51 protein-coding genes, 1 other RNA gene and 2 pseudogenes (2 of these 54 only partly in view) are annotated in these 56835 nt (G+C 69.5%); 42 read left to right on the top strand and 12 right to left on the bottom strand.

Annotation, left to right across the window (positions count from 1 at the left end; genetic code table 11):
• Positions 1-917, bottom strand: partial view of a histidine kinase dimerization/phosphoacceptor domain -containing protein gene (locus tag OXS27_RS11140; RefSeq protein ID WP_243924109.1) — the 5' portion only. It extends 178 nt beyond the left edge of the window; only the first 917 of its 1095 coding nucleotides appear in the window; it begins with the start codon at positions 915-917; its stop codon lies off the left edge, out of view.
• 357 nt (positions 918-1274) lie between these two features.
• On the opposite strand from OXS27_RS11140, the gene OXS27_RS11135 reads away from it, so the two are divergent.
• The 5 genes from OXS27_RS11135 (at position 1275) to OXS27_RS11115 (ending at position 6908) form a co-directional block, all read left to right on the top strand.
• Positions 1275-1925, top strand: coding sequence for a helix-turn-helix domain-containing protein (locus OXS27_RS11135; protein WP_267356250.1), 651 nt, complete (start codon positions 1275-1277; stop codon positions 1923-1925).
• Positions 1891-3198, top strand: a complete 1308-nt coding sequence (locus tag OXS27_RS11130; RefSeq protein WP_267356248.1) for a terminase family protein — start codon at positions 1891-1893, stop codon at positions 3196-3198. The genes OXS27_RS11135 and OXS27_RS11130 overlap by 35 nt, the downstream gene beginning before the upstream one ends.
• Positions 3199-3545: 347 nt before the next feature.
• Positions 3546-4733, top strand: coding sequence for a phage portal protein (locus OXS27_RS11125; RefSeq protein ID WP_267356246.1), 1188 nt, complete (start codon positions 3546-3548; stop codon positions 4731-4733).
• A gap of 358 nt (positions 4734-5091) precedes the next feature.
• On the top strand, positions 5092-5592 hold the full coding sequence (locus tag OXS27_RS11120) for an HK97 family phage prohead protease (RefSeq protein WP_267356244.1): 501 nt from the start codon (positions 5092-5094) through the stop codon (positions 5590-5592).
• A gap of 26 nt (positions 5593-5618) precedes the next feature.
• Positions 5619-6908, top strand: a complete 1290-nt coding sequence (locus OXS27_RS11115) for a phage major capsid protein (RefSeq protein WP_267356242.1) — start codon at positions 5619-5621, stop codon at positions 6906-6908.
• Between the two features lie 168 nt (positions 6909-7076).
• Here OXS27_RS11115 and dps read toward each other — a convergent pair whose 3' ends face one another.
• Positions 7077-7622: a DNA starvation/stationary phase protection protein Dps gene (gene dps / locus OXS27_RS11110; protein WP_243924120.1), complete on the bottom strand. Its 546-nt coding sequence runs from the start codon at positions 7620-7622 to the stop codon at positions 7077-7079.
• A 175-nt stretch (positions 7623-7797) separates the two neighbouring features.
• Positions 7798-8706, bottom strand: coding sequence for a trypsin-like serine protease (locus OXS27_RS11105; RefSeq protein ID WP_267356240.1), 909 nt, complete (start codon positions 8704-8706; stop codon positions 7798-7800).
• Between the two features lie 508 nt (positions 8707-9214).
• Here OXS27_RS11105 and OXS27_RS11100 point away from each other — a divergent pair.
• Positions 9215-9442 (top strand): hypothetical protein, encoded by a 228-nt coding sequence (locus OXS27_RS11100; protein WP_243924124.1) that lies wholly within the window; start codon positions 9215-9217, stop codon positions 9440-9442.
• A gap of 879 nt (positions 9443-10321) precedes the next feature.
• On the opposite strand, the gene OXS27_RS11095 is transcribed toward OXS27_RS11100, so the two are convergent.
• Complete coding sequence (locus OXS27_RS11095) at positions 10322-11059, bottom strand: trypsin-like serine protease (RefSeq protein WP_267356342.1); 738 nt, start codon at positions 11057-11059, stop codon at positions 10322-10324.
• Positions 11060-11086: 27 nt separating this feature from the next.
• On the opposite strand from OXS27_RS11095, the gene OXS27_RS11090 reads away from it, so the two are divergent.
• From OXS27_RS11090 to OXS27_RS11045, 10 genes and pseudogenes are all read left to right on the top strand, one after another.
• Positions 11087-11647 (top strand): hypothetical protein, encoded by a 561-nt coding sequence (locus OXS27_RS11090; protein ID WP_267356238.1) that lies wholly within the window; start codon positions 11087-11089, stop codon positions 11645-11647.
• A gap of 23 nt (positions 11648-11670) precedes the next feature.
• Positions 11671-12024 (top strand): head-tail adaptor protein, encoded by a 354-nt coding sequence (locus tag OXS27_RS11085; protein ID WP_267356341.1) that lies wholly within the window; start codon positions 11671-11673, stop codon positions 12022-12024.
• Complete coding sequence (locus OXS27_RS11080; protein WP_267356236.1) at positions 12021-12437, top strand: DUF3168 domain-containing protein; 417 nt, start codon at positions 12021-12023, stop codon at positions 12435-12437. Before OXS27_RS11085 ends, OXS27_RS11080 begins: the two co-directional genes overlap by 4 nt.
• Before the next feature lie 104 nt (positions 12438-12541).
• Entirely contained in the window at positions 12542-12952 is a 411-nt protein-coding gene (locus OXS27_RS11075; protein WP_243924129.1) for a phage major tail protein, TP901-1 family, read from the top strand.
• A 16-nt stretch (positions 12953-12968) separates the two neighbouring features.
• Positions 12969-13295: pseudogene (locus OXS27_RS11070) on the top strand (gene transfer agent family protein); the annotation flags it as partial.
• Positions 13296-13391: 96 nt separating this feature from the next.
• A complete protein-coding gene (locus tag OXS27_RS11065) occupies positions 13392-13961 on the top strand; it encodes a phage tail assembly chaperone (protein ID WP_267356340.1) in 570 nt (189 codons plus the stop codon).
• Positions 13962-13975: 14 nt separating this feature from the next.
• Positions 13976-14548 (top strand): phage tail tape measure protein, encoded by a 573-nt coding sequence (locus OXS27_RS11060; RefSeq protein ID WP_267356234.1) that lies wholly within the window; start codon positions 13976-13978, stop codon positions 14546-14548.
• A gap of 54 nt (positions 14549-14602) precedes the next feature.
• Positions 14603-15244, top strand: coding sequence for a DUF2460 domain-containing protein (locus OXS27_RS11055; protein ID WP_267356233.1), 642 nt, complete (start codon positions 14603-14605; stop codon positions 15242-15244).
• Positions 15245-15254: 10 nt separating this feature from the next.
• Entirely contained in the window at positions 15255-16130 is an 876-nt protein-coding gene (locus OXS27_RS11050; RefSeq protein ID WP_267356231.1) for a DUF2163 domain-containing protein, read from the top strand.
• Positions 16127-16663 (top strand): NlpC/P60 family protein, encoded by a 537-nt coding sequence (locus OXS27_RS11045; protein ID WP_267356229.1) that lies wholly within the window; start codon positions 16127-16129, stop codon positions 16661-16663. Before OXS27_RS11050 ends, OXS27_RS11045 begins: the two co-directional genes overlap by 4 nt.
• Here OXS27_RS11045 and OXS27_RS11040 read toward each other — a convergent pair.
• From OXS27_RS11040 to OXS27_RS11030, 3 genes are all read right to left on the bottom strand, one after another.
• On the bottom strand, positions 16594-16878 hold the full coding sequence (locus OXS27_RS11040; RefSeq protein WP_267356227.1) for an addiction module antidote protein: 285 nt from the start codon (positions 16876-16878) through the stop codon (positions 16594-16596). The two genes, OXS27_RS11045 and OXS27_RS11040, sit on opposite strands and share 70 nt — an antisense overlap.
• Positions 16878-17180, bottom strand: coding sequence for a type II toxin-antitoxin system RelE/ParE family toxin (locus OXS27_RS11035; RefSeq protein WP_267356225.1), 303 nt, complete (start codon positions 17178-17180; stop codon positions 16878-16880). Before OXS27_RS11035 ends, OXS27_RS11040 begins: the two co-directional genes overlap by 1 nt.
• A 73-nt stretch (positions 17181-17253) precedes the next feature.
• A complete protein-coding gene (locus OXS27_RS11030) occupies positions 17254-18951 on the bottom strand; it encodes a HAMP domain-containing methyl-accepting chemotaxis protein (RefSeq protein ID WP_267356223.1) in 1698 nt (565 codons plus the stop codon).
• A gap of 154 nt (positions 18952-19105) precedes the next feature.
• On the opposite strand from OXS27_RS11030, the gene OXS27_RS11025 reads away from it, so the two are divergent.
• The 6 genes from OXS27_RS11025 (at position 19106) to OXS27_RS11000 (ending at position 26748) form a co-directional block, all read left to right on the top strand.
• The gene (locus OXS27_RS11025; protein WP_267356221.1) at positions 19106-23002 is read left to right on the top strand and encodes a glycoside hydrolase/phage tail family protein; all 3897 of its coding nucleotides are present in this window, start codon (positions 19106-19108) and stop codon (positions 23000-23002) included.
• Positions 23003-23017: 15 nt separating this feature from the next.
• Positions 23018-24475: a DUF2793 domain-containing protein gene (locus OXS27_RS11020; protein WP_267356219.1), complete on the top strand. Its 1458-nt coding sequence runs from the start codon at positions 23018-23020 to the stop codon at positions 24473-24475.
• A gap of 112 nt (positions 24476-24587) precedes the next feature.
• On the top strand, positions 24588-25241 hold the full coding sequence (locus OXS27_RS11015; RefSeq protein WP_267356217.1) for a glycoside hydrolase family 19 protein: 654 nt from the start codon (positions 24588-24590) through the stop codon (positions 25239-25241).
• A gap of 2 nt (positions 25242-25243) precedes the next feature.
• On the top strand, positions 25244-25654 hold the full coding sequence (locus OXS27_RS11010; protein ID WP_267356215.1) for a 3TM-type holin: 411 nt from the start codon (positions 25244-25246) through the stop codon (positions 25652-25654).
• Positions 25655-25749: 95 nt separating this feature from the next.
• Positions 25750-26091 (top strand): hypothetical protein, encoded by a 342-nt coding sequence (locus OXS27_RS11005; protein WP_267356213.1) that lies wholly within the window; start codon positions 25750-25752, stop codon positions 26089-26091.
• Between the two features lie 291 nt (positions 26092-26382).
• Positions 26383-26748: a cytochrome c family protein gene (locus tag OXS27_RS11000; RefSeq protein ID WP_267356211.1), complete on the top strand. Its 366-nt coding sequence runs from the start codon at positions 26383-26385 to the stop codon at positions 26746-26748.
• A gap of 288 nt (positions 26749-27036) precedes the next feature.
• On the opposite strand, the gene OXS27_RS10995 is transcribed toward OXS27_RS11000, so the two are convergent.
• On the bottom strand, positions 27037-27762 hold the full coding sequence (locus OXS27_RS10995) for a hypothetical protein (RefSeq protein WP_267356209.1): 726 nt from the start codon (positions 27760-27762) through the stop codon (positions 27037-27039).
• Between the two features lie 328 nt (positions 27763-28090).
• Positions 28091-28467, bottom strand: a transfer-messenger RNA (tmRNA) gene (ssrA, locus tag OXS27_RS10990).
• A gap of 256 nt (positions 28468-28723) precedes the next feature.
• Here ssrA and OXS27_RS10985 point away from each other — a divergent pair.
• Positions 28724-29095 carry a PepSY domain-containing protein gene (locus tag OXS27_RS10985; RefSeq protein ID WP_243924159.1) on the top strand — a complete coding sequence of 124 codons (372 nt, stop codon included), beginning with the start codon at positions 28724-28726 and terminating at the stop codon, positions 29093-29095.
• Between the two features lie 35 nt (positions 29096-29130).
• A complete protein-coding gene (locus tag OXS27_RS10980) occupies positions 29131-29808 on the top strand; it encodes a response regulator transcription factor (protein ID WP_091717324.1) in 678 nt (225 codons plus the stop codon).
• Positions 29809-29893: 85 nt separating this feature from the next.
• Here OXS27_RS10980 and OXS27_RS10975 read toward each other — a convergent pair whose 3' ends face one another.
• Positions 29894-30826, bottom strand: coding sequence for an AraC family transcriptional regulator (locus OXS27_RS10975; protein ID WP_346732984.1), 933 nt, complete (start codon positions 30824-30826; stop codon positions 29894-29896).
• Positions 30827-30913: 87 nt separating this feature from the next.
• On the opposite strand from OXS27_RS10975, the gene OXS27_RS10970 reads away from it, so the two are divergent.
• From OXS27_RS10970 to OXS27_RS10885, 18 genes and pseudogenes are all read left to right on the top strand, one after another.
• Positions 30914-32407: an alpha-glucosidase/alpha-galactosidase gene (locus OXS27_RS10970; protein ID WP_267356206.1), complete on the top strand. Its 1494-nt coding sequence runs from the start codon at positions 30914-30916 to the stop codon at positions 32405-32407.
• 66 nt (positions 32408-32473) lie between these two features.
• Entirely contained in the window at positions 32474-33730 is a 1257-nt protein-coding gene (locus OXS27_RS10965; protein ID WP_267356204.1) for a sugar ABC transporter substrate-binding protein, read from the top strand.
• Positions 33731-33784: 54 nt separating this feature from the next.
• Complete coding sequence (locus OXS27_RS10960; RefSeq protein WP_243924325.1) at positions 33785-34735, top strand: sugar ABC transporter permease; 951 nt, start codon at positions 33785-33787, stop codon at positions 34733-34735.
• A 2-nt stretch (positions 34736-34737) separates the two neighbouring features.
• On the top strand, positions 34738-35583 hold the full coding sequence (locus OXS27_RS10955; protein ID WP_267356202.1) for a carbohydrate ABC transporter permease: 846 nt from the start codon (positions 34738-34740) through the stop codon (positions 35581-35583).
• A 43-nt stretch (positions 35584-35626) separates the two neighbouring features.
• A pseudogene (locus OXS27_RS10950) lies at positions 35627-36646 on the top strand (ABC transporter ATP-binding protein).
• A gap of 223 nt (positions 36647-36869) precedes the next feature.
• Positions 36870-39524, top strand: coding sequence for a hypothetical protein (locus OXS27_RS10945; protein ID WP_267356201.1), 2655 nt, complete (start codon positions 36870-36872; stop codon positions 39522-39524).
• A gap of 249 nt (positions 39525-39773) precedes the next feature.
• Positions 39774-41192 (top strand): sensor histidine kinase, encoded by a 1419-nt coding sequence (locus tag OXS27_RS10940; RefSeq protein WP_243924169.1) that lies wholly within the window; start codon positions 39774-39776, stop codon positions 41190-41192.
• A 198-nt stretch (positions 41193-41390) separates the two neighbouring features.
• Positions 41391-42887 (top strand): c-type cytochrome biogenesis protein CcmI, encoded by a 1497-nt coding sequence (gene ccmI / locus OXS27_RS10935; RefSeq protein ID WP_267356198.1) that lies wholly within the window; start codon positions 41391-41393, stop codon positions 42885-42887.
• Between the two features lie 154 nt (positions 42888-43041).
• Positions 43042-43554 (top strand): cytochrome c maturation protein CcmE, encoded by a 513-nt coding sequence (gene ccmE, locus OXS27_RS10930; RefSeq protein WP_267356196.1) that lies wholly within the window; start codon positions 43042-43044, stop codon positions 43552-43554.
• A gap of 10 nt (positions 43555-43564) precedes the next feature.
• Positions 43565-45565 carry a heme lyase CcmF/NrfE family subunit gene (locus tag OXS27_RS10925; protein WP_243924173.1) on the top strand — a complete coding sequence of 667 codons (2001 nt, stop codon included), beginning with the start codon at positions 43565-43567 and terminating at the stop codon, positions 45563-45565.
• 80 nt (positions 45566-45645) lie between these two features.
• Positions 45646-46104, top strand: a complete 459-nt coding sequence (locus OXS27_RS10920) for a cytochrome c-type biogenesis protein (protein WP_267356193.1) — start codon at positions 45646-45648, stop codon at positions 46102-46104.
• Positions 46105-46200: 96 nt separating this feature from the next.
• A complete protein-coding gene (locus tag OXS27_RS10915; protein ID WP_243924326.1) occupies positions 46201-46857 on the top strand; it encodes a glutathione S-transferase family protein in 657 nt (218 codons plus the stop codon).
• A gap of 386 nt (positions 46858-47243) precedes the next feature.
• The gene (locus OXS27_RS10910) at positions 47244-47717 is read left to right on the top strand and encodes a formate dehydrogenase subunit gamma (RefSeq protein ID WP_243924175.1); all 474 of its coding nucleotides are present in this window, start codon (positions 47244-47246) and stop codon (positions 47715-47717) included.
• Positions 47714-49273: a formate dehydrogenase beta subunit gene (locus tag OXS27_RS10905; protein WP_267356190.1), complete on the top strand. Its 1560-nt coding sequence runs from the start codon at positions 47714-47716 to the stop codon at positions 49271-49273. The genes OXS27_RS10910 and OXS27_RS10905 overlap by 4 nt, the downstream gene beginning before the upstream one ends.
• Positions 49274-49283: 10 nt before the next feature.
• A complete protein-coding gene (gene fdhF, locus OXS27_RS10900) occupies positions 49284-52145 on the top strand; it encodes a formate dehydrogenase subunit alpha (RefSeq protein ID WP_267356188.1) in 2862 nt (953 codons plus the stop codon).
• 4 nt (positions 52146-52149) lie between these two features.
• Positions 52150-52443, top strand: a complete 294-nt coding sequence (locus OXS27_RS10895) for a formate dehydrogenase subunit delta (protein ID WP_243924180.1) — start codon at positions 52150-52152, stop codon at positions 52441-52443.
• A 342-nt stretch (positions 52444-52785) separates the two neighbouring features.
• Positions 52786-54447: an OFA family MFS transporter gene (locus OXS27_RS10890; RefSeq protein ID WP_267356337.1), complete on the top strand. Its 1662-nt coding sequence runs from the start codon at positions 52786-52788 to the stop codon at positions 54445-54447.
• A gap of 79 nt (positions 54448-54526) precedes the next feature.
• Positions 54527-55444, top strand: a complete 918-nt coding sequence (locus OXS27_RS10885) for a LysR family transcriptional regulator (protein ID WP_243924184.1) — start codon at positions 54527-54529, stop codon at positions 55442-55444.
• 98 nt (positions 55445-55542) lie between these two features.
• Here OXS27_RS10885 and rpmG read toward each other — a convergent pair whose 3' ends face one another.
• Together rpmG and OXS27_RS10875 are read right to left on the bottom strand one after the other, a co-directional pair.
• Positions 55543-55710, bottom strand: coding sequence for a 50S ribosomal protein L33 (rpmG, locus tag OXS27_RS10880; RefSeq protein WP_160532473.1), 168 nt, complete (start codon positions 55708-55710; stop codon positions 55543-55545).
• Between the two features lie 106 nt (positions 55711-55816).
• Positions 55817-56835, bottom strand: partial view of an MFS transporter gene (locus OXS27_RS10875; RefSeq protein WP_267356182.1) — the 3' portion only. The gene runs 151 nt beyond the window's last position; the window shows 1019 of its 1170 coding nt (coding positions 152-1170); the start codon falls outside the window, past its right edge; the stop codon is at positions 55817-55819.

Raw genomic sequence — 56835 nt, 5'->3', positions numbered from 1 at the left:
CAGAGCGGCTGGCCTGCGGCGGCGTCCAGGCCGATGCTGATCGCGCAGGCGACGTGCTCGGCCGTGGCGTCCAGGCACTCGGCCACGATTTCGGCCACGATCATGCCGAGCGCGTTGGCGGTGCGGGGCTCCACGAGGCCGTTGCCCGCGCCCTCGACCTGAACGCTGATGCGCCCGGCCCGCCGGAGCTGGCCCAGGCCGGAAGCCAGGCGGTGCAGGTAGTCCCGGAGGTCGATGGAGGCGATGTGCGGCGCCTCGTGCAGGTGCTGCTGCACCAGGGCGATTGCCCGGACCCGCTGTCCCAGCGCCTCGAAGCTGCCGCGGCAGGCATCCGGCGCCGCCCGCCCATACAGGCCGATCAGGCTGACCATCACCTGAAGGTTGTTGCGGACACGGTGGTAGACTTCGGCGAGCAGCGTCTCCTTCTCGGCGAGCGCGTGCTCGATATGCTCCTCGGCATGCTTGCGGTCGGTAATGTCGAAGCAGGAGCCGAGATAGCCCTCGAACCGCCCGTCCTCGACCAGCGGGCGGGCCGTGTCGAGCAACCAGCGATAGACGCCGTCGTGACGCCGCAGACGGAATTCCACCGTGAACGGCGCCCGCGATTCGAACGCGTCCGCGACGATACCGGCGTGACGCTCGAAATCCTCGGGGTGCAGGCCCTCGCGCCAGCCGAGGCCCAGTTCCGCCGCGAGCGGGCGCCCGGTGAACGCCAGCCAGCACTCGTTGTGGTGGATCGCGTGGCCGTGCGCATCCGAGCGCCACATCATCAGCGGAACGACGTCGGCGAAGCGCTTGAAGCTGTCGCTCAGGGCCGCCGCCTCGGCGGTCCCCGGGGTCGGCACCGTTCCGGAATCCTCCGCAGGACCATCGCCCTTCGGCTCAGCCGTTCCGGACCCTGGGGGCTGTCCGACCATTCTCGATCCGATTCGCTGTAGCGCGTGTGTGAGGAGTCAAGTGTGAGTGGATAGCGCCGGTCAACGTGCCGACAGGGGCGCCGTTCCGGTCTTCAGCCGCCTTTGGAGTGCTCATGCACAGGGAGCGGGATGATCGACCCGCCGGCAACGTACTCCGGCGCATGGAGCGAAGGCGGCCCGTGCCGGGGGGCGGGCGTGCGGCGGCACCGTTTCCATCGAGCGGGTCATGCCTGGGCAGCCGAAGCGTTGCAGCAGCGGGGCTCTCAAAATATGCCCATGATAGGAATTTGAGCTTGACACCGGCCCGCTGCTGGGCTATCACCAAGGCACGGTCGAAAAGTGTGCGGAGAGGCGGCGATGCAGGTAGGCGCTGCGCACCCCGCGGAACGGCGCATCGCGGTGCTGCAGCTCCTGCGCGAGACCGAGCTGACGATCCCCGAGATCGCCGCCCGCACCGGGATACACCCGAGTACGATCAAGACCTGGAACGCCCGGGCCGGCTGGCCGCGGCCGCCACACTGGCGCTCCGTGGTCGCGAAATGGCCCGAGCCGCGGCGCCTTGCGGTCGCCCGGCTCCTGAGCCAACCGGGCAACGATCCTTCCGACGTCGCGGCGGCCCTGGGCTTCGGGCAAAACGCGATGGCATGGCTGAGCGCGGCGATCCAGCTGACGCCGCTGGTGCGGCCGACACGCCGCGGCGCGCCACGCGATCCGGCGTCGGAGATCGATCCCGCGACCCTGCGTGCCCATCTGCGCGGCCACATCGCCCGGCAGATCGCCGCCCTCGACGCGGCGTTGAGCGGGGAGGGGGCGGCTTTCGCCGAATCCGCCCGGGTCCTGCGCGACCTCGGTGGTCTGAAGCGGCTGCTCGACGAGGTCGATGCCGAGGGCGCCCACGGCGCGACGGGGGAGGGCGGCGATGACGGTCTCGAACGCGACCTGCCCGGGCTCCGCGCGGCGATCGCGCGACGCTATGATCCCTTTGTCGGCGGCGGGGCGCCTGCCTGATTTTCTGGCGACGCTGCCGCCCGCGCTGCTGCAGGCGCTCGACGCCGATTGGCTGCACCGGGCCCGGGCCGATCAGCTGCCGCCGGCCGATACCGGTCTCTGGACGACCTGGGCGGTGATCGGCGGCCGCGGCAGCGGCAAGACCCGCACGGGGGCCGAGTGGGTCGATGCCCTGGCGCGGGGCGATCCGGCCTTCACGCCCGAGCCGGTCGGGCGCATCGCGCTGGTGGGGGAGACGCATCTCGACGTGCGCGAGGTGATGATCGAGGGCCCGTCGGGAATCCTCGGCCTGCCCCGGCACGGCCGGACCCGGCCGGTCTGGTCGCCGAGCCGGCGGCGCCTGGAATGGGCGAACGGCGCCGTCGCCCAGGCGTTCTCGGCCGAGGAGCCGGACGCCCTGCGCGGCCCCCAATTCGGGGCCGCATGGTGCGACGAGGCCGCCAAGTGGCGCCGGCCGGACGCCGCCTTCGACATGCTGCAATTCGGCCTGCGCCTCGGCGCCCGGCCCCGCAACCTCGTCACCACCACGCCGCGGCCGGTGCCGCTGATCCGGCGCCTGCTCGACGACCCGCGCACCGTGGTCAGCCGGGCCCGGACCCGCGACAACGCCGAGCACCTCGCGCCGGATTTCCTCGAGCGCGTGGTCGGCCGCTACGCCGGCACACGCCTCGGCCGCCAGGAACTCGATGGCGAGTTGATCGAGGACCGGGACGACGCCCTGTGGGACCGCGCCGGCCTCGAAGCTGGCCGGGTCGCTGCCGCGCCGGATCTCGGGCGGATCGTCGTGGCGGTCGATCCGCCCGCGAGTTCGGGGGCCCGTTCGGATGCCTGCGGGATCGTGGCGGCGGGCCGCGCGAATGGGCAGGCCTACGTGCTGGCCGATGCGAGCCTGCCCCGCGCCACGCCGCAGGCCTGGGCCGGGGCGGCGCTGGCCCTCTACCACCGGTTCGCCGCGGACGCCCTCGTGGTCGAGGTCAACCAGGGCGGCGAGATGGCGGCTTCCGTGCTGGCGCAGTGCGATCCCGCCGTGCCGGTCACCCGGGTCCACGCCACGCGGGGTAAGTACCTGCGGGCCGAGCCGGTCTCGCTGCTCTATGCCCGCGGCCTCGTCCACCATGTCGGAGCGTTTCCGGCGCTGGAGGACGAACTGTGCGATTTCGGGCCGGACGGCCTGTCCGGCCGGGGCTCGCCCGACCGGCTCGACGCCCTGGTCTGGGCGCTGACGCATCTGATGCTGGAGGTGCGGGCGGAACCCCGCATCCGGCGGCTCTAGATGTCATTGCCGGAGTAGCCACCGGTTCGGCGCGAGAGCGCGCGTCACAACAACGGCTCAAGGCCGGCCGGAAAACAATACGGCGCGCCTCCATGGGAAGCGCGCCGAGAGGCGGTTCGTGGTCTCAGGAACGAACTGCATCCTGTATACACGATTGTGTGTGGTCCACTGTGGCGTCCGCACCACTGTTGCGCGCGGAGCGAGTCTAAACCCCGCTTTTTTCCCTGTCCCTGGGATTATCCGGGCCCGTGAGGGTCCGCGGGACATCCCGCGCGATCCAGGCGCGGCCGGATCGCGCGGGGCCGCGGCCCGTGCATCGCGCGACCCTAACGCAGGACCAGACCGGCATGGCGAACCTTCTCGAACGGTTGGCGCGGGTCACCCGACGCGATGCCCGCGACATGGCCCCCGCCACCAAGGCCGCCCCGGCTTTCGCGCTCTATGCCGACGGTCGGGCCTCTTGGACGCCCCGCGACCCGGCGGCGCTCGCGCAAGCCGGCTATGCGCGCAACCCCGTGGTCCACCGGGCGGTCCGGCTGGTCGCCGAGAGCGCCGCGAGCCTCCCGATGATCGCCACCGGACCCGGGGCGGAACGGGGCGGCGACCTGCTGGCGCTGCTCGCCCGGCCGAACCCGCGGGAAAGCGGCACGCAACTGCTGGAGACCGTCTACGCAGACCTTCTCCTGACCGGGACCGCCTATCTGGAGGCGGTCGCCCTCGACGGCCGGGTCGCGGCGCTCCAGGTCCTCCGGCCGGGCCGGATGCGGATGCTGCCGGGGCCAGATGGCTGGCCCGCTTCCTACGTCTACACCGCGGGCGGGCGCAGCCGCCGGTTCGACCTGCCGGCGCCCGGCAGCGCCGAGATCGCCCCGATCCTGGCCCTCAGCCTGTTCAATCCGGACGACGAGACCGGCGGCCTCGCGCCCATCACGGCGGCGGCGGCCGCCCTCGACATCCACAACGCGGCGAGCGCCTGGAACAAGGCGCTCCTCGACAACGCCGCCCGGCCTTCCGGGGCGCTGGTCTTCGCGGGCGCGACACTGTCCGAGCCGCAATTCGACCGGCTGAAGGCGGAGCTGGAGGCGAATTACCAGGGTGCCGCCAATGCCGGCCGGCCGCTGCTGCTGGAGGGCGGGCTCGATTGGAAGCCGCTCGCTTTGTCGCCTCGGGACATGGATTTCGTGGAGGCGAAGAATGCGGCTGCCCGGGAGATCGCCCTGGCGTTCGGGGTTCCGCCCCTGCTGCTCGGCCTGCCCGGGGACAACACCCACGCCAACTACGCCGAGGCCAACCGGGCGCTCTACCGCCAGACCCTGATCCCGCTGGCAAGCCGCACCGCGCAGGCCCTCGCGGTCTGGCTCGAGCCCGCCTTCGGGCCGGTGGACCTGGAACCCGACCTCGACCGGATCGAGGCGCTCGCCGCCGAGCGGGAATCCCTGTGGCGCCGCGTCCAGGCCGCGGAGTTCTTGTCGGTCGCTGAGAAGCGCGAGGCGGTGGGTTATCCGCCGGAGATGCCCGGAGCGGCGGCGGGCTGACGATACGCGCCGCCTCTCTCTCTCCACAGCAAAAGCTCCGACGTTCACATATCTCAGGCCGACATCGACGCTTGCGGCCAAGCGCGACAGGCCCCCTCTCCCGAGCGGGAGAGGGTTGGGGTGAGGGATGAGAACTCTCAGGATCGAGCACGTGATCGATGTGCCGACGGGGCGCGCCTCGGTCTGAAAGTTCTCGACCCTCACCCTGTCCCTCTCCCGCTCGGGAGAGGGGACCCGCCCTCGACCCTGAACCGATATGGCCAGACCCGATGCGCGAATCCGCAAGCCCTCAAAGGGGGGCGGGAGGGCGCGTCACAAAACGGACTGCCCCTCCCGGAACCCACCCCCGAGGACTCCCATGGACGGCCATTTCACCGGCTATGCCAGCGTCTTCGGCGTGCCCGATCTCGGCCGCGACGTGGTCGTGCCGGGCGCCTTCGCGGCGAGCCTCGCGCGCCAGGGGCCGGCCGGCGTGCGGCTGCTGTTCCAGCACGATCCCGCCGAGCCGATCGGCCGGTGGCTGTCCTTACGCGAGGATGCCCACGGCCTGTTTGCGGAAGGGCAGCTCAACCTCGCGGTGCAGCGCGCCCGGGAGGTCGACGCGCTGCTGCGCGGCGGCGGCCTCGACGGCCTGTCGATCGGCTTCCGCACGCTGCTGGCCCGGCGGGGCGCGGGCGGCGAGCGCCGGCTGCACCGGGTCGATCTCTGGGAGATCTCCCTGGTGACCTTCCCGCTCCAGCCGCAGGCCCGGGCGAGTCCCGGTGCGGATGCCCTCGCGGATGCCCTGGCCACGGAGATCCGCGGCCTGGCCCGCCGCATCGCCCCGAAGCCCGCACCGGCATCCACCCTGCGGCCCTGACTTCACCCCCTACTCAGAGGTTCCCGATGCACGCCGATACCCCGCTCGCGCCCGCCTTCGAGACCAAGGCCGCTCTCCCCGATCTGGAGAACAAGGCCGTCCGGCCCGAGGCGGCCCCGGTCCGCTCCGCCCTCGACGAGCTGTCGGCCGCCTTCGCGGCCTTCAAGGAGACCAACGATACCCGCATCGGACAGATCGAGGGCCGCCTCGGGCCCGATGGGCTCACCGAGGAGAAGCTCGCCCGGATCGACGCCGCCCTCGACGCAGCCCGCACCCGTCTCGACCGGATCCATCTGGAGCAGGCCCGGCCGCCGCTCGGCCAGCCGGGGCCGCGCCAGGATGCCGGCGCGCAGGAGCACAAGGCGGCCTTCGACCTCTACGTCCGGGCCGGGGAGAGCGCGGGTCTCAAGCGCCTGGAATCCAAGGCCCTCTCGACCGGCTCGGGGCCGGATGGCGGCTACCTCGTGCCGGGCACGATCGAGCGCACAGTGCTGACGCGCCTCGGTGAGATCTCGCCGATCCGCGCCATCGCCAGCGTGCAGCAGATCTCGGGAGCGCAGTACAAGCGTGCGGTGTCGGTGGGCGCCCCCGTGACCGGCTGGGCGGCCGAGACCGCCCCGCGCCCGCAGACCGACGCGCCGGTGCTCTCCGAGATCGCGTTCCCCGCCATGGAACTCTACGCGATGCCGGCCGCCACCCAGACCCTGCTGGACGACGCCGTGGTCGATCTCGACGCGTGGCTCTCGGCCGAGATCGAGACCGCCTTCGCCGAGCAGGAGGGCGTCGCCTTCGTGACCGGCAACGGCGTGAGCCGCCCGCAGGGTTTTCTGAGCTACAACACGGTCGCCAATGCCGCCTGGGTTCCGGGCAAGCTCGGGTTCGTGGCGACGGGCGCGGCCGGGGCCTTCCCGTCGGGCAACCCGGGGGACGTGCTGTTCGACCTGATCTACGGGTTGCGGGCGGGCTATCGCCAGAATGCCGGCTTCGTGATGAACCGGCGCACCCAGAGCACGATCCGGAAGTTCAAGGATTCCGAGGGCAACTACCTCTGGCAGCCGCCGCTCGCCGCTGGCCGGCCCGCGACCCTGGTCGGTTTCCCGGTGACGGAGGCCGAGGCGATGCCCGACCTCGCCAAGGACAGCCTGTCGGTCGCCTTCGGTGATTTCCGCCGGGGCTATCTCGTGGTGGACCGCACCGGGATGCGCGTGCTGCGCGACCCGTATTCCGCCAAGCCCTACGTGCTGTTCTACACCACCAAGCGCGTCGGCGGCGGCGTGCAGGATTTCGACGCGATCAAGCTGCTGAAGTTCGGTTGAGCAGTCTTTCCCCTCCCCCTTGCGGGGAGGGGCCAGGGGTGGTGCAGGCTTGAGCGACGCGGTGTCTCCTGCACCTCCTCCCCGCAGGGGGGAGGAGAGAAAGCGTCGGCCAGCGATGCGTGAGCATCGTGGCGTCGGCGAGAGATAGACAGCGTGCTGAATGTGCTCTCAGCGGCCCGCATTGCCGTCGCGCAGGGCGCCGGTCGGCTCCTGCACGTGGGCCTCGAGGAACCAGAGCTGCTTGTCGACCGCCCGGGAAATCTCCGTGAAGAGATCGGCCGTGTCGGGATCACCGGCCTCGTCGGTCTCGTCGATGTTCTCGCGGACCGCGTTGGCGTAGGCGGCGTAGCTGTCGATCAGCGCGGCGATGTGATCGGCGATCGCATAGATGCCGGTCGGGTAGGCCGGCAGCTTGGTGCGCTCGGCGACGGCCTGGGTCGAGCCGAAGGCCGTGGCGCCGAGCTGGACCGCGCGCTCGGCGACGCTGTCGTTGAACTCGTCGATCTCGGTGCGGAACCCATCAAGCATCTCGTGGACGCCGATGAACTGCGGGCCCTTCAGGTTCCAGTGCGCCTGCTTGATCGCCAGCGCCAGATCGATGCCGTCCGCCAGCCGGGCGTTAAGGGCCTCGATCGAGACCTTCTTGGCGTTCGAGTCGGTGTTGTTGCGGGTCTTGTGCGACCGGGGGGTGTTGCTGGTGCCGGTGTCGGCCATGGTTTCGCTCCGTGAGCTTAAGAGGTTCGAATTCGAAAGTGTCGATGCGGCCACAGGTTCCCCGGGCGCGACCGATCCGGGGAACGCCGCGTGTCTGCCAGCACATGGCACGCCTAGCTGTCGCGGTGCGATCAGGGCTTGCGCTAAATCCTTGTTTCGACGCACTTTCCGGCGGCTATTTGCGGCGGGTGCGCGCCGTCCAGACGGGCCGGTTGCCGCGCGGCAGCGCATCGCTCACCTGCATCTGAGACAGTTCGGCTGCGCGCGCCGAGATCCACCCGGCATGCTCGGCCACCGGGGTCACCGCGGTGAACCCGCCGCAGGCGGTCCGCCGGGTTCCCTGCTGCAGGGCCCCGCTCGACCAGCTCACCACGCCGACGATCCGGTAGCCGCCCGGGCCCCCGGTGAGGATCGGGCCCCCGGAATCGCCCAGGCACGCGCCGGCCCCCGAGGTCTCGGCCATGCGGCGCCGGTCGGTCACCACGGTCACCCGGTTGGCGACCTGCAGCGAGCCGATCGAGACGAGATGCGCCAATCGCAGGGTGCGGGCCGAACCGCGTCGGTTTTCGGCGACCACCCCGAAGCCCGCGATGTCGACCGGTTCGCCCGTGGTGATCGAGCCGGCGCCGCGCGGATCGAGGGGGGCGTAATCGGGGCCGAGGGGGCGTTCGAGCTTAAGCAGCGCCAGATCGACGCCGGGCTGCTCCTCCGGTGTCGTGCCGGGCACGAAATCGGGATGCATCGTCGTGGCGATCACCGATGTCCGGCGCTGGCGGAAGCCCCGGTCGACGCCGATCACCGTGTAGCCTGCCGGACGCATCACGCAATGGGCGGCGCTGAGGACGAGATCCGGGGCGATCAGCGTACCGGAGCAGATTTCGCCCTCCGTGCTCTCGATGCGCACGACGAAGCTGCGCGCCCCGTTCGGGTCGCGGGTGGTCACGCCGTTGATCACCGCGGAGGCGGGCGCGGGGAGGAGCCCGGCCAGCGCCCCGAGCAACGCCGCACCCAGCAGGCCGCCCCCGAAACGCCCGCGTGCACAATGCCCGCGGAAGCCGGTCTTGCGGATCGGGCGAGGGAACATCGGGCACTCCGGGGCGCGGTCGGCGCGGGTGGCACGCCCCAGACAGGCGGGCGACGTGGGGAAGCCTAGTGCAATGGAATGTCCTGGCCAAGCTGATGTTCCCTGCGGATCCGTTCCATCCAGGCCGGCGTCGCGAAGGTTTTTCAGGGGCTTCGCGCGGGGCGGCGTGCCGACGGGCCCGCGTCACACGATGTGTCCGCGACCGTCGTGACCCCCGCCTCGGGTCGCGGTCGGCACACGGAGCCGAGGCGATCCTTCGATTTCCCGGACAGAAGGGGCGGTTTTTGGCGAATGCCACCCGCTTGCGAAACGATACGGTAGCCCTACCGTGCTATGAACGAGGACACGCGCAACCCGCCTCGGTAAGGGCTGGTGCCATGTTTGACCGAAGGGCACGGGACGCTGCATGCACGTCGAGTATCTGCCACACGGGTCTCCCGGGAAGAATATCAGGATGTCTCAGCCATGAGCGACCTGATTGCAGCAGTGGGCCTGGGGATCCGAAACAATGATCGGCTTGCTGGTGATTGCCTTGGCTGGCGCGGTGATGGGGTGGTACTTCCGGGTTGGCTTTGTCATTATTGCCTGTTTGGTATTCCTCGTCGCTGATATTATCCGCATCATTCTGAAGTCGAGTTTCCAGTTTGCAGATATTTTGATCCTGCTTGCCTACATGTCGGCTCTGCAGGGTGGATTCATGCTCGGTGCTTATCTCAAGCATCGGCGCCGCGATTAGAATGCGCTTTGCCGAAGGGGATGCGGGTCCGACCTGAGAGCGCGTATCGGAGCAAAGCCTCGGGCCGCTCCCGATCGCCACGCGACGATCCTGCGCCGACAGGCACGTCGCGTTCTGCCATCCACGCCGGTGCCAACCGGAGATTGGTGAACACCGCAGGCCGCGGGGGCTACGCGTTTAACGCATTTGGGTTCGACATTGACGTTCGTGACGGAGCGCGACCGGCCCCCTCTCCCGAGCGGGAGAGGGTTGGGGTGTGGGACGAGAACGTTCAGGATCGAGCGCGCCATTACGATGCGTGCAGGTCGGGCCTCATTCGGACAAGTCTCATCCCTCACCCTGTCCCTCTCCCGCTCGGGAGAGGCGGCCTGCTCACCATCCTGCGGCCGAGCTGCCACGCACGAGGCGTGGATCCGAAAGCGCGCGGAGGAGGGAGCCGGTGCCGCATTCGGCCAAGTTGGCGTCACGGCCGCGAGGGGCTCGCAACGCAGCCGGGCGCGGCCGTGAGATGGCTCAGAGCCACCAGATCACAGTGCCGCGCAGATAAGAGGCCGCAGCCCAGAGGATAATCGCCGTCATCGAGAGCGTCAGGCCCCAGCCCAGGCGTTGTCGGTGGTTCAACATGCGTCGCGGATACCCCGGGGCCGGCTCGTCTTCGCGTGCGCAACCGCCCTTGTCGTGCCGTGCGACGAATCCCGCTTGGGATGGCCGCCCGGTCGACAAAAGATCTCGGCATCGCGCAGACCCGTTATTCCCGAGACCTGTCGCGAGACGGAGTCGGGCATTAACGCGTTCGGTTCAGTAACCGATCCGTATTCGGTCCAGCGGGGCCGTGGGCGATGCAGACTGCGCAGCGGGCGGGGCGTCCCGAGCGGCGTACTACTCGGTCCAGCGGGCGCTCCGGCCCCATCCGCCGAGCACCTGATCAATCCAGCCGCGTTGCGGTCCGACCAGGACGCCCTGGGTGAGGCCGCCGCAGGTACCGCCGATCCAGGCGGCGAGCGCCCGCACGGCGCCGTCCGGCCCGATGATCGGGCCGCCGGAATCGCCCTGGCAGGCCCCGCCGGCGCTGCCCTGGAGCCAGACCAGGATGCGGCTCGGCCCGTAGGGCTCGATCACCGGTAGATTCAGGCTGCGATAGGTGCCGGTGGAGCGTGGATCCCCGGGCTTGGCGGCGCCGTAGCCGCCGAGGGTCAGGTCTTCGCCCGCCCGTGGCAGCGCGGCGCTCAAGGCCACCGGCGCGAAGCGCGCCGGCAGCGGCGTCGCGGTGCGCAGGAGCGCGAGGTCGACGGACCGCCGCCGGGCCTTCGCGGCGCCCGCGTCGTAGCCCGGATGCAGCGCCCGCGCCGCCACCTCGACCAGCACAGGCGCGCCGGACGCGTCGCGGAAATGCACGCGGTGCTGCGGGGCGTCGGCGAGGCAATGGCCGGCGGTGAGCACCGTGTCGGGAGCGAGCACCACGCCGGTGCAGACGCCGCCCTTCGAGGACAGGACCATCACGGCCCCGCCAAGCGCCGTCTCGGCCCCGCCCACGATGGCGCGCGCGGAGCCGCCTGCCAGCGACAGAGCGACCGCGAGGGCGGCGAGAGCCGCCGGGCGGCGCTTCGAGACCCGCATCGGATTACCGCTCAAGAGGGACGCACCATGATCCCGTTACGCATCGATGCCGCCGCCGTCGAGCCGGTGAGCGTTGCGGAGCTGCGCGCCTACCTGCGCTTCGACTCCGACGACGCGGGCGCCGAGGACGCGTTGCTCCAGGCCCTGATCGTGGCGGTGCGCGCCAGTCTGGAGATCGAGACGCGCCGGATCCTGGTGCCGGGCCGCTACCGGATCGCACTCGCCGCCTGGCCGCCGGACGGGCAGGTGCCGCTGCCGCTGAGCCCGCTGGTGTCCGTCCTCCGCGCCGGGCTCGCGGGGGTAGGGGGCGTGACCGACCTCGCCGAAGGGCTGGTGCGTCCGGGCCCCGACCCGATCGAGGCGCCGGGCCTGCTGATCGATCCGGCGGTCCCGGACCCCGCCGGGCGCACGATCCTGATCGAGGTGGCGGCCGGGTTCGGCGGCGACGGGCCGCCCCTGCCGGCGCCCCTGCGGCTCGCGATCCTGCGTCTGGCTGCCGCCCGCTACGAGCACCGGGGCGACGAGGCGGACGGCCTCCGGACCGACGCCGCCGACCTCGCCGCGCCCTTCCGCCGGATGCGCCTGTGATGGCCGGCACCGGAGACCGCGCGATGGCGAGCCTGCCCCGACACCCGCCGCTCGGCACCCGTCGGCGGCGCTTCGTGCTGGAACGTCCGTTGGAGGTGCCGGACGGGTTCGGCGGCGTGCTGCGCCGCTACGTGGCCGGCCCGGTCCTGTGGGGCGCCCTGGCGCCGTCCGGGGTGGTCGACCGGCCCGAGGGCGGCCGGACCGACACGCTCCCCGCCTACCGCATCACCCTGCGGGGCCGGGCCGACCTCGATCCGACCATGCGGCTCGCCGCCGGCCCCCGCCGCTTCGCGATCCGCGCGGTGACCGAGCCCGACGGGCGGGGCCGCGACTGCATCTGCCACGTCGAGGAGCTGCCGCGGGAGAACCTGTCGTGACCGATCCGAGCCCGCTCCTGGCCTTGCGCGCCGGCCTGATCGCACGCCTCACCCCGGATGCCGCCCTCGCGGCTCTGCTGGGCGGCCGTGTCCGGCTCTACGACGAGCCGCCCCGGGGCGTGCTCCCGGTCTACGCCCTGTTCGGCGATTCCGAGATCCAGGACGATTCCGTCGACGGCGCCGAGCGTCACCGCCACAGCCACGAGATCGTGGTGATCGCCCGGCCGGGCTCGGTGCGCACCGCGCTGGACGCCGCCGAGCGCATGGCGGCGCTCCTCGCCGATACGGCCATGCCGCTCGCCGGCTGCCGGCTCGTCACCCTGCGGGTGCGCGCCATCAAGGCCCACCGCGACACCCGGACCGGCGAGGCGCGGGCGAGCCTCACCGTCGAGGCCGTCACCGAGACCCTTTGATCCCGACGGCCGTCGGCAAGCGCGAATGCGCGTCGCCGCCAATGCGGCGGTTCGTCCAGGAGGCGTCAGCCTCATGGGCCACTGTGATGACGAGGAGGCAACCGATGGGCGCGCAGAAGGGCAAGGACCTGCTGATCCGGGCCGGCGATGGCGCGGGCGGCTTCGTGGCGGTGGCGGGCCTGCGCAGCCGCCAGATCACCCTGAACGCCGAGACCGTGGACGTCACCAACGCCGACTCCGCCGGGCGCTGGCGCGAATTGCTCGCCGGGGCCGGTGTGCGCCGGGCCGCGATCGCAGGCTCGGGCGTGTTCCGCGACCAGGCCTCGGACGCGCGGCTGCGCCTGATCTTCTTCGAGGGGGTGATCGAGACCTTCCAGGTCGTGGTGCCGGGCTTCGGGATCCTGGAGGGCCCGTTCCAGATCGCGAGCCTGGAATACCGCGGCGACCACGCCGGCGAGGTGACCTTCGACATGAGCCTCGATTCGGCGGGCGCGCTCGCCTTCGCGGCGGCGTGAGCCCGTGGGGCGTTCCATGGCGAACCGGATCCGCGGCGCGGTGCCGCTCGACCTCGGCGGCCGGCGCTACACCCTCTGCCTCACCCTCGGGGCGCTGGCCGAGCTGGAGGATCTGCTCGGGGCCGGCGATCTCACGGGCCTCGCCGCCCGCTTCACGGCTGGCCGCCTCTCGGCGCGCGACCTGATCGCCCTGCTGGGGGTCGCCCTGCGGGGCGGCGGCCACGACCTCGACGACGCGGCGGTCGCCCAGCTGCCCCTGGCCGGCGGGCTCGAGGCCGTCACGACGGCCCTCGAAGCCGTCCTCGCCGCGGCGTTCGGGGAGGCGCCGGGGCCTGCAAACCCGCCTCAGGGCCCCCTCTCCCGTGCGGGCTGTGAAGTTCACACATCGCTGGCCGAAACGCGCTCTCCTCCCCCTTGTGGGGAGGAGTTGGAGGCGGGGGTGGGGCAGGAGGCACCGTCACGCTCGATCCTGAACCACCCCCACCCCTGGTCCCTCCCCGCAGGCTCGAGCGATCCCGGGCAGGCCCGGGATCGCCAGGGGAGGGGAAACGCGCTTGGTTCTCAAGCCTTTGGCATCCAGCAGAGACGTGTGAACGCGCAAGCCCGTGCGGGAGAGGGTCGGGGCGAGGGACGAGAACCCGCAGATTTGATCGATCCGTCGACGCGTGACGCGTGCACGCCGCCTTCGGAATCCGCGTATCCCTCACCCTGTCCCTCTCCCGCACGGGAGAGGGGACCCGCGCCGTGTTCGAGGCGGTTGGCACCCCCTTCGGCGGAGAGCGCTCAAGGATCGGAGCCGGATGCGTCGGTTCCGACCCGCCTGCCAAACGCCTTCCCCTGGGAGGACGCCCTGGCCGTCGGCCTCGGCGTGCTGGGTTGGCGTCCCGGTGACTTCTGGTCGGCGACCCCACGGGAGTTCGCCGCCGCCCTCGGCCCGCGCGCCCAACCGGAGGCGCTCACCCGGGCGGGCTTCGAGGATCTGCTCGCCGCCTATCCCGACCGGACCTGAGACGGGGCTGACCGATGGCCGACACCGACGCCGACACGCAGGGTTCCGCCCGGGCCGAGCGGCTGCAAAACCTCGACCGACTGGCCCAGAATTTCGGCCGCAGCCTCGACACGGCGCTGACCCGCGGCGCCGCCTCCGGGCGGAGCCTCGACGGCGTGCTCGGCATGATCGGCACGCGGCTCGCCGGCGCGGCGACCCGGGCGGCGGGGGGCGCGATCCAGTCCGGGGTCACCGGCCTCATCAATTCCGTGCTGGGCGCCGGCTCAGAGCCCGGCTTCGCCCGGGGCGGTGTGTTCCGGGCTGGGCGGGTCCAGCCCTTCGCGGCCGGCGGGGTGGTGGCGGCGCCGACCTATTTCCCCATGGCGGGCGGCACCGGCCTCATGGGCGAGGCCGGGCCGGAGGCGATCCTGCCGCTGGCCCGCGGCGCGGACGGGCGCCTGGGCGTCGCAGGGGGCGGGGCCTCGGCGCGGCCGGTCTCGGTGACGGTCAACATCGCCACGCCCGACCCGGGGGCGTTCCGCCGGTCCGAGGCGCAGGTCACGGCGAGCCTCGCCCGCGCGGTGGCGCGCGGCCAGCGGGCGACGTGAGACGCCGAAGAGCCGTCCATCGCCAACCCTCCCTCGCCAACCCTCGGGACCGCCATGGCCGACAATTTCCACGAGGTGCTGTTTCCCCTCGACATGTCGCTGCGCGCGAGCGGCGGCCCGCAGCGGCTGACCGAGATCGTCACCTTGGCCTCCGGCCGGGAGCACCGGAACGGCCGCTGGGCGGATTCCCGCCGCCGCTACGATGCCGGCTTCGGGCTGCGCGGGCTCGACGCGCTCCACGCCGTCCTCGCCTTCTTCGAGGAGCGGCGGGGCCGCCTCTACGGCTTCCGCTTCAGCGACCGGGTCGATGGCCGCTCCGGGCCGCCGGGCCGGGCGATCGGCCCCCTCGACCAGCCGCTCGGCACCGGCGACGGCACCACCGCGAGCTTTTCGCTGGTGAAGACCTACGGGACCGGCTTCGCCCCCTATCGCCGCCGGATCGCCAAGCCGGTGGCCGGAAGCGTCCGGGTCGCGGTGTCCGGCCAGGAGGTCGGGCCCGAGGGCTTCGCGTGCGACCCGACGACCGGCCGCGTCACCTTCACGCCCGGCCATGTCCCGGCGCCCGGAGCCGCCGTCACCGCGGGCTTCGCCTTCGACGTGCCGGTCCGCTTCGACACCGACGAACTCACCATTGATCTCGCGGCCTTCACGGCCGGGGAGATCCCGCGGGTGCCGCTCGTCGAGATCGTGCCCTGAGGGAGGATCCATGCGCGACATCCCGGAGGCCTTCGCGGCCCATCTCGCGGGGGGCGTGACCACCCTGTGCCGCTGCTGGTCCCTGCGGCGGCGGGACGGCCTCGCCCTCGGCTTCACCGACCACGACCGCGACCTGACCTTTGCCGGCCTCGTCCACCTCGCCCGGACCGGCCTCGACGCCGCCGAGGCCAGCGCGGAATCCGGTTTCGCGGTCTCGGGGGGCGACGTGGCCGGGGCGCTCAGCAGCCTCGGCCTGACCGAGGCCGACATCGCCGGCGGCCTCTACGACGGCGCCGCGGTCGAGACCTGGCTGGTGGACTGGGCCAATCCCGAGACCCGCCTGCTCCTCGACCTCGCCACGATCGGCGAGGTGCGCCGGGAGGGCGATGCCTTCGTGGCGGAGCTGCGCGGCCTCGCACACCGGCTGGATGCGGAGCGTGGCCGGACCTATCGCGCCACCTGCGGGGCCGATCTCGGGGACGGGCGCTGCAGGGTCGATCTGGCGGCGTGGCGGACCACCGGCAACGTCGTCGGCGTCCCCGAACCCGCGACCCTCACGGCGACTCTGGCGGGGGACTTTTCCGAAGGCCTGTTCACCGGCGGCCGTCTCGCCTGGACCGAAGGCGCCAATGCCGGGCTCGCCGCGGATGTGCGCCTGCAGCTCGGCGGCCTGATCGAGCTCTGGACCGCGCCGGCCCGGCCAGTCGCCGCCGGGGACCGGTTCACGCTGACCGCAGGCTGCGACAAGCGCCTCGCCACCTGCCGGGACCGCTTCGCCAACGCGATCAACTTCCAGGGCTTTCCGCACATGCCCGGCAACGACGCGGTGATGCGCGCGGTGCCGGGCTCGGATCCCATCCTCGACGGCGGGAGCCTGTACCGATGAGCGCGATGCGGCGGGAGATCGGTGCGGCTGCTTTGGGCGAGGCGCGGCTGTGGCTCGGCACGCCCTACCGTCATCAGGCCTCGCTGCGCGGAATCGGCTGCGACTGCCTCGGGCTGCTGCGCGGGGTCTGGCGCGGGCTCTACGGCGCCGAGCCCGAGGCGGTGCCGCCCTATTCGGGCACCTGGGCGGTATCGGCTGCCCCCGGCACCGATCCGCTGACCGAGGCGGCCCTCCGCCACCTCGTGCCGGTGCCGGCGGCAGAGGCTGTGCCGCGGGCAGGCGACGTGTTGCTCTTCGCCTTCCGCCGCCACCTCCCGGCCTGCCACTGCGCCATCGCCACCGGTGACGGCGCCATGATCCACGCCCATGACGGCGCGGTCGTCACCGAGGTGGCGCTTACCGGATGGTGGCGGCGGCACATGACCGGGGCGTTCCGGTTTCCGGACGGCAGGTCAGGCCCGATCTACGAAGATCCGGTTGCGACGGTGAGCTTGACGCCTAAGACGTCCATGACCTTGCGGACGGTCTCGTAGCGAAGCTTCGAGCCGGGCGTCAGGGCCTTGTAGAGGCTTTCCCGGCCCAGACCCGCCTCCCGGGCGATCTGCGACATGCCGCGGGCTTTGGCGACATCGCCGAGGGCGGCGATGAACAGTTCGGGATCGGGATCATCGAGGGCGGCGGCGAGGTACTCGGCGATGGCCGCCTCGCTGTCGAGGAACTCCGAAGCGTCAAAGGCACTGAGACGCATCAGGCGCTCCCATCAAGCTTGGCGGCCATGTCTCTGGCCCGCTGAATGTCCCGGTTTTGACTCGACTTGTCTCCGCCGCAGAGCAGCAGATACGTCACCGCGCCGCGGCGGACATGAGAGACACGGTATCCGGGGCCATACGGGATCCGCATCTCGAAAATGCCCGCGCCCACCGGTTTCGCATCACCGAGGTGACCCAGCCCGGCGGCACGGATCCGCGCCGCGACGCGAGCCTTGGCGCGATGATCCCGCAGGCCGGCGAGCCAGGCCCGGAACGTGTCGGACAGCAGGATCGTCGTCACGCAGAGAACGTATCTGCTCGGATACGTCGCGGCGAGGCGATGTTGGCGGCGGTGCGGTCTCGAACCGGCACCGTCACGCCGCCCGCACCGTCGCCAGGAAACGCACGACCTCGCCGCGCAACGCCGCGAACTGCCGGGCGAGTTCGTCCGCCGAACCGAGCACCTGGCCGGATGCGGTCTCGGTCTCCCCGGCGGCCGCGGCGACGCCCGTGATGGTCCGGGTCACGGCGTCGGTGCCCGCGGCGGCCTGCGCCACGCTCTGGACGATCTCCCGGCTCGCCGCACCCTGCTGGGTGATCGCCGTGGCCATCGCGGCGGTGACGGCCCCGACCGCGCGGATCCGCTCGCCGATCGTGGTGATCGACAGCACCGCCGCCTCGGTCGAGCTCCGGAGCAATCCGATGCGCTGGCCGATCGTCTCGGTCGCCCGGGCGGTCTGGGCGGCGAGATCCTTGACCTCGCCCGCCACGACGGCGAAGCCGCGGCCGGCCTCGCCGGCGCGGGCCGCCTCGATCGTGGCGTTCAGCGCCAGCAGGTTGGTCTGACCGGCGATCTGCGCGATCAGATGCACGACGTCCGCGATCTCCGTCACCGCCGCGCTGAGGGCGCCGACCTGGCCGGTGCTCTGCTCGGCCTCGGTCACGGCTGCCTGGGTCAAGCGCGCCGATTCGTCCGCCCGGCGGCCGATCTCGGCGGCCGAGACCCCGAGCTGCTCGGCCGCGACCGCTGCGGTGTTCACGGTCCGGGCGGTTTCCTCGGCTGCGCCCGCCACCGTCGTGGACTGCTCGGCCGTGCCGCGGGCGGTGACGCTCATCGCCGATGCGGTCGCCCGCAGCGCGGCTGCGGCGTCGGAGACCGTCCCGACGATCCCGCCGACCGTCGCCTCGAACGTGTCCGCCAGGTCCGTCATGGCGCGCTGCCGTTCCCTCGCAACCGTCGCGTCCGCCACGCGTCGGCTCTCGGCCTCTGCGGCAGTGCGCTGGGCCACGAGGGCGCGGATGCGATCGACGGCGTGCGCGACCGCGCCGATCTCGTCGCGCCGCCGATCTCCGGCGATCCGTGCCTCGGCATCCCCCGCGGCCATCCGCTCCAGGCTCGCGACGAGACGGCCGAGCGGGCGCCCGATGCCGAAGATGCCGACTGCGACGGCGGTGACGAGCCCGGCGAGCAGGCCGAGCCCGGTATACGTCCAGAGGTCGCGGCGCATCCTCTCGATCTGCCCGGCAAGATCCTGCGCGCCGGCCGCCATGCGGTCGCTGATGCCCTCGCTGAGCGCACCGGTGCTTCGACCCAGGTCGGCGACGATGGGATCGATCTTCTGGTGCATCAGGGCGAGGGCGTCGGCGTTGAGGTTGGCTTCGCCGAGGATGCGCGCCTCCGACACGTCCGAGATGTAGCTTTCCACGCGGCCCCGCAGTGTGTCGACCTGATCCCTGAATTCGGGCGCCTCCGCGATCAAGGCCGCGAAGGTCTCCCGGAGCCCGATCACCGCGGTGTCGAATTCCTGGCTCGCCTGCTGGATCCGTTCGGCCTCGGTCTCGGCGATGACGCGGTAGATCGCGTAATTCGTCTGATGGAACAGGCGGATGATCTGCCGCGCGCCCTCGGCCATCTTCGCGTCGTGGTCGATGAAGCGTGTGTACTGCTGGCCGATCGCCTCCATGCGCCCGGTCTCGTGCCAGATGCAGCCGCCGATGATCGCCCCGATAACGAGGACGATCAGGACGATCTTGTGAATTATCTTCGGCTTGATCCCGAACTTTTTGATCATCGTTCTGCGGCTTTCAGTATCTTTGCGGTTGAGGCGTTGTCGTTCGGGGCAGCGTTGCGACCCATCATCGGTTAAATCGGCTCGTCTGACCTTTGAGTCGGTTACGACCCTCTTCGCTTATCGACGCAAAGTCTATTCCGTTCGGAGTCCTGCCATGGCCACCCTGATCCTGTCCTCGGCCGGGGCGGCGGTGGGCACGGCCCTCGGCGGTCCGATCGGCGCCGTCGTCGGGCGCACCCTGGGCGCCGTCGCGGGCGCCGGGCTGGACGGCGCGTTGTCCGGCTCGGGGCCGCACACCCGCTTCGTCGCGGGGCCGCGGCTTGCCGATGTCGCCGGGCTCACCTCCACGGAGGGCGATCCGATCCCGCGGGTCTATGGACGCGCCCGGATCGGCGGCAGCCTGATCTGGGCGACGCGCCCGCTCGAAGTCGCCAACACCACGGTGCAGCGCGCCGCCACGCCCGCCAAAGGCATGAGCGGGCAGAAGACCGTCACCACGCGCTACAGCTATTTCGCCAACCTCGCGGTCGGGCTGTGCGAGGGGGAGATCGCCTGCATCCGCCGGATCTGGGCGGACGGCCGGGAGATCGATCAGGTCGGCCTCACCATCCGGGTCCACACCGGCGGGCCGGACCAGGAGCCCGATCCGCTGATCGTCGCCAAGGAGGGTGCGGAAACCACGCCCGCCTATCGTGGCCTCGCCTACGTCGTGTTTGAGGGTCTGCCGCTCGCCGATTTCGGCAACCGCATCCCGCAATTCGCCTTCGAGGTGATCCGCCCCATCAACGGGCTTTATGGCCGGATCCGCGCCGTCGAGATGATCCCCGGCGCCAGCGAGTTCGGGCTCGACCCGGACCTCGTCACCGTGGATCTCGGCCTCGGCCGGACCGAGGCCGCCAACCGGCACCAGCTCCAGCGCGCCACCGACGTCCTCGCCTCGCTCGACGCACTCCAGGCGCTCTGCCCCAACCTGCGGCGGGTCGCCGTGGTGGCGACGTGGTTCGGCACCGATCTGCGGGCCGGTTCCTGCCGGGTGGTGCCGAAGGTCGAGGCGCGGCACAAGCAGGCCCTGCCGGCCGATTGGCGCGTCGCCGGGATCACCCGCGCGGACGCCGAGGTGGTCTCGATCCTGCCGGACGGCAATCCGGCCTATGGCGGGACCCCGAGCGATGACGGCCTGACCCGGCTGGTCGCCGAGCTGGTCCGCCGCGGGCTGGAGGTGCTGCTCTATCCCTTCGTGATGATGGACGTGCCGGCCGGCAACGGGCTGCCCGATCCGCGTGTGCCCGGAGCGACGCAGCCGCCCTTTCCCTGGCGGGGCCGCATCACCTGCGATCCGGCCCCCGGCCTCCCGGGGAGTCCGGACGGGACGTCGGTTGCCGACGCGCAGGTCGCGGCCTTCTTCGCCAACGGCTACGACGCGGAGATCCTGCACTACGCCGATCTCGCGGCCCGCTGGGCCCAAGCCGGCGTGCCGATCGCGGGCTTCGTGATCGGCAGCGAGTATGTCGGGCTGACCCGGGTGCGGGGTGCCGCCGGCTACCCGGCCGTGCAGGCCTTCCGGGCGATCGCGGCTGCCGTGCGGGCACGCCTGGGCCCCGGCGTTGCCCTGGTCTACGGCGCGGACTGGACCGAGTACGGCGCTCATGTCCTCGACGGGGGCGCAACGATCCGCTTCCCCCTCGACGACCTGTTCGCCGACCCGAACATCGCGGCGGTGGGGATCGACTGGTACGCCCCGGTCTCCGACTGGCGCGATACGCCGGACCACGCCGACCTCGCAGCTGCGGGCGACATCTACGACCGCGCCTACCTCATGGAGCGCGGCGGCTCCGGCGAAGCCTTCGACTGGTACTACCCCGACGGAGCGGCCCGCGCCGCCCAGGACCGCGTTCCGATCACCGACGGCGCTATCGGCAAGGCCTGGATCTACCGGGTCAAGGACCTCGTGGCGTGGTGGTCGAACCCGCATGTCGAGCGCGACGGCGGCGTCGAGACCCGGGCGACCGCGTGGGTGCCGATGGGAAAGCCGATCTGGCTTACCGAACTCGGCGTCCCGGCGGTCGACAAGGGCACGAACGGGCCCAACGTCTTCCCCGATCCGAAATCGGTCGAGAATGCTTTCCCGCCGGAATCCCGGGCGCTTCGCGACGAGCTGATCCAGCTCCGCGGCCTGGAGGCGGCGATCGCCCGGTTCGACCCGGCGGTGCCGGGCTTCCGGGAGGCCGACAACCCGGTCTCGCCGGTCTATGGCGGGCGGATGGTCGATCCGGCCGGGATCTTCATCTGGGCCTGGGACGCGCGGCCCTATCCGGCCTTCCCGACCGTGCGCGGGGTCTGGGCCGATATCGGTAATTGGCGGGTCGGCCACTGGATCACCGGGCGGATCGAGGGCTGCGACCTCGACCTGCTTGTCCTGAGAATCCTGGCCGATTTCGGCTTCGACGCCCCGGTCGCGATCGAGGCGGCGGCCTATCTCGACGGCTACGTGCTCGACCGGCCGCTCTCGGCGCGGGGCGCCCTGGAAACCCTGGCACAAGTCTACGGGCTCGACGTCTCGGCGGTGGCGGGCCGGTTGCACCTGCGCGGGCCGCGCCGGGACCGGCCATTGGTGCTGGACGAGGCCGACCTGGTCCGGCTCTCCGAGGAGAAGCCGGTGCTCCGTCAGGTCCGGGCTGAGGAGAGCGCCCTGCCGCGCTCGATCGCGCTCGGCCTCACCGAATCCGAGAGCCCGGATTACCGCCGCGCCACGGCGGCGGCCGTCCGGCCCGTGGGCGAGCGGCGGCACGAGACCCGGATCGAGGCCGCGATCGTCACCCGGCGCGAGACCGGCGACGGCCTCGCCGAGGCCATGCTCGACCGGATCATCGCGGCCCGCGACAGCGCGGTCTTCACGCTGAGCCCGCGCCGGGTCGAGCTGGAGCCCGGCGACCTCCTGGCGGTTCCGGCGGACGTGCCGGGCGGCACGGTGCTGCGCAAGATCGACCGGATCGACGACGCCCCCACCGGACGACGGATCGAGGCGAGCGGCGTCCCGCCCCGGGCGGGGCCGGGGCGCGGCCTGCCGCGCAGCATGGCGCTGACCGGAGTGGCGCCCCCGTCCTTCCCGGGGCCGCCGTTGGCTCTGGCCCTCGACCTGCCGGTGGATCGGGGCAACCCCACGATCCTGCAATACCTCGCGGTGGCGGCCGAGCCCTGGCCCGGGGCGGCCGCGATCTGGCGGGCGGAGGGAGCCGGGCCGCTCGCGCTCCAGGGGCTCGTCGATTACCCCGCCTGCCTGGGCCGGACCCTGTCGGCGCTGCCCGCCGGACCGCTCTGGCGGATCGACCGGCACCGGCACCTCGACGTCACCCTGCGGCGGGGCGGGGCGCTCGCGTCGATCGGCGAGCAGGCGATGCTGGCCGGCGGCAACCTGTTCGCGCTGATCGGACCGGACGGTGCCGTGGAACTGCTCGGCGCGGCGCTGGCCGTGCTGACCGGGGCCGATACATACCGGCTCTCGGGGCTCCTGCGCGGGCTCGCGGGCAGCGAGGACGCCGCCGGCCGGACGTCGCCTGCCGGCAGCCTGATCGTGCGCCTCGACGACGGCGCGGTGGTGCCGCTGGTCGACTGGCTCGACGCGGTCGGCCGCGCGTTCCGCTACCGGATCGGGCCGGCGGGGCGCGATCCGGGCGACCCGGCCTTCACGGAGCTGACTGCGACCGCCGGGCTCGGCGCCCTGCGGCCTTTGCGGCCGGTCCACCTGCGGGCACGCCGCACGCCGCAGGGCGTGCTGCTCTCGTGGATCCGGCGGGGACGCCGCGACGGCGATGCCTGGGAGCCCGCCGAGATCCCCCTGGACGATCCGGAGGCCTACGCGGTGACGCTGTTCGCGGGCAGCGGTGCGGCCCTGCGCACGCTCCGGACCGACGCTCAGCAGCTCCTCTACGCCGACGAGACGGCCGATCTTGGCGGCCCGCAGCGGAGCCTCGACATGGCCGTCGTGCAGATCGGTGCCGTCGCCGGTCCCGGTCCCGCCTGCCGGGCCCGCATCCCCGTCCGTTCGGCCTGACCCCAGGGAGCCCCCATGTCCGATGTGACGCCCCATCTCGGCCTGCCGCTGATCGCGGCGAGCCAAGCGCAGAAGCATGTCACCCACAACGAGGCGCTCGGCCTCCTCGACGCCGTGATCCAGCTAGCCTGCCTGGACAAGGATCTCTCGGCACCGCCGCCGAGCCCCACCGAGGGCGACCGCTACCTCGTGGTGACGTCGAACCCCGGGGGCGCCTGGGCCGGGCTCGCGGGCCAGGTGGTGCACTACGCCGATGGCGTCTGGGCCGGCTTGGTCCCGCGGGCTGGCTGGCTCGCCTACGTGGTGGACGAGGCCGACCTCTACATCTTCGACGGCACCGCCTGGACGAGCGTCCGACGCACCCTCACGATGGTCCAGAGCCTGAGCCGTCTTGGGATCAACACGGAGGCGGACAGCGTCAACCGCCTCGCCGTGAAGGCGGATGCGGCGCTGCTGAGCTGGGACGACGTCACCCCCGGCTCCGGCGACATGCGGGTGAGCGTCAACAAGAAGGCGGCGGCGCGAGACGCGGGCTTCGTGTTCCAGACCGGCTACTCGGCCCGGGCGCTGTTCGGCACCCTCGGGGGCGACGACTTCGTCCTCAAGACCTCGCCGGACGGAGCGGCCTTCACCACCGCGCTCACCGCCTCGGCGGCCACGGGCGTCGTCGCCTTCGCGGCGAGCCCGACGGCGCCGACGCCCGCCCCAGGCGATGCCTCCACCCAGCTTGCAACCACGGCCTTCGTCGCCGCCCGGGGCATCCCCTTCCGCAACCGCCTCATCAACGGCAGCTTCGCGATCAACCAGCGCAACGCGTCAGGGTCGCAGCTCGCCTACGCGGCCGGTGCCTACAGCGTGGACCGGTGGAAGGCGGGGGCGAACGGCGCCACCCTGTCGTTCGCCACTGCCGGCAACGGCGACGTGACCGTGACGATCACCGCCGGATCGCTCGTGCAGGTGATCGAGGGCGGCCTCTCCCTGCCGGAGGGCGGTCCCTACGCCCTGTCCTGGCGCGGTACGGCCGCCGGGCGCGTCTATCCCTCCGGCGCCTCCAGCCTACCCGCCTATGCCGGCTCCGGCACGTCCACCACCCTGACGGCTGGATCCAACACGGTGGTCGAGTTCACCGCGGGCACCGTGAGCCTCGCGCAGCTCGAACCGGGCAGGATGGCCACCGCGTTCGAGCGACGGGACGACGAGATGCGCCGCTGTCAGCGCTACTATCAAACCGGAACCCTCATCCTCTTCCGGGCGAACGCCTCCGGCGCATTCGGCGGCGGCGTCGTGCCCCTGCGCATCGCCGGGATGCGGGCCGTTCCGACCGTGGTCGCCGCCAACGACGGCAGCGGCAGCTACACCGGGTCGATCGTGTTCGGTGCGACCAGCCCGGAGGACCTGCGGGTCTGGTTCGGGGCGGCGGGAGCCGCCGGCGACTACTGCCCGGTCGCCTGGACTGCCAGCGCGGAGCTGTGAGCCGGTCGGCCGGCGACAACGCGCCCTTCCGAGGCCCCGCGCCTCCCGCCCGGCCGGCGCCCGGCCATCCCCGACGAGCTTGCGCGGCCGCTCTTTCCATCGTGAGGATGCCATGACTGCACCGCTCGTGCGGGCGACGTTCTTCGCCCGTCTCCGCGCCGCCGGACCATGCGGGCGGCACCTCGCGCAGGTTGAGGTCGACGGGCTCTCCGCGCTCCTCGACGCCTGGGAACGGCTGGGCTGGCCCGCCGACCTGCGCCCGATCGCCTACACGCTGGCGACCGCGTGGCACGAGTGCCGGCTCGACCTCTCGATCCGCGAGGAAGGCCTCGGGCGCGGCCACGCCTACGGCACGCCGGTGAACGGTCGGGTCTATTACGGCCGCGGCGCGAGCCAGCTCACGTGGCTTGCCAACTACCGGACCTTCGGCCGGCTGCTCGGGCTCGACCTCGTGGGCGATCCGGATCTGGCGCTCGTGCCGGCGACGAGCGCGGCGATCCTGGTGCTGGGCGCCCGTGACGGCCTGTTCCGGCCCGGCCACACGCTCGGCCGTTACTTCGGGGAGCAGACCGACGATCCGGTGGGCGCGCGGGCCATCGTCAACGGCGATGGGGCGAAGAACGGTGCGCGGATCGCCGCCTACCACCGAAGCTTCCTGGCCGCCCTGGAAGCCGCGCTTCCACCCGCCGCGTCGAGCCCGCAACCGACCGCCTGGTGGCTGCGCCTGCGCGAGGCGGTCCGTCACAACATGCAGAAGGGTGCCTGACCATGGGATTCCTCGCCATCCTCCCCGCGCTGCTCGGCGCCGTCGGCCCGATCCTGGCGCGTGTGCTGCCCGACGAGGGCCAGCGGCTGCAGGTGCAGCTCGATCTGCAGAAGGCGCTGATCGACCAGCAAGGGGATCTCAGTCGGGCCATGGCCGAGGTGATGAAGGCCGATGCCTGCTCCGAGAGCCCGCTCGCCCGCAACGCCCGGCCGATCACGGTGCTGTGGGCCCTGGCGATGATCACCTGGGTCGGCGTCGTCGCACCGATGATCGGCCTGCAGGTCGAGGTGGTGGCCGCGCTCAAGGGCGTGCCGGCGGAGCTGTGGTCGCTGCTCACCGTGGGGATCGGCGCCTACATGCTGGCGCGCTCGGTCGACAAGATCGTGCCGCAGGTTGTGGGACCGAAGGGGTGAGCCTCGAGAGCCGCGGGAGCGCATCGATGACGGACGAGACTGTACCGCGGACGCGAGCTCCGCGGGCGGGGGGCGGCGCGCGAAGGAGCGGGGCCATGGTGGACACGCTGCCCGAATGGATCGGGCGCCTGATCGAGCGCGTCGAGGCGACCGGTCGTCAGATGGACGTGCTCGGCGGCAAGCTCGATCGGATGGACGAGAAGCTGGAGGGCGTGGCCTACCGGCGCGACATCGAGCTTTTCGTGGCGCGCGACGAGATCGAGCGGCGGATCGACAAGGCGGTGGACGGGGCGAAGTCCGACGCGGCGAAGGGGCTGGCCGAGGTCAACGGGCAGGTGCGGACGCTGTACCGGATCGGCTGGGGGCTGGCCTCGGCGGCGCTGCTGGCGTTCGGGGGAATCGTGCTGGCGAAGATCGGCCTGACGACGGGGCACTGAACGGATTTGGGATGGGCGCGTATCGCGCGGGAGGCTGCCGGCCTCCGGTGCCGCCCATCAGGGGTCGGGCCACGGATTAAAGTGGTCGCCGGGGCGTCTAATCTCCGTGAACGCAACCTTCCCAGCCCCGCCGGCGGCCGCCGCGCGGGGTTTTTTTCTTCGCCCTCCGGCACCGACCCCTCAGCGCGCCGCCGGGAGTTGGATTAAGTCGGATGCGCCAACGTCTAACCCCACACTATGCCAAGCTTTGGAATCGTTCGGCATAGGAAGCTGAGTTTCGGGAGGCGTTCTGTGCGTTCAGTTGTTTTTGGCCTCGTCATCGCTGCCCTGCTTCCGATTGCGGTGCAGGCTCAGGAGGCCGGGGATGCGGCCGCGGGCGAGAAGGCGTTCGCCCCCTGCAAGGCGTGCCACAATTTCCAGAAGAACGGCGTGGGTCCCGACCTGAAAGGCGTCGTCGGGCGCAAAGCGGGCACCTATGAGGGTTACAACTACTCAGCGGCTTTGAAGAACTCGGGCATCACCTGGGATGAGGCCAACCTGCACGAGTGGTTGAAGAACCCGAAGGCCAAGGTGCCGGGCAACAAGATGATCTTCCAAGGTTACACGGACGATAAGAAGATCAACGACGTGATCGCCTACCTCAAGACGCAGTCCTGACGCTGAAGTCGCCGAGCCGTTTCGTTTCACGGCTCGGCCCTTTCCGCTATCGGCCTCGCAGGAAGAAAAACCAGATCAACAGGAGGACCGGGATCGGCACTCCCAAAAGCCACAGTAGGCTACCTGTCAGCATGTTCGACTCCTTGGACTGAAGGAGCAACCCTCCGGCTTCGCCCCCTGTTCCGGGGCGCTAGACCCCCGCGGCCTGGCTCGCTCCGTCGCGCCGAAACGCGAGGCGACGGAACGCCTGGGCCATTTGGACGGGCGCCCTGACGCAGAACGCCCCCGTCACCGCTGCGGCATACGCCGGATCGAGCCGATATTGTCCGGCGAGAGATCCGCTTCGAGACTGGCGTGCGGGCGCGGTGCTGCGGCTTTGGCATCAGGGCGCGCGGCAACCGACACCGTCTTGTTGGCGATCGACCCGGTGGTGGCGGGTCCATAACGGCTCGGCCAATCCTCCACCGAGAGGGCCCTGGTGGGCTTCTGGTCGCCGCAGCCCTCGCAAACGGAGACCAACCAGGATTGCCAGAGTCCGGCGGTCTTTTCTCGGACAGAGTCCGCGCGCTCGCGATGCGCGGACGCCAGGGCGACGGTATCGAGATCCGATTGCTGCTGAGGCGCGACCGAGGTCAGGCCCGCATCGCGCTGGCCGCCGCGCTCGTCGAACGGACGATCGCGCCGTTCCGGCGTGACGGACGGACGGATCCGCAAGGACAGCGGATCTGGCGGCGCGGGCTCGGTAGAGCACCCGACGCAGATCTTGGTGGAGATCGCGTCGTCTAAGACCTGCCTCGGCGTCGGGCGCTCGATCGGCGTGACAGATGTTGGGCTGGCATCGCGGCTCGGTGGTTTGGTCTGTCCAACTGCGGTGGTGTTGGCTACTTTCTCTGCCGACAATGCGCCGCCGCCAGTACTCGTTTGATCGGTCTGCGCCAATGCCGCGCCGATTGGCAGGGTGCTGACCAAGGAAGCGGCGATCACGGTTCGGATTGCTGTCATGGCATCCTCCATGACAATACAATCGCTCACATCGCGCTGGGTTCAATGCCTTGCCTCAACTCAATAGCCAGCAGAGGCAATGCGGAGCTGTCCCGAACGCGGATTGCTGCCGTGGGACCTGTTGGCGCAGAGCTTTGAGGTTCGGACGCGTGCGGGCGTGAGGCGATCGCTCGCGAAGCATCAACCGTCAGCGTGCCGTTCGGGATGCTCTCGGCAATACGGCGCGATGCGCGCCGGATCCGTCACGGCGCAGGCAGCCATGCACGGCCGGGTGCATCGACCGAGTGTCCTCGGACATTTTCGGAGAGGAAAAAGCGGGCCCCGGGGCCGAAGCCCCGGGTTCTGTTGCTAGGCGTGCCCACGCCCCGGAAGATTACGCCGCGAGGCGCATCTCCATGCCGACGTTGTCGTTGGCATTTAGAGTTTTGGTCAGGTGCCTGGAACGGGGGTTGCCCGCGCCAAACCGGTCGAGTCCTTACCGAAAGTCGCATCTTACCCTGCCGAAGCAGGACAGAACTCGCGATCCCTTTACCGCCCAGTCGAACCTGTTTCACCCCCACGAGAAGCATCCTGGCAGCGCGCTGTCCGCAATGCCGGACGCTCGCTCTGACCCCGTGTGGTATCGAGGGCAGGATGCTTCTGGTGGAGGCGCCGGGTACCGCCCCCGGGTCCTGAAGCGTTATTATGAACCGGTCATCAACTTCGCGAGGACCTTACTCCGGAAGCGGATCCGCGGTCCAGCAACAAATTGCGCCCCGTGTCGGACACGGAGCCGCGGACCTTCCCCCGGAAGCGGGGAATCTTCGGCGTGCGCCGCGGGGGAACCGGGCGCGACCTCAGCCGTAGTGCCGGCACGATGCCGTTTGCACCCCGATGTCCAGCCCTACGCCTACCCAACGACGCGCCCGCCGCGGGACGTCAACGGCCACGTATTCAGGGCACATTCAGTGCCCCCGGTCCACATCTCCTACCAATGCGCTACGCCATCGCCCTCGTTGCTATCGGCCTGACTGCCGCGGCCCTCGCCGCGGGCGGCCTCGGCTCCATGGCCGATGATGGGCCGGCCCCGCAGACGGGCGCAGTTTCCGGCCAGGCGCCGCTTCGGATCGAGACCTGCCTTTCGCCGGCCGACATGCGCGAGGAGGTCGGCGAGCGCCGGGTGATCCCCCCCGTGGCGGCGATCCGGGCGGCCCGGTCGGTGATTCCACGGGCCGAGATCCAGCGGGCGAGCCTCTGCCGTCATGAGGACACCCTCGTCTACATGCTGACTGCCTTGCGCCGAGACGGTCATTTCGTGCACGTCATCGTGGACGCGCGCACCGGCAGTGTGGCTGGGCAATATTAAGCGGGCGCCGAGATCGTTTCGGAGGGGAGTGAACCGTGCGTCTGCTCGTCGTGGAGGATGACAAGGACATCAACCGGCAGGTGGTCGCCGCCCTTGAGGAGGCCGGCTACGTCGCCGACAAGGCCTATGACGGCGAGGAGGGCGGCTATCTCGGCGAGAGCGAGCCTTACGACGCCATCATCCTCGACATGGGCCTGCCCAAGGCGGACGGCGTCACAGTGCTGCAGAAATGGCGCCGGGCCGGGGTGAAGACGCCGGTGATCATCCTCACCGCCCGGGACCGCTGGTCCGACAAGGTCGACGGCTTCGATGCCGGCGCCGACGATTACGTCACCAAGCCCTTCCACATGGAGGAGCTGATGGCCCGGGTCCGCGCGCTCCTGCGCCGCGCCGCCGGCCACGCTTCCAGCCAGATCGCCTGCGGACCGGTCACCCTGGATACGCGCTCCGGCAAGGTCTTCGTCGACGGCGCGCAGGTGAAGCTGACGAGCCACGAATACCGGCTGCTCTCGTACCTGATGCACCATACCGGTCGGGTCGTGTCCCGGGCCGAGCTCACCGAGCACCTCTACGACCAGGATTTCGACCGGGACTCCAACACCATCGAGGTGTTCGTCGGGCGCCTGCGCAAGAAGCTCGCCGTGGACCTGATCCAGACGGTGCGTGGCCTCGGCTACCTCGTGGATCCCAACCAGCCGCCGGCTCGGGTTTGAGCGGGGCGCCGGGCCCCGGCACGATGCCGGCGGTCTTCATGCGCGCAGGCGTCGGTGGCCGGTCGAAAGCCCGGAGCCGGACTGATCACAGAGGCGTCTGCCCGTCTTCGCGGCCGGGAACCGCGTACATGCCGGTGCTCCGGAACTCGGTCGGGCTGATCCCGTAGACGCGCCGGAAGACCTTGGCGAAATAGTTGGGATCGGGATACCCGCATCCGCTGGAGACCGCCTTGATGCTGAGCTGACCGTTGACCAGCAGGCGGGCTGCCAGATCCATCCGTTGCCGAACCACGAACTCGGCCGGTGCGACACCCTTGGTGCGGGTGAACAGGCGGCTGAAATGGGACCGGCTCACGCCGGCAACCGCCGCCAGCGTGTCGATATCGAGTGCGCCGCCCAGATTCGCGCGGATAAACGCGATGGTGCGATCGACGGACTCGTTGCCCGTCGCGGCGTCGTTCCGCGCCTCGCAGGCCATCACGTCGTCGTAGACCAGCATGATCGCCTGATAGGCCAAGCTGGACGCTTGTCCCGCACCGGACAGGGGCACCCGCAGCGACGAGCAGACGGCCGCGAGGGCATCCACCGTCTCGGTTCGCAGGCGGAAGACAGGCCCGGCGACGCGTAGGATCGCCCGGTTGAGCCGCAGGGCTTCCCGGCCGGTGATCGCGATCCAGAAGAACGACCACTCCTCGCCCGGCTCGATCCAGTAGCGGTGGGCGTGCGGGATCGAGACCAGCATGGTCTGCCCGGCCTCGGGCCGCCACAGGCGCCGCTCGTATTGCAGGCGGCCCCGGCCGGCCACGGTGTGCTGCAGGACGGAGAACGGCGTCTGTCCGCGCTTCAGCCCGTCCCAGTCGTAGGCGCCCGGCTGCGCCCGCTCGTGCCCGGCGCTCGTCGGCATGACGTGGAAGCCGCCATGCCGGTGCGGGAACGAGATGGTTCTGCGGAAGGGCCCCGCCTGCTGCAGCGCATCGAGCATAAAATTACCCGCGAAGGTCCCAATTTCCTCTTCCACGGCCCGAGCCCCGGGCGTAGCGTTATCTCACAGCAACAAGAATATTTCTGTGCACGGTCCAGGTGTTACGGGCCGTGGGAGGGCACGATGGCCAGCTTCAAGATTGCAATCATTGGTGCAGGGAGCGTCGGTTTTACGCGAACATTGGTGCGGGATATTCTGTGCGTTCCTGAATTGCACGATATCGAGGTCGCGCTTACTGATATCAACGCGTGTAATCTCGGCATGATCTCGGAGATCCTGAACAGGATGATCTCCGCCAACGGGCTGCCAACCAAAGTCTCGGCCACGACGGACCGGCGGGAGGCGCTGGCCGGTGCCCGGTACGTGATCAACTGCACCCGGATCGGCGGTCTGGAGGCTTTCGCGGACGATATCCGGATCCCGCTCCGCTACGGCATCGACCAATGCGTCGGGGACACGATCTGTGCCGGCGGCATCCTGTACGGGCAGCGGTCGATCGCGGCACTCCTCGATTTCTGCAAGGACATCCGCGAGGTCGCCGAGCCGGGGGCGCGCCTGCTGAACTACGCCAACCCGATGGCGATGAACACCTGGGCGGCGATCGATCACGGCGGGGTCGATACGATCGGCCTGTGCCACGGCATCCAGCACGGCTGGAAGCAGATCGCCGAGGTTCTCGGCGCCGAAGATCCGAACGCGATCGAATACGTCTGCACCGGGATCAACCATCAGACCTGGTACGTCGACATCCGCTGGAACGGCCGGCGCGTGTCGGCCGAGGAACTGCTGGCCGCCTATGAGCGCCATCCGGTCATCTCCAAGCAGGAGAAGGTCCGGATCGACGTCCTGCGCCGCTTCGGCGTCTACTCGACCGAGTCCAACGGCCACCTGTCCGAGTATCTGCCCTGGTACCGCAAGCGCCCCGACGAGATCGAGCGCTGGATCGACCTGTCGGACTGGATCCACGGCGAGACCGGAGGCTACCTGCGGGTCTGCACCGAGGGCCGGAACTGGTTCGAGCAGGAGTTTCCGCAATATCTCGCCAGTTCCAGCCGGCTCATCGACCCGGCCCGCAGGACCGTCGAGCACGCGAGCTACATCGTCGAGGCACTGGAGACCGGGCGGGTCTATCGCGGCCACTTCAACGTCAAGAACAATGGCCTGATCACGAATCTACCCGCAGACGCGATCGTCGAGAGCACCGGCTTCGTCGATCGGTTCGGCCTCAACATGGTCGCCGGCCTCACCCTGTCGGATGCCTGCGCGGCGCCCTGCATCGCGTCGATCAACGTCCAGCGGATGTCGGTCAAAGCCGCGGTGACCGGGGATCTCGATCTGCTGAAGCAGGCCGTGCTGAACGATCCGCTGGTGGGCGCGGTCTGCACGCCGGACGAGGTCTGGCAGATGATCGACGAGATGGTCGTCGCCCAGGCCGCGTGGCTGCCGCAATACGCCGGGGCGATCGAGGGCGCGAAGAGGCGGCTCGCGAACGCGACGGTGCGGCGCCGGGACTGGGCCGGGGCCGCGCGGCTCCCGGTCCGGTCGGTCGAGGAGATCCGGACGGCGCAGCGCACCGGCAACGAGACCGTCGCGCCGGACGAGCAGATCGTCGCCTGAGACAACGGCCGGGCGGAGCATCCACCCGGCCGTCAACGACAAGAAACACATCGAGGGAGGAAGACCGTGGGGATCTTCAGGCGCCACATGCTGGCGATGGCAGCCCTGTTCCCGCTGCTCGCCGCGGGACCCGCATGCGCGGAGCCGACGACGCTCACCTATTGGGTCGCGTGGGACCCGCTCCAGGCCGAGGCCAAGGCGGCGCAGGCAGCCATCGTGGATTTCGAGGCCGCCAACCCCGACATCAAGGTCAAGACGCAGGTCATCGCCTACGACGCCCTGCACGATAAGCTGGTGACGGCGCTCGCGGGCGGCGATGCCCCCGATATCACCTGGGGCCTGAGCGAGTGGTTCGGCGAGTTCAACAAGATGGGCGTGCTGGCCGACCTCAGCGCCCACGCCAAGACCTGGCCCGACCTCGGCGCGCTGTATTCCAACGTCGTCCAGAACTTGACGATCGACGGCAAGCTGCGGGCGCTGCCCAACTATCTTGGGCTGCGCGCGCTGCTCTATCATGCCGATACGCTGAAGGCGGCAGGCATCGCGGCGCCGCCCAAGACCTGGGACGAGCTGGTTCAGACCTCCGCCGCCATTCAGGCCAAGACCGGAAAGCCGGGCTTCGGCATCGTCGGCAAGGGGGCCCGCGCACCGCAGGAACTCCTCACCTACCTCGGCCAGAACGGCGTCGAGATCGCCAAGCGGATGCCGGACGGGAAATACCGCAACACCTGGGCCGAGGCGCCCGAGGACCTCGAACGGGCGACCGGGGTGCTGGCGCTGTACGGGCGGCTGCTCTCCGAGAAGGCGATCCCGCCGCAATCGGCCAATTGGGGTTGGGAGGAGGAGGACACCAACTTCGCCCTCGGCCAGTACGCGATGGTGATGAACGGCTCCTGGATGAAGGGCCGCATCGACCAGAATCCACAGACGATGCGGGATGTCGCCGTAGCGCCGCCGCCGGCCGGACGAACGGCCGCGACCTTCTTCGAGATCGCCCCGCTCTACATCTTCACCGGCAAGCACCTCGATGCCACTTGGAAGTTCGCCACCTTCCTGCTGAGCCGGGACGTGCAGACCAAGGTGTTCCCGGATCGCTCGCCGCGCTCCGACGTGACCGGTGATCCGGTCTGGGGCAAGCCGTTCACGGATCTGGTGCCGATCGGCATCGCCTTCCCGCCGATCGTCCTGGGGTCGATCCCGCGCGACATGGAGACCGCCCTCGGGCGCGTGCTCCTCAAGGGCGAGAAGCCACCCGCCGTCGCGGCCTGGCTCGCGCAAGCCATCAACAAGAGCCTGAAACGCTCCGGACAACTCTCGGAATAACCGCCGAACTCGGCTCTCGGGATCCAGGCGCGGGGAGGCGCGGGCGTGACAACCATGGATATGGCAACCGGATCGATCGCGTCCCGGCCGCAGGCCGGCATCGGACGCGCTGCCCGACGCGTCTTCTGGCCGTCGGCGCGGGTCCGGGCCGCCTGCGCTTTCCTCGCCCCGGTCGCGGTCTTGGTCGCGGCCCTCATCGCCGCCCCACTGGCCGGCGTGGTGTGGAACAGCCTGCACCATGCCAGCCTGATCGATGCCACGGTCGGCGGCTTCGCGGGTCTCGACAACTTCCGGATGGTGCTAGATGACGAGCACTTCCTCCCGGCGCTGACGCATACGCTGGTCTGGACCATCCTGTCGGTCGCCGGAGAATATGCCTGCGGGCTCGCCACTGCCCTGGCGCTGGCCCAACCGTTCCGGGGGCGTGCCCTGGTGCGCGGCCTCATCATCCTGCCCTGGGTCATCCCGATCGCCATCGCGGGCGTGAACTGGGCTTGGCTGCTCAATCCCGATTACGGGGTCCTGAATGCCTGGCTGGTCCGTATGGGCGTCCTGGCCGAACCCCATGACTGGCTCGGACGCAGCGAGACCGCTCTGCTCACGGTGACCTTGGTCAATGTCTGGCGCAGCTTTCCCTTCTACACGATCAGCCTGCTGGCGGCGCTGACGTCGATCCCGGACGACCTGTACGAAGCCGCGGCGCTGGATGGCGCCGGAATCGTCCGGCGCTTCTTCGTCATCACGCTGCCGCACCTGCGGCCGGTATCGCTGACCCTGATCGTCATCCACGTGATCTGGACCGCGATCAACTTCGACTTCATCTGGGTGATGACCCAGGGCGGTCCGCTCGACGCGACGGAAACGCTGCCGATCCTGATCTACCGCTACGCCATGCAGGAGTTCGACGTCGGCCTCGCCTGCGCCCTGGCCACCCTGTCGATGGCCGCGATGGCGACGCTCTTCCTTGTGCAGGCCCTCGTCGTCCGGGCGCGGGAGGCCCGCTGATCATGGTGGTCTCCGCACGTCACCGGACCCTGTCCGGGCTCGCCACCGGCTTCGTGCTCGTGTTCTTCGTGGCGTTCTGCGTCTTCCCGTTCCTCTGGATGCTCGACACGGCGTTCAAGCCGGCCGCCGAGGTCTTCAGCACGGCACCGACACTGTGGATCGCGAGCCCGACCCTGAGCAACTTCCGCGCGGTCGTGCTGGAGAGCCCGTTCCTCATCTACTTCGGCAACAGCCTGATCGTTGCCGGAGCCTCGACGATCCTGACCGTCAGCCTCTCGGTCTTCGCCAGCTACGCGATGAGCCGCTGGTCGTATCTGTCGGTGACGCAGATCGTCACCGGGGGGCTGATCGTCTCGCAGATGATCCCCGGCGTCCTGCTGCTGATCCCGCTCTACGTCCTGATCCGCGACATGGGATTGCTCAGCACCTACGCGGCGCTGGTGATCGTCTACTGCACCTTCATGGTGCCGCTCGCCAGCTTCATGCTGAAGGGCTTCTTCGATGCCGTCCCGCGCGAGCTGGAGGAGGCGGCGGCGATGGACGGGTGCTCGCGCCTGGGCTTCATCCGGCGCATCCTCCTGCCGGTGACGCTCCCGGGCCTGATGGCGACCGCCGTCTTCGCCTTCATCGCCGCCTGGAACGAGTTCATGTTCGGCTACGTGCTGATCAACGACGATGCCCGCCGGACGCTGACGCCGGGCATCATGCTCTTCAAGGGATCGCACCAGACGGATTGGGGCTCGCTGACCGCCGCCTCCGTGCTGGCCGCGGTGCCGGTGGCGCTCGGCTTCGTCTACGTGCAGCGGTTCCTGATCACCGGTCTCGCCGCGGGTGCGGTGAAGGGCTGATCCGGCGCGGATCGTTGAACAACGTCAAAGGGTTCGGTGTGCGATGACGTCCATCCGCTTGCGGCAGATCTCGAAGACGTTCGGCGACAAGACCGTGATTCCGCCCCTCGATCTGGAGATCGCGGGTGGTGAGTTCGTCGTCTTCGTCGGGCCCTCGGGCTGCGGGAAATCGACCCTGCTGCGCCTGATCGCCGGTCTGGAGGAGATCTCCGGCGGCACGATCGAGATCGACGGGCGGGATGTGAGCCAGGCTCCGCCGGCCGAGCGCGGCCTTGCCATGGTGTTCCAGTCCTACGCCCTCTAACCACATATGAGCGTCGCGGAGAATATCGGCTTCCCGCTGAAGATGGCCGGCGTGCCGAAGGCGGCGATCGCCGGGAAGGTGGCGGAGGCGGCGAGCCGGCTCAACCTGACCGAGCTTCTCGAGCGCCGTCCGAGCCAGCTGTCGGGCGGCCAGCGCCAGCGCGTGGCCATCGGCCGGGCCATCGTCCGCGCGCCGAAGGCGTTCCTGTTCGACGAGCCGCTCTCGAACCTCGACGCCGCCCTGCGGGCCGGCATGCGGATCGAGATCTCCGAGCTGCACCGGCAGCTCGGCACCACGATGATCTACGTCACCCATGATCAGGTCGAAGCCATGACCATGGCCGACACGATCGTGGTGCTCAACAAGGGCCGCATCGAGCAGATCGGCTCGCCCCTGGAGATCTACAACACGCCCGCCAACCTGTTCGTGGCGCAGTTCATCGGCTCGCCGACGATGAACATCCTCCGCGGCCCGGCGGCGGACGCGCTGGGCGCCCCGGTCATCGGGATCCGGCCCGAACATCTCACGATCGTGCCCGCTGCCGGCAACGGCACGGCCGACGGGCTGCCCGGCATCGCCGCTCTCTCAGAGCACCTGGGATCCGACACGTTCGTCCATGTTCGGCTGAACGAGGGTGCGACCGTGAATGCCCGTGTGACCGGTGAATTCCGGATCGACCGCGGTGCCCCGGTGATGGTCGTCCCCGAGCGGGCGCATCTGCACCGCTTCACCGCGAACGGCGAAGCCCTGCGCATCTGATCATCAAAGCCTCTCATGGAGCGCCCGCGACCGGGCGCTTTCCCCCGGCACGCGACGGTGCTGCGGGCGTCCCTCAAGCGGCTCCCAGTTCTGATCGACGACACGCGTTCCTGACAACCGGCCCACCGCAAGGTGCGGCCGGCAAAGCCGTTTGTCGTCGGCAGAAGAGCCAGGCCCGTGAAGCGGTATGGCAGGGGCGACCCCCCATCACCCGGAGGTCCACATGTCGGATAGCACCACGCACGCTCAGACGAGCGACGGGTCAGACAATACCGTGAAGGCCGATTTTTGGAACAAAGCAAGAACCGGAGCCTTCCGTGGCGGCGCGAGCGGCTTCCTCTACGGTCTCGGCGACGACGGCGTCCCGACGCAGGCCCTGATCAACGGGGCGTACATCACCAACGCCTCGCAGAAGGCCCCGTACGGAACCCAGCACCCGTCGGGCGATGTCCTGGAAGTCGAGAAGAGCTTCTTCGCCGGTTACGGCAAGGACATGTGCATCTACATTCAGGACTATTACCCGGACTGGGCCTACAACGGCGGCGTGCGCCCCGGCGATACCCGGACCTACAACCTGAAGGACGGGACATTCACGGAGACTGCGAACGGAGTCTGGGACTATCTCGAAGTCATCGAGTTCGTGACCGAAGCGGTCGCCACCCAGTCGGCTCGTCCTGAGCGCTACGTCTTCGTTCCGTTCAACGAGCCCGATGGCGGGAACTGGTACGCGAACTGGTCCAAGATGAAGCAGCAGTTCCTGGACGACTGGAAGGCGGCCTACGACAAGATCCAGGCCGTCTGGGCTCGCCACGGACTCGGCCATGCGCGGATCGGCGGCCCCGCCCACACGCAGTGGCGCAAGGACCAGTCGACCGACCTGCTGACCTTCGCGCGCGACAACAAGTGTCTTCCGGATGTCTTCATCTGGCACGAGCTGGGGGTCGACAATCTGAAGACTTATCCGATTCACTATCAGGAGTATCGCGCTGTCGAGACTTCGCTCGGCATTTCGCCGATCGCGATCAACATCACCGAATACGGCATGCTGCGGGACATGAGCGTTCCGGGCCAGCTCATCCAGTGGATGTCCCTGTTCGAGCAGACGAAGATCGATGCTCAGGCCGCCTACTGGAACTATGCCGGCAATCTGTCCGACAACACCGCGCGGCCGGCCGGAGCCAACGGTGGTTGGTGGATGTTCAAGTGGTACGGCGATCTCAACGGGAGCGAGACCGTTCAGATGACGACGCCGTCGGCCAAGACGGCCGACATGCTTCGGGCGATCGGTGCCATCGATACGGACAACCGGCGAGCCACGATCCTGTGGGGCGGCCAGGATGGCGATGTCGCGCTGGCTGTCACGGGGCTGGATACGGCCCTGTTCGGAACCAGCGTGGACATCGAGGTCAGGCAGGTCGTGCATTGCGGCACGGAAGGACTCTCGGAAACCCCGCGGGTCATCCAGGCCGCGCGGAAGATCGACCTCACGAATGGCGGTTTCAGCCTCACCGTTCCGGGCTGTGACCGGTATTCCGGCTATCAGATCCTGATCACGCCGGCCCAACTGCGTGACGTGGTCCAGTCGTTCTCCTCACAGACGTGGCTGATCTCGGCCGAGGCGGAGAACCTCTCCATCACGAACGCCAAAGTCTTCTCGCACAGCCCCACCGCGTCCAATGGCTGGCAGTTCCTGGCGTCCGGCGGCCGCGATGTCGGCCAGTTCAACGATCCCGGATCGCGGCTCGATTGGAAGGTCACCGTTCCAAAGGACGGATTGTATCGCCTTCAGGTGATCGGATCGACACCCGGAACGCCCGGGCGGCATGCCCTGTTCGTGGATGGAAAAGATCAGGGGATCATCCAATACGCGGCGGATCTTTCTTTGACGACCACGGATCGGTGGAATTACCGGGGCAGCGCCGAGCGGTCCGTCGTGCTGACAGCCGGTGAGCATACGCTGTCCATCCGGGCGAGTTCCAACGGGGTCTCGAAGCTGCCCGGATCCGACATAACCCTAGACAAGCTGTTCCTCAAATACCTCGGCGATGGCGAGATCACCGAATACCCGTCGACCACCTTCCGCTTGAGTGGCGGATCGAAACTGGACTGGGGGATCGATAACGCGGGCTACGCGGTGCTTCCGGATCAAGGGGCGGCCCATCTCTACGTGACGGCGATCGAGCGCGGCTATTACGATGTGGTGCTCGCGTGGTCCTCGTCCGGCCCGGCGGCAATCACGCTGTCCCTGAACGGGCGTGATCTGCCGATTCCCTCGGCCGACCAGGCCGGCCGCTGGCAGAGCGGGCTGACCGTTCATCTCACGGAGGGGATCAACGAGATTGTTCTCACGTCATCTGCCGAGCTGCGCGTTCAAACGCTCACGACCAAGAGAAACTCCGGGGCGGATGCGAACGCCTATCGGGTCTCCGCCGAGAAGGCGCAGGTGCTGGGCTCCGCGAAGTTCGTGACCGTCAAGCAGTCCGACGGCTCCAACGTGTCCGGCAGCGGCTACGTGACCGGTCTCGGTGGCGGGGCGGCCAACGCGCTTCAGATCAGCCGGCCCGCTTCGGTCGGATCGGGCGATTACGATGTCACGATCGTGTATTCGAATGCACAGGTTGCCGGCAAGCATGAGTACAATCCGCAGGTCGTGGATCTGAAGATCTCCATCTCGGAAGCCGATGATCTCGTCGGATCGACGCGCTTGAGGTACACGTATAGCTGGGTGAGCTTCTGGCAGAAGACCCTGCCGGTCACGCTGAAGACGAACGACACGCCCTTGACGATTTTCAGCCCTGGCGATGTCGGGCCGTACATCGATGCGGTCGTGCTTGCCCCCGTGCAGCCAACGCGGTCTTTCACGTCTCTGATTGTGTGAGGTGAGGGCGCCGTCACTCTGCACGGCGCCCATGGAGCGTCGGCCTTTCTGAAGGAGGTTTCGACGCGCCGCCTTCCGTGACGAAGGCTCATCGCGTGGGCCGGCCCTCTCCGAATGGGGGAGCCGGCTCGCCCCGAGCAGCCGGCATGCATTCTTGACCCGGACGAAGCGGCGCTGCAGATCGGGGCGGCGGCAGGCCGGGCCGCCAGGGGCCGTACTTGAGGGACCGGGTCGCGTGGTGACCGCGTCGTGATTGACCTGATCGGCCTCTTCTCCCTGCGCCGCCGCTCCATCGCGGTGCGGCTCGCCGTCTCGGCCTTCCTGTCGAGCTCCGCGATCCTGCTGATCGCTGCCTGGATCCTGACTACGCTCTACCGCGAGAACACCGAGCGCGCCTTCGACAGCCGTCTGCTCGTCTTCACCAACAACCTCGCCACCGATCTCGTCTCGCCGAACGATCCCGAGAGCCGGACCTTCTCGCTGGGCGATCCGCGCTTCGATCTGCCCCTGTCGGGCTGGTACTGGCAGGTCGGCAAGCCCGATGCGAAGCCCCGGGACGTGCGCACCTCCCGCTCTCTGGTCGGCGTGCCGCTGCCGCCCGCCACCGATTCCGAGGGCAAGATCGGGGTCGGGCAGATCCGCCAGGGCTACGGCCGGGCGCAGGACGGGCGCCTCCTGCGCATCATGGAGCGGGACGTCGATCTCGGCGAGGAGGGCCGCTACACGGTCCGGGTCGCCGGGCCGGCGGACGAAATCGTCAACGATGTCGACCGCTTCCGCAATTCGCTGACCATCACGTTCGGCCTGCTCGGCCTGTCGCTGGCGCTCACCACCCTGCTGCAGATCCGGTTCGGCCTCGCGCCCTTGAAGAAGATGCGCGCGGCTTTGGGCGCCGTCCGCCGCGGCGAGGCCGACCGGATCACCGGCACCTATCCGCGCGACATCGCCCCGCTCACCGGCGAGGTGAACCTGCTGATCGAGACCAACCGCGAGATCCTGGAGCGCGCCCGCACGCAGGTCGGCAACCTTGCCCACGCCCTCAAGACGCCGCTCTCGATCATCGTCAACGAGGTCGGCGCCTCGGACGCACCGGAGGAACTGGCCCAGAAGATCCGCGAGCAGGCGGCGGTGATGCGCGATCAGGTGAACTACCACCTCGACCGGGCGCGGGCCGCCGCGCTCGCCGGCACGCTCGGTACCTCGACGGAGGTCGAGCCGGCGCTGGCCGGCCTCGTGCGCACCTTCGGCAAGATCTATCGCGACAAGGACATCGCCTACGACGTCCACGTCCCGCCAGGCCTGCGCTTCCGAGGGGAGCGCCAGGACTTCGAGGAGATGGTCGGCAACCTTGTCGATAACGCCTCGAAATGGGCCCATGCCCGTGTGGCGATCCGGGCGGAGGCTGTGACCAAAGCCGATTATCCGCACTTGGTCGTAGCCATCGAGGATGACGGTCCCGGTCTTCCGCCGGAGGCGCGCCAGGCCGTGCTCGGCCGGGGGCGGCGGCTCGACGAATCGAAGCCCGGTTCCGGTCTCGGCCTGTCCATCGTGGCGGATCTCGCCACGCTCTACCGGGGTCGCTTCACGCTGGAGGAGGCGGCGCTCGGCGGCCTGCGGGCGGTGCTGGAGGTGCCGGGCGATGCGCCCGTGGGTGCGGCGGCGCATTGACGCGATCCGGGGCACCGGATCGTGTTTCGCGGTCCGGTCCAAGTCTTCGTGCCGCTGAGTCCTTTGTCTTCGCTCTTGTCTTCGCGCGGCAGTTGCGTGACACCAGGCCGCCGCCGGGGGGCGTCGTGGCGTTCCGCCGCCGGCTCCACATGGTGTGGAGAGACGTACGGGCCGGTTCGGCCCGCTGGCGAAGGTTCGATGACGGCGATCTGGTTCATTCTGGCGGCCATGACCGCGGCGGCCGTCCTGGGCCTGCTCTGGCCGCTGTCGCGGCGCGCCGTCGTGCCGACTGGCGAGGCGGGTGGCACCGCGATCGCCACCGAGACCGCCTTCTACGAGGATCAGATCGCCGAAATAGCGCGTGATCAGGAGCGCGGCCTGATCGCCCCGGAGGAGGCCGAGTCCGCCAGGGCGGAGGCGGGTCGGCGCCTGCTTCGGGCAAGCCGCGAGGTCAGGCTGGAGGCCGAGGATGCCGGCATCGTCGAGGCCGCGCGCCCGGCCGAGCCGCGCCTGCGCCGGCGTCGGGCGGCCTCGGCCTTCGCGGTCTCCACCATTCCGCTGGTGGCGCTGATCGCCTACGGCCTCTACGGCTCGCCGGAACTGCCGGCCCAGACCGAAGCCGACCGGCAGGCGACCCGCGGCGGCACCGACGAGTTGATGAAGGCCGTCGGGCAGATCGAGGCGCGGCTCGCCCGCGATCCGAATGACGCCCGTGGCTGGGCGGTGCTCGCCCCGGTCTACATGCGCACCGGCCGTTTCGACGATGCCGCCCGCGCCTACGGCAACATCGCCCGGCTGAAGGGCGAGACCGCCGAACTCCTGGCCGATCAAGCCGAAGCCCTCACGGCGGCGGGCGACGGCACCGTCACCCCCGAAGCCAAGGCGCTGTTCGAGAAGGCGCAGGCCAAGGATCCGAACGCGCCGAAACCCCGGTTCTTTCTCGCCCGTGCCGCCGAGCAGGCGGGCGATACCGACGGGGCGATCCGCCAGCTCGCCGCCCTCGAAGCTGCCAGCGCGCCGGACGCGCCGTGGCTCGGGATTGTCCGGCAGAGCCTGGCGCGCCTCAAGGGTGAGCCTGCGCCGCCGCCCTCGGTGCCGCAGGCGGCCCCGAAGGTCCCGGCCGAGCAGCAGGCCGCGATCCGCGGCATGGTCGACGGGCTCGATGCCCGGCTGAAGGCCGGCAGCGGCACACCGGACGAGTGGCTGCGACTGGTTCGGTCCCGGGCCGTGCTGGGTGAGCACGATCAGGCCACCGCGGCCCTGGCCCGTGCTCGGACGGCGCTCGCCGGCGATCCACAGGGTTTGGCGCAGGTCGAGCAGGGCGCTCGTGCCATTGGTCTGGAGCCGGCGGGCGGGTCGTCGCGTTTGACCGAGCCGGCCCCGGCGCCAGCCGGACCGGCGGCCCGGGCCGAGACCGAAGCCGCGATGGCAGCCGTGCGCGCCATGCCGCAGGCGGAGCGCGACGCCGCCATTCGCGGCATGGTCGAGGGGCTCGACCGGCGCCTCGCCGCCCGGGGCGGTACGCCGGACGAGTGGATGCGCCTCGTGCGTTCCTACAGCGCGCTCGGCGAGCGCGAGCAGGCGGTCAGGACCCTGGATCGTGCCCGGATGGCGCTCGCCGCCAACGGCGATGCGGTAACGCGGCTCGACGGACTCGCCCGGGAACTCGACCTGCCGCCGAAGCCCAATCCCTGAGCGTGACCGTCACGCGGCGACGGCCGTACGACAATCGGTCCTGATGCCCGCCCTTGACCGGCGCTCTCCTGAGGCCGACACCCTGAGGAGCTAGAATGAGAACGGTTCGGGGTTGGGCGGGCGACCGCCGACCGGACCGCGGGGTGGAAGTATCGTGACGCGTAAGAGCCGCCGCCTGATCCTGATTGCCGCCTGCGGCAGCGTGCTGGCGCTCGCGGTGGGGCTGATCCTGTTCGCCATGAGCGGCTCGATCGTGTTCTTCCGTTCGCCCACCGACATCGCGCTTCAGAGCATCGCACCAGGAACCCGCCTGCGACTCGGCGGCCTCGTGAAGGACGGTTCGCTCAAGCGCGGACCGGACCAGACGGTGGACTTCGCCGTAACCGATACGAACGCCACCGTCGAGGTCCAGTATAAGGGGTTGCTGCCGGACCTGTTCCGCGAGGGGCAGGGCGTGGTCGCCGAGGGCGTCCTGGAGCCGGGCGGCCAGTTCCGCGCCGACACCGTGCTCGCCAAGCACGACGAATCCTACATGCCCCGCGAGGTGGCCGACGCGCTGAAGGCGCAGGGGCGTTGGCAGGAGGGCGGCCCGAACAAGGCGGCCCCCGCCGTCAAGCCATCCACCGCCACGGCGGATTCGACCCTCGGCCCCCGCAGCGAGCGGTGAGAGAACCTGCATGATCGTCGAGACCGGCCATTTCGCGCTCGCGCTCGCCCTGGCGATCTCCCTCGTCCAGATGGTGATGCCGATCTGGGCTGCCCGCTCGGGCGACCCGGCACTCCGCCAGATCGCCTCGCAGGCGGCGCTCGGCGCCTTCGCCTGCATCCTGTTCGCCTTCGCGGCGCTTACCTACGCGCACGTCACTTCGGACTTCTCGGTCCAGAACGTCGTTGAGAACTCGCACACGCAGAAGCCGCTGATTTACAAGATCTCCGGCGTCTGGGGGAACCACGAGGGCTCGATGCTCCTGTGGGTGCTGATCCTCACCCTGTTTGGCGCCTGCGTGGCGGCGGCGAAGAACTCCGTGCCGCCGCGGTTGCGAGCCAACACGCTCGGCGTGCAAGGGTTGATCACCTTCGTGTTCGTGCTGTTCATCATCACGACCTCGAACCCGTTCAGTCGCGTCATCCCGGCGCCGCTGGAGGGCAACGATCTCAACCCGCTGCTGCAGGATGTCGGGTTGGCGATCCACCCGCCACTCCTCTACATCGGCTATGTCGGCTTCTCGATCAGCTTCGCCTTCGCGGTCGCCGCGCTGATCGACGGGCGGATCGACGCCGTCTGGGCCCGCGCCGTGCGGCCCTGGACGCTCACCGCCTGGAGCTTCCTGACGCTGGGCATCGCGATGGGCTCCTACTGGGCCTATTACGAGCTCGGCTGGGGCGGCTGGTGGTTCTGGGATCCGGTCGAGAACGCCTCTCTGATGCCGTGGATCGCCGGCACGGCGCTGCTGCACTCAACCGTGGTTATGGAGAAGCGCGACGCCCTGAAGGTCTGGACGGTGCTGCTCGCGATCCTCACCTTCTCGCTCTCGCTGATCGGCACGTTCCTTGTTCGCTCGGGCGTGATCACGTCGGTCCATTCCTTCGCCACCGACCCGACCCGCGGCGTCTTCATCCTGGCGATCCTGATACTGTTCATCGGCGGCTCGTTGACGCTGTTCGCGTGGCGGGCGCCGCTGCTGCGGCAGGGTGGGCTGTTCGCACCGATCTCCCGCGAGGGGGCGCTCGTCCTCAACAACCTGTTCCTGGTCGCGGGCTGCGCCACGGTGCTGGTCGGCACGCTCTATCCGCTGCTCCTCGAGATGCTGACCGGCGAGAAGATCACGGTCGGGCCGCCCTTCTTCAATTCCACCTTCGTGCCGCTGGCGATCCCGCTCCTGCTGATCGTCCCAGCCGGGCAGGCTTTGGCCTGGAAGCGCGGCGACGTGCTCGCTGCCGCGCAGCGCCTGTTCGCTGCCCTGGCGCTGGCCCTGGTGGTCGGTTTCGGGGTGCTGGCCCTGACCTGGGGCGGCCCGGTGATGGCGCCGGTGGGGATCGGCCTCGGTGTCTATCTGCTGATCGGCTCGGCGCTGGAGATCGTCTCCCGCGCCCGGGGTTACGGATCGAGCCGGGCCCGCTCGCTCGGCCAGATCGGGCGCCGCGCCATCGGTCTGCCGCGCTCGGCCTGGGGCACGGCGCTGGCTCATGCCGGCGTCGGCGTGGTGGTGTTGGGTATCGCCGCGCAGGGATGGGCCGCGGAGGGGCTGGCGACCCTTAAGCCCGGTCAGAGCCTGACGACGGGGCCCTACACGGCGACCCTGGAGCGCGTCGCGCCCCGCAAGGGCCCGAACTACGAGGAGGCCGCTGCCTATCTCACGATCCGGACCCGCGCTGGCGACGAGGTCGGGCAGGTGGAGACTGGCAAGCGCTTCTATCCGAGCCGCAAGATGGCGGTGACGGAATCCGGCTTGCTGACGATTGGGGTGAGCCAAGTCTATGCGAGCCTCGGCGAGATCGGCCAGGACGGCAGCGTCGGCCTGCGGCTGTACTACAAGCCGCTGGTGCTGCTGATCTGGCTCGGCGCCGTGGTGATGGCGGCGGGCGGTGGCCTCTCGCTCACGGACCGTCGGATGCGCGTCGGTGCCCCCGCCAAGGCGAAGGCGCGGCCGCTGCCCAACGCGGTGCCGGCCGAGTGAGGATGGACATGAAGGCCTCCGCGTCTCTCCCGCTCCCGATTGACGGGGCGAGTGCCCTGCGCAGCGGCAGCGAAAGCGGCATGCGGGGTCGTTTCGGCGCTGCTGTCTTCCTGCTCTCCGTGCTCCTTACCCCCGCCTACGCCGTCCAGCCCGACGAGGTGCTGAAGGATCCTGTCCTCGAGCATCGCGCGCGCGAGATCTCGGCCGAGCTGCGCTGCCTCGTCTGCCAGAACCAGTCGATCGACGATTCCGACGCGCCGCTCGCCAAGGACCTGCGTCTGATCGTGCGCGAGCGCTTGGAGAAGGGCGACAGCGACAAGTCGGTGCTCGACTACGTCGTGGCGCGCTACGGCGAGTTCGTGCTGCTGCGCCCGGTCTTCGCCCCGCACACCCTGCTGTTGTGGCTGACGCCCGTGCTTGCCGTGCTGCTCGGCGGATTCGGCATCTGGCGCCTCGCGCGCCGCCGAGTGCCGGCGACCGGTCGAAGCTTGTCGGCCGCCGAGGAGGCGGAGGTCGCCGCGCTCCTGAGACGGGAGTAATATCCAGGCCGCCGCGATTCGCCCGTTCGGCTCGGCACGAGTCTTGGATCGGGCATCGTGGGCCGCGTGTTCGGCGGCGTGCCCGGGGGCAGGACGATGACGGCCGCTACGCTCACCATCTCAAGCCGCAACTATTCCTCGTGGTCCCTGCGGGGCTGGCTGATCTGCCGGATGTCGGGTCTCGATTTCGAGACGGAGGTCCTGTCCGGCACCGATGCCGGCAGCCGGGCCGAGCTGCTCCATCTCTCGCCCTCGTTCCTCGTGCCGCGTCTACGCCACGGCGACGTAGTGGTCTGGGATACGCTCGCCATCGCGGAATATCTCGCCGAGACGTTTCCGGAGGCCGGCTTTCTGCCGGGCAACATCGCGGAGCGTGCCCATTGCCGCTCGATCGCCGGTGAGATGCATTCCGGTTTCGTGAATCTGCGCTCGGCGCTGCCAATGAACCTCCGCGCTTTCCATCCCGCCTTCCGCGTATTCAACGGCGCGAAGGCCGATATCGAGCGCATCGTCACGATTTTCGACGATTGCTTGGACCGCTATGACGGGCCCTTCCTGTTCGGGGCCAAGCCCTGCCTCGCTGACGCCCTGTACGCGCCCGTCTGCACCCGCTTCCGAACCTACGATGTCGCCCTCCCACCCCGCGCCGCCCTGTATCGCGACACGATCCTGCACTGGCCGTTGATGGTGGAATGGGCCGAGGCCGCCGCCGACGAGCCGGATGAGATCGAAGAACTCGAAATGGAGTTCTGACCCGTCAGGGCGCGAATGGGCTGTTCCGGCTAGGGCGCCTCGAAGGGATTCCTCGGCGGCACAATGATCGATGGTCCGTTACCAAGCGGCTTGACCGCGCGTACAAGGTCGCCAAGGCCGCAGGCACGCGCGCTTACGCCACGCCGGAGTTGCAATTTTTTGCATGGCACCAATTCATGGTGCAGCACACACGTGGCCGGTTGATGCTTTGCCGGTTATAAAAACCTTCTTTCTGACAGCCGCTTAACATGCCACCCTGCTTTCCGCACAAAGCGGGTGACAGCGCGACAGACATCCTTTGTCATGCGACCGGACTGCGCGATTGAAGCTAACCGGCATTTCTGTTCCTCTTCGCATTAGAACAGGAACAGACTGGGCTGGAAACCATGGCGCGTCACGAGCCCTGGAGCGCCGAGCGCGCCACCGGGATCATCGCTGAGCACACCCATCTCGAAGGGGCCACGCTGCCGATCCTGCACGCGTTGCAGGAAACGTTCGGCTACGTGGATTCCGGCGCCGTGCCGCTGATCGCCGACGCGCTGAACCTGTCGCGCGCCGAAGTGCACGGCTGCATCACCTTCTACCACGACTTCCGCGCCCACCCGGCTGGCCGTCACGAGGTGAAGCTGTGCCGGGCCGAGGCCTGCCAGGCCATGGGCTCCGATACGCTCCATCGCGAGATCCTCGGCCGCCTCGGCTGCGGCTGGCACGAGACCACGGCGGATGGCAGCGCCACGGTGGAGCCGGTCTATTGCCTCGGCCTCTGCGCCAACGGCCCGGCCGCCCTCATCGACGGTGAGCCGCTCGCCCACCTGACCGCAGACGCCCTTGAAGCCGCTTTGACGGAGGTGCGCCAGTGAGCGTCACGCTCTACGTTCCCCGCGACGCCGTCGCCCTGGGCCTTGGTGCCAACAAGGTCGCCCGCGCGCTGTTTGCCGGCGCCGAGCGCCGAGGCCTCGACGTGACCATCGTCCGCACCGGATCCCGCGGTCTGGCGTGGCTGGAACCGATGGTCGAAGTCGGGACGCCGGAGGGGCGCATCGCCTACGGGCCGGTCAAGCTCGCCGATGTCGAGGCGTTGCTGGATGCCGGCCTGACCCAGGGCGGCGACCATGCCCTGCGCCTTGGCGACCCGGAAAAGATCCCGTTCCTAGCCCGGCAACAGCGCCTGACCTTCCACCGCTGCGGCGTGATCGATCCGGTCTCCGTGGACGATTACCGGGCTCATGGCGGCTATCGCGGCCTTGAGGCGGCTCTGAAGCTCGATGCCGAGGGCATCGTGGCGGCGGTGCGCGAGTCCGGCCTGCGTGGCCGGGGCGGTGCTGGCTTCCCGGCCGGCATCAAGTGGAACACCGTGATGCTCGCCAAGGCGGACCAGAAGTATGTGGTCTGCAACGCCGACGAGGGTGATTCCGGTACCTTCGCTGACCGGATGATGATGGAGGGCGACCCCTTCAACCTCATCGAGGGCATGACCATCGCGGGCGTGGCGACGGGAGCCACTCGTGGCTACATCTATCTGCGCTCCGAGTATCCGCAGGCCTTCGCGACCCTCAAGGAAGCGATCGCCAACGGTATCCAGGCCGGGGTGCTCGGCGACGACGTTCTCGGCTCGGGCAAGAGCTTCCACCTGGAAGTGCGCCTCGGGGCGGGCGCCTATATCTGCGGCGAGGAAACCTCGCTGCTGGAGAGCCTGGAGGGCAAGCGCGGGATCGTGCGCGCCAAGCCGCCGATCCCGGCGCTGAAGGGCTTCCTCGGCAAGCCGACGCTGGTCAACAACGTCATGACCTTCACGGCCGTGCCGTGGATCCTGCACAACGGCGCCAAGGCCTACGCCGATTACGGCATGGGCCGGTCGCTCGGCACCCTCCCGATCCAGCTCGCCGGCAACATCAGGCATGGCGGCCTGATCGAGATGGCCTTCGGCATCACCCTGCGGCAGGTCATCGAGGATTTCGGCGGCGGTACGCGCTCGGGCCGGCCGGTCCGGGCCGTGCAGGTCGGCGGGCCACTGGGCGCCTACTTCCCCGATCATCTCCTCGACACGCCGCTGGATTACGAGGCGATGGCCGCCCAGAAGGGCCTCGTCGGCCATGGCGGCATCGTGGTGTTCGACGACACCGTCGACATGGCGGCCCAAGCTCGCTTCGCCTTCGAGTTCTGCGCCACCGAGTCGTGCGGCAAGTGCACGCCCTGTCGCGTTGGCGCGACCCGCGGCGTCGAGACCATGGACAAGGTGATCGCCGGCATCCGGCCGGAGGCGAACCTCAGCCTGATCGCGGATCTCTGCGAAGTTATGACCGATGGGTCGCTCTGCGCCATGGGTGGGCTGACGCCGATGCCCGTCATGAGCGCGATCACCCATTTCCCCGAGGATTTCACCCGCGCGGGCTCGCTGCCCGTCGCGGCCGAGTGAGGAGGCTCCCATGGCCCTCATCAAAGAGATCGACTACGGCACGCCGATCCGCGTTGCCGAGCAGACGGTCACGCTGACCATCGACGGCATGTCGGTGACCGTGCCGGCCGGCACCTCGGTGATGGCGGCGGCGATGCACGCCGGCACGCAGATCCCGAAGCTCTGCGCCACCGACTCGCTGGAGCCGTTCGGTTCCTGTCGCCTCTGCCTCGTAGAGATCGAGGGGCGGCGCGGCACGCCCGCCTCCTGCACGACCCCGGCCGAGAACGGCATGGTGGTGCACACGCAGAACGAGAAGCTCGCCAAGCTTCGCAAGGGCGTGATGGAGCTCTACATCTCCGATCACCCGCTGACCTGCCTGACCTGCGCAGCCAACGGCGATTGCGAATTGCAGGATATGGCCGGCGTCGTGGGTCTGCGCGACGTACGCTACGGCTACGACGGCGACAACCACGTCGCGCCGACCGCCGAGAAGTACCTGCCGAAGGACGAGTCGAACCCGTACTTCACCTACGACCCGTCGAAGTGCATCGTCTGCAACCGCTGCGTCCGCGCCTGCGAGGAGGTCCAGGGCACCTTCGCGCTGACCATCGCAGGGCGAGGCTTCGACAGCCGCGTGGCGGCCGGCCCGACCAACTTCTTCGAATCCGAGTGCGTGTCCTGCGGCGCCTGCGTGCAGGCCTGCCCGACCGCGACCCTCCAGGAAAAGTCGATCCACGAATTCGGTCAGCCCGAGCACGCCGAGGTGACGACCTGCGCGTATTGCGGCGTCGGTTGCTCGTTCAAGGCCGAGATGCAGGGCGAGCGGGTCGTCCGCATGGTCCCGTACAAGGGCGGCAAGGCCAACGAGGGTCATAGCTGCGTCAAGGGCCGCTTCGCCTACGGCTATGCTACCCACAAGGACCGCATCACCAAGCCGATGATCCGCGAGAAGATCACGGATCCGTGGCGTGAGGTCTCCTGGGAGGAGGCGATCGACCGGGCCGCGAGCGAGTTCAAGCGGATCCAGGCCAAGTACGGCAAGGATTCGGTCGGCGGCATCACCTCGTCGCGCTGCACCAACGAGGAGGCCTACCTCGTCCAGAAGCTGGTGCGCGCCGCCTTCGGCAACAACAACGTCGATACCTGCGCCCGCGTCTGCCACTCGCCGACCGGTTACGGCCTGATGTCGACGCTCGGCACCTCGGCCGGCACCCAGGACTTCAAGTCGGTCGAGAATTCCGACGTGATTCTGGTGATCGGCGCCAACCCGACCGACGGCCACCCGGTCTTCGGCTCGCGCATGAAGAAGCGCCTGCGCGAGGGCGCCAAGCTGATCGTCGCCGATCCGCGGAAGATCGATATGGTGAAGTCGCCCCACATCAAGGCCGACTTCCACCTGCCGCTGAAGCCTGGCTCCAACGTCGCCTTCATCAACTCGCTGGCGCACGTGATCGTCACCGAGGGGCTGATCGACGAGGCCTATGTCCGCGAGCGCTGCGACCTGCCCGAATTCGAATCCTGGGCGCGGTTCATCGCCGAGGAGCGGCACTCCCCGGAGGCGCAGCAGCAATTCACCGGTCTCGACCCGGCGGAGGTCCGCGGTGCGGCCCGGCTCTACGCCAAGGGCGGCGCGGCCGGCATCTACTACGGGCTGGGCGTCACCGAGCACAGCCAGGGCTCGACCATGGTGATGGGCATGGCCAACATCGCCATGGCCACCGGCAACATCGGCAAGCTCGGCGCCGGCGTGAACCCGCTGCGCGGCCAGAACAACGTCCAGGGCTCCTGCGACATGGGCTCGTTCCCGCACGAGCTCACCGGCTACCGCCACGTCTCGGACGATGCCACCCGCGAGAGCTTCGAGGCGCTCTGGGGCGCCAAGCTCGACAGCGCGCCGGGGTTGCGCATCACCAACATGCTGGATGAAGCCGTCGATGGCAGCTTCAAGGGCCTCTACATCCAGGGCGAGGACATCGCGCAGTCGGATCCCGACACGCACCATGTGACCTCGGGCCTGATGGCGATGGAGTGCATCGTCATCCAGGACCTGTTCCTGAACGAGACCGCCAAATACGCCCACGTCTTCCTGCCGGGCGCCTCGTTCCTGGAAAAGGACGGCACCTTCACCAATGCCGAGCGCCGCATCTCCCGCGTGCGCAAGGTCATGGCCCCGATGGGCGGCTACGGCGACTGGGAGGGCACGGTGCTGCTCTCCAACGCGCTGGGCTACCCGATGAACTACAACCACCCGTCCGAGATCATGGACGAGATCGCAGGCCTGACGCCGAGCTTCACCGGCGTGTCCTACGCCAAGCTCGACGAGCTGGGTTCGGTGCAGTGGCCCTGCAACGAGAAGGCGCCGCTCGGCACACCGATGATGCACGTGGACCGGTTCGTCCGCGGCAAAGGCCGGTTCATGATCACCGAGTTCGTGGCCACCGAGGAGCGCACGGGGGCGAAGTTCCCGCTGATCCTGACCACGGGCCGGATCCTGTCCCAGTACAATGTCGGCGCGCAGACCCGGCGCACCGAGAACTCGCGTTGGCACGAGGAGGACGTGCTGGAGATCCACCCGTTCGACGCGGAGCTGCGTGGTATCGTCGACGGCGATCTGGTCTCACTGGAGAGCCGCTCGGGCGACATCGCGCTCAAGGCCAAGGTCTCGGAGCGGATGCAGCCCGGTGTGGTCTACACCACCTTCCACCACGCCAAGACCGGCGCCAACGTCATCACCACCGATTTCTCGGATTGGGCGACCAACTGCCCCGAATACAAGGTGACCGCGGTGCAGATCCGGCGGACCAACCGGCCGTCCGACTGGCAGGCGAAGTTCTACGAGGAGGATTTCTCGTTGACGCGCATTGCCCAGACGCTCGACGCGGCGGAGTGAGGCGATGAGCGCGCTACGCCAGGAAGACAAGCTCCTTCGTATGGCCAACCAGATTGCCACCTTCTTCCGGTCGTACCCGGAGGAGGAGGCGGTGGCCGGCATCCACAAGCACATCGTGGCGTTCTGGACGCCCAAGATGGTCTCGAAGCTCGAAGCGGCCCTGCCCGAGATGGGCGACCGGGCCGACATCCTGGTGCAGCGGGCCCTGCGCGGCGGCGAGCCTCAGGCTGAGAGCCCGATCCGCGCGGCGACTCGCGATCCGCAGAAGCTCGGTGAGGGTGCCAGCGACGCCGGCTGAACCGTTCGAACGAGCTCGATACGCTTCTCTCCATTGCAGCATCGTCAGGGCCCGGATTTTCCGGGCCCTGATGCGTTTTGGTGTCCCGGTGCCCGCCGGATGCATCGGGCTCATATCCTCACAGGGGTCAGAGAGCCGGATTGCGGGTTGCCTCCAACGCTAAGGCAGCGTGCTGGGACTGCGATCTCGAGAACCTTCACCTAAGATGTTTCGCCTACAGATTGCGCAGATACGGATTAAATCTGTCCACTCAGCGTGCACTACGCTAGCGCCCTGTACACAGATCGCGCATTCTGCGGCACCGAGCGGTCCACCAGGATGACCGCCGTCGAGGAGTCGGTCATGGGTGCTGGAGTGGCGGGCGCGGTCGTGCCCGGCGGTACGCCGGGTCTGTTGTCCCGCGAGCGGATCGTGGCCAAGGCAGGGTTCAACCGGTGGCTGGTGCCGCCGGCGGCGCTGGCGATCCATCTCTGCATCGGCATGGCCTACGGCCTGTCAGTGTTCTGGCTGCCGCTGACGCGGGCCGTCTCGGTCGGTCGGCCGGGCCCCGCAGCCTGCCCCGACATGGGCGTGATGACGGCCCTGTTCACGACCACCTGCGATTGGCGCGTCAGCGACCTCGTGACGGTCTTCTCGATCGGCATCGTGATGCTCGGCCTCTCGGCGGCCCTGTTCGGCGGCTGGCTGGAGCGGGCGGGCCCGCGCAAGGCCGGCATCGCGGCGGCTTTGTGCTGGGGCGGCGGCTTCCTGATCGGCGCGCTCGGCGTCTACATCCACCAGCTCTGGCTGATCTGGCTCGGCCTAGGCCTGATCGGCGGCATCGGGCTCGGCCTCGGCTACATCTCGCCGGTCTCGACGCTCATCAAGTGGTTCCCAGACCGGCGCGGCATGGCCACCGGCATGGCGATCATGGGCTTCGGCGGCGGTGCGATGATCGGTTCGCCCCTGGCCGATACCCTGATCAAGAGCTTCCGGACCGCGGATTCGGCCGGCGTCTGGCAGACGCTGGCTGTGATGGGGATCGGCTACATCCTGTTCATGCTGGGCGGCGCCTTCGGCTACCGCGTGCCGCCGGCCGGCTGGCGCCCGGACGGCTGGACGGCGCCGGCTGCCAAGAACGCGATGATCGCCTCCGGGCACGTGCATCTCCGGGAGGCGCACAAGACCCTTCAGTTCTGGATGATCTGGCTCGTCCTGTTCCTCAACGTGTCCGCTGGTATCGGCGTGTTGGCGTTGGCCTCGCCGATGCTGCAGGAGATTTTCGGCGGCGCGCTGATCGGCCAGCCGGGCACGAGCTTCTCCGCACTCGACGGAGGCCAGAAGGCGCAGGTCGCTGCGATCGCGGCGGGCTTCGTCGGCCTGCTCTCGCTGTTCAATATCCTGGGCCGGTTCTTCTGGGCGTCGATGTCGGACCGCATCGGCCGGAAGGTTACCTACGCGATCTTCTTCGCGCTGGGCGGCGTCCTCTACGCGGCGGCCCCCTGGGCGGCCGGCATCGGGTCGCAGGCGTTGTTCGTCGCCATCTTCTGCGTGATCCTGTCCATGTATGGCGGCGGCTTCGCGACCGTGCCGGCTTACCTCGCCGACGTGTTCGGCACGCAGTTCGTGGGGGCCATCCATGGCCGCCTGCTCACCGCGTGGTCGATGGCGGGCATCGTCGGGCCGTTCGTCATCACGAAGATCCGCGAAGCTCAGGTGGCGGCCGGCGTCCAGGGAGCCGATCTCTATGGCCGGACCATGTACGTGCTGGCGAGCTTCCTGGCGGTCGGGTTCCTGTGCAACCTGCTCGTCCGGCCGCTGGCCCAACGCTGGTTCATGTCCGAGTCGGAGCGCGCCTCCCTCGACGTCAAAGCCGGTGCCACGGCCTCCGGACCGTCGGGCTCCTTCGGCATCGGCCGCGGCGGTTTCAGCCCCGGTGCGGCCGTGGCCTGGGCGGTTGTCGGCATCCCGATCGTCTGGGGCATCGGCATCACCCTGTCGAAGGCCTTCATCCTGTTCCGGTGAGCGACTGCCGCGCGCGGTTGTGGGTGTCGTCCTGGGTCGCTAGGCTCTCGGTGACTTGCGGTGCCGGGATCCCTGTGTGGTGATCGACAAGCTGGACTTCCTGCTCGCGCTCGCCCGCGAGCAGCATTTCGGACACGCCGCCGAGGCCTGCGGGGTGACTCAGCAGACTCTCTCGGCCGGCGTGAAACAGCTGGAGAACCGCTTCGGCGTGCAGCTCGTGCTGCGCGGCTCGCGCTTCCAGGGCTTCACCCCAGAAGGGGAGCGGGTGCTGGAATGGGCGCGGCGGATCGTGGCCGATGCCCGCGCGATGCACGAGGAGGTCACCGGCCTGCGCCGGGGCCTGACCGGGCATCTGCGCATCGCGTCGATCCCCACGGCCCTGCCGATGATCGCGCATCTCACCACGCCCTACCGGGAGCGGCACCCGGACGTGCGGCTCACGGTCGAGTCGGCGACCTCGACCGACATCTTCTCGCTGATCGAGAATCTGGAGGCGGATGCCGGCCTGACCTATCTCGACAACGAGCCCCTCGGGCGCGTGATCTCCGTCCCGCTCTACCGGGAGCGCTACCGTCTCGTCACGGCGATCGGCGGTCCCTTCGACCAGCGGGAGAGCGTCACCTGGGCCGAGACCGGCAGCCTGCCGCTCTGCCTGCTCACCCCCAACATGCAGAACCGGCGGATCATCGATCAGCAGATCCGGGAATCGGGGGCCGATCCCGCCGCGACCCTGGAATCGAACTCGATGATCGTCTTGCTGACCCATGTGCGTACCCTGCGCTGGGCCTCGATCATGCCGGAGATCCTGGTGGATGCCCTAGGACCCATCGAGGGCGTACGGGCCATCCCGATCACCGCACCGGATCTGGTGCATACGATCGGCCTCGTCGCCCCACGCCGCGAGCCGTCCACCCCGATGGTCACCGCCCTCGTGGCCATCGCCCGGTCGCTCGCTCGTACGCTTGATCCGGGGGTATCGGACGCGTCATCCGCCTGATCGCTGGGCGCGTCACGGGCATCGTTAGACAGCACCGACGAAAAAAGCCGCCCCGTCTCCGGAGCGGCTTCGTAGCGACCGGGCTGGTGCCCGTCGGCTTACTTGATCTTGGTTTCCTTGAACTCGACGTGCTTGCGCGCGACCGGGTCGTACTTGCGCATCGACAGCTTCTCAGTCTGCGTCCGGGAGTTCTTCTTGGTGACGTAGAAGTAGCCCGTGTCGGCGGTGGACATGAGCTTGATCTTGACGGTGACGGCCTTGGCCATGGCGCGGCGCTCCTGCAGGGTGCGGCATTCCGCGTGAGCGAAACGCAAATGGCCGGGAGAACCCGGCCGAATACGGGCGGGTGAATGCCCGATCGAGCCGTTCAGGTCAAGAGTGGACGGCCCTGCGCTCTGTCACCGCGAGGGATCCCGCGAAGGCCAGGAACAGGGCGAGCAGCGCCAGCGCGAAGCCGTGCGGCGGTATGAGGTCGAGCCCACCGCCGATCACTGGTGGCCCCAGCATCAGGCCGACATTGTACAGCACCACGAAGGCCGCGTTGGCGCCGGCGAGATCGTTTGCCGGCGTGCGGTCGCCCAGCATGGCGAGCCCGACCGTGTAGAGCGTGCCGGCGATGCCGCCCCAGACCAAGAGCAGCAGGCCGAACGCTAGGGGGTTCCCGGCCGTCAACGGGATGAGCGCCGAGCCGGTGGCGCCCGCGAGACCTGCGCCGAGCAACACCGCGCCGCGGTTGAACCGGTCGGCGAGCCAACCGAACGGAATCTGGAACAGCACATTGCCGAGTGCGATCAGGCTGACGAGCCCGGCCGCGCCTTGTGCGTCGTAGCCGAGGCGCAGGCCGTAGAGGGGCAGGATCGCGAAGATGCCGGTCTCCACCGCTCCGTACGCGAGGGCGGCCGCGAGCGCGCCGGGAGCAAGGCGCAGGTAGCTGAAGATGCTCCGGCCCGAACCCGGCTCGATCGTCGGCGACAGCCCGCGGGCGAGCAGGATGGGTAGGCCGCCGGCCAGCATGAGGGCGGCGCCGGTCGCGTAGGGGGCCAGCCCCTCGGTGCCGACGAGCGCCAGCAGGAGCGGGCCGACCGCAAAGCCCGCTGCCAGGACGGTGGCGTAGATGCCCATCACGAGGCCCCGTCGCTCCGGCGGGGCGGCGGCGTTGATCCAGTACTCGGAGAGCACGAACAGGGCACCGAGCGTCATCGAGAAGACGAAGCGCAGGGGAAACCAGAGCGCGATACCCGGCAGGATCGGGAAGAGGGTGAGGCTGGCCGCCCCGACGATCAGCGCCAGGCCGAGCAGCGGGGCGACCCCGATCCGGGCGGCCAGCCGCGGAACGAACGGCACCGTGCAGATGCTGGCGATGCCCGCCACCGCGGTGTTGATCCCGATCA

The sequence above is a fragment of the Methylobacterium sp. GC_Met_3 genome, assembly GCF_026540775.1.
Taxonomy (GTDB): domain Bacteria; phylum Pseudomonadota; class Alphaproteobacteria; order Rhizobiales; family Beijerinckiaceae; genus Methylobacterium.
The sequence above is the reverse complement of the archived record's forward strand: the minus strand, read 5'-3'. Positions and strand labels throughout refer to the sequence as shown.

Coding starts and splice junctions, on each gene's coding strand:
- OXS27_RS11135 (WP_267356250.1), top strand. CDS start 1,275: ATGCAGGTAGGCGCTGCGCACCCCGCGGAACGGCGCATCGCGGTGCTG.
- OXS27_RS11130 (WP_267356248.1), top strand. CDS start 1,891: ATGATCCCTTTGTCGGCGGCGGGGCGCCTGCCTGATTTTCTGGCGACG.
- OXS27_RS11125 (WP_267356246.1), top strand. CDS start 3,546: ATGGCGAACCTTCTCGAACGGTTGGCGCGGGTCACCCGACGCGATGCC.
- OXS27_RS11120 (WP_267356244.1), top strand. CDS start 5,092: ATGGACGGCCATTTCACCGGCTATGCCAGCGTCTTCGGCGTGCCCGAT.
- OXS27_RS11115 (WP_267356242.1), top strand. CDS start 5,619: ATGCACGCCGATACCCCGCTCGCGCCCGCCTTCGAGACCAAGGCCGCT.
- dps (WP_243924120.1), bottom strand. CDS start 7,622: ATGGCCGACACCGGCACCAGCAACACCCCCCGGTCGCACAAGACCCGC.
- OXS27_RS11105 (WP_267356240.1), bottom strand. CDS start 8,706: ATGTTCCCTCGCCCGATCCGCAAGACCGGCTTCCGCGGGCATTGTGCA.
- OXS27_RS11100 (WP_243924124.1), top strand. CDS start 9,215: ATGATCGGCTTGCTGGTGATTGCCTTGGCTGGCGCGGTGATGGGGTGG.
- OXS27_RS11095 (WP_267356342.1), bottom strand. CDS start 11,059: ATGCGGGTCTCGAAGCGCCGCCCGGCGGCTCTCGCCGCCCTCGCGGTC.
- OXS27_RS11090 (WP_267356238.1), top strand. CDS start 11,087: ATGATCCCGTTACGCATCGATGCCGCCGCCGTCGAGCCGGTGAGCGTT.
- OXS27_RS11085 (WP_267356341.1), top strand. CDS start 11,671: ATGGCGAGCCTGCCCCGACACCCGCCGCTCGGCACCCGTCGGCGGCGC.
- OXS27_RS11075 (WP_243924129.1), top strand. CDS start 12,542: ATGGGCGCGCAGAAGGGCAAGGACCTGCTGATCCGGGCCGGCGATGGC.
- OXS27_RS11060 (WP_267356234.1), top strand. CDS start 13,976: ATGGCCGACACCGACGCCGACACGCAGGGTTCCGCCCGGGCCGAGCGG.
- OXS27_RS11055 (WP_267356233.1), top strand. CDS start 14,603: ATGGCCGACAATTTCCACGAGGTGCTGTTTCCCCTCGACATGTCGCTG.
- OXS27_RS11050 (WP_267356231.1), top strand. CDS start 15,255: ATGCGCGACATCCCGGAGGCCTTCGCGGCCCATCTCGCGGGGGGCGTG.
- OXS27_RS11045 (WP_267356229.1), top strand. CDS start 16,127: ATGAGCGCGATGCGGCGGGAGATCGGTGCGGCTGCTTTGGGCGAGGCG.
- OXS27_RS11040 (WP_267356227.1), bottom strand. CDS start 16,878: ATGCGTCTCAGTGCCTTTGACGCTTCGGAGTTCCTCGACAGCGAGGCG.
- OXS27_RS11030 (WP_267356223.1), bottom strand. CDS start 18,951: ATGATCAAAAAGTTCGGGATCAAGCCGAAGATAATTCACAAGATCGTC.
- OXS27_RS11025 (WP_267356221.1), top strand. CDS start 19,106: ATGGCCACCCTGATCCTGTCCTCGGCCGGGGCGGCGGTGGGCACGGCC.
- OXS27_RS11020 (WP_267356219.1), top strand. CDS start 23,018: ATGTCCGATGTGACGCCCCATCTCGGCCTGCCGCTGATCGCGGCGAGC.
- OXS27_RS11015 (WP_267356217.1), top strand. CDS start 24,588: ATGACTGCACCGCTCGTGCGGGCGACGTTCTTCGCCCGTCTCCGCGCC.
- OXS27_RS11010 (WP_267356215.1), top strand. CDS start 25,244: ATGGGATTCCTCGCCATCCTCCCCGCGCTGCTCGGCGCCGTCGGCCCG.
- OXS27_RS11005 (WP_267356213.1), top strand. CDS start 25,750: ATGGTGGACACGCTGCCCGAATGGATCGGGCGCCTGATCGAGCGCGTC.
- OXS27_RS10995 (WP_267356209.1), bottom strand. CDS start 27,762: ATGGAGGATGCCATGACAGCAATCCGAACCGTGATCGCCGCTTCCTTG.
- OXS27_RS10985 (WP_243924159.1), top strand. CDS start 28,724: ATGCGCTACGCCATCGCCCTCGTTGCTATCGGCCTGACTGCCGCGGCC.
- OXS27_RS10970 (WP_267356206.1), top strand. CDS start 30,914: ATGGCCAGCTTCAAGATTGCAATCATTGGTGCAGGGAGCGTCGGTTTT.
- OXS27_RS10960 (WP_243924325.1), top strand. CDS start 33,785: ATGGATATGGCAACCGGATCGATCGCGTCCCGGCCGCAGGCCGGCATC.
- OXS27_RS10955 (WP_267356202.1), top strand. CDS start 34,738: ATGGTGGTCTCCGCACGTCACCGGACCCTGTCCGGGCTCGCCACCGGC.
- OXS27_RS10945 (WP_267356201.1), top strand. CDS start 36,870: ATGTCGGATAGCACCACGCACGCTCAGACGAGCGACGGGTCAGACAAT.
- ccmI (WP_267356198.1), top strand. CDS start 41,391: ATGACGGCGATCTGGTTCATTCTGGCGGCCATGACCGCGGCGGCCGTC.
- OXS27_RS10925 (WP_243924173.1), top strand. CDS start 43,565: ATGATCGTCGAGACCGGCCATTTCGCGCTCGCGCTCGCCCTGGCGATC.
- OXS27_RS10920 (WP_267356193.1), top strand. CDS start 45,646: ATGCGGGGTCGTTTCGGCGCTGCTGTCTTCCTGCTCTCCGTGCTCCTT.
- OXS27_RS10915 (WP_243924326.1), top strand. CDS start 46,201: ATGACGGCCGCTACGCTCACCATCTCAAGCCGCAACTATTCCTCGTGG.
- OXS27_RS10910 (WP_243924175.1), top strand. CDS start 47,244: ATGGCGCGTCACGAGCCCTGGAGCGCCGAGCGCGCCACCGGGATCATC.
- fdhF (WP_267356188.1), top strand. CDS start 49,284: ATGGCCCTCATCAAAGAGATCGACTACGGCACGCCGATCCGCGTTGCC.
- OXS27_RS10895 (WP_243924180.1), top strand. CDS start 52,150: ATGAGCGCGCTACGCCAGGAAGACAAGCTCCTTCGTATGGCCAACCAG.
- OXS27_RS10890 (WP_267356337.1), top strand. CDS start 52,786: ATGGGTGCTGGAGTGGCGGGCGCGGTCGTGCCCGGCGGTACGCCGGGT.
- rpmG (WP_160532473.1), bottom strand. CDS start 55,710: ATGGCCAAGGCCGTCACCGTCAAGATCAAGCTCATGTCCACCGCCGAC.